The sequence below is a fragment of the Paenibacillus sp. J31R34 genome (assembly GCF_059383715.1).
This window is the reverse complement of the sequence record NZ_JBXENU010000002.1, coordinates 403,701-461,371: the sequence shown is the minus strand read 5'-3', so window position 1 is coordinate 461,371 and position 57,671 is coordinate 403,701. Positions and strand designations below refer to the sequence as shown.

The 57,671-nt window shown below is 47.4% G+C and carries 35 protein-coding genes (1 of these 35 only partly in view); 28 read left to right on the top strand and 7 right to left on the bottom strand.

Annotated elements, in window-relative coordinates; translation table 11 throughout:
• Nucleotides 1-112 precede the first annotated feature (112 nt).
• The gene (locus AC50YG_RS07405; RefSeq protein WP_494825833.1) at nt 113-295 is read right to left on the bottom strand and encodes a hypothetical protein; all 183 of its coding nucleotides are present in this window, start codon (nt 293-295) and stop codon (nt 113-115) included.
• A gap of 318 nt (nt 296-613) precedes the next feature.
• Here AC50YG_RS07405 and AC50YG_RS07400 point away from each other — a divergent pair, with 318 nt between their 5' ends.
• Nucleotides 614-7,636 (top strand): InlB B-repeat-containing protein, encoded by a 7,023-nt coding sequence (locus AC50YG_RS07400; protein WP_494825832.1) that lies wholly within the window; start codon nt 614-616, stop codon nt 7,634-7,636.
• Between the two features lie 159 nt (nt 7,637-7,795).
• Here the strand turns inward: AC50YG_RS07400 and AC50YG_RS07395 are convergent, their stop codons facing one another.
• Nucleotides 7,796-7,951 (bottom strand): hypothetical protein, encoded by a 156-nt coding sequence (locus tag AC50YG_RS07395; RefSeq protein WP_341281137.1) that lies wholly within the window; start codon nt 7,949-7,951, stop codon nt 7,796-7,798.
• Between the two features lie 151 nt (nt 7,952-8,102).
• On the opposite strand from AC50YG_RS07395, the gene AC50YG_RS07390 reads away from it, so the two are divergent.
• On the top strand, nt 8,103-8,504 hold the full coding sequence (locus AC50YG_RS07390) for a hypothetical protein (protein WP_494825831.1): 402 nt from the start codon (nt 8,103-8,105) through the stop codon (nt 8,502-8,504).
• 291 nt (nt 8,505-8,795) lie between these two features.
• Here the strand turns inward: AC50YG_RS07390 and AC50YG_RS07385 are convergent, their stop codons facing one another.
• On the bottom strand, nt 8,796-9,725 hold the full coding sequence (locus AC50YG_RS07385) for a ketopantoate reductase family protein (protein ID WP_494825830.1): 930 nt from the start codon (nt 9,723-9,725) through the stop codon (nt 8,796-8,798).
• 149 nt (nt 9,726-9,874) lie between these two features.
• Between AC50YG_RS07385 and AC50YG_RS07380 the strand changes: the two genes are divergently transcribed.
• The 3 genes from AC50YG_RS07380 to AC50YG_RS07370 all read left to right on the top strand — a co-directional run bounded on the left by AC50YG_RS07380 (nt 9,875) and on the right by AC50YG_RS07370 (nt 19,423).
• Nucleotides 9,875-10,471, top strand: coding sequence for a TetR/AcrR family transcriptional regulator (locus AC50YG_RS07380; RefSeq protein ID WP_341281140.1), 597 nt, complete (start codon nt 9,875-9,877; stop codon nt 10,469-10,471).
• 37 nt (nt 10,472-10,508) lie between these two features.
• A complete protein-coding gene (locus AC50YG_RS07375) occupies nt 10,509-14,867 on the top strand; it encodes a BREX system ATP-binding domain-containing protein (protein WP_494825828.1) in 4,359 nt (1,452 codons plus the stop codon).
• Between the two features lie 110 nt (nt 14,868-14,977).
• On the top strand, nt 14,978-19,423 hold the full coding sequence (locus tag AC50YG_RS07370; protein WP_494825826.1) for an S-layer homology domain-containing protein: 4,446 nt from the start codon (nt 14,978-14,980) through the stop codon (nt 19,421-19,423).
• Between the two features lie 313 nt (nt 19,424-19,736).
• On the opposite strand, the gene AC50YG_RS07365 is transcribed toward AC50YG_RS07370, so the two are convergent.
• Nucleotides 19,737-20,429: a response regulator transcription factor gene (locus AC50YG_RS07365; RefSeq protein WP_341281143.1), complete on the bottom strand. Its 693-nt coding sequence runs from the start codon at nt 20,427-20,429 to the stop codon at nt 19,737-19,739.
• A gap of 19 nt (nt 20,430-20,448) precedes the next feature.
• A complete protein-coding gene (locus tag AC50YG_RS07360) occupies nt 20,449-22,587 on the bottom strand; it encodes an ATP-binding protein (RefSeq protein ID WP_494825824.1) in 2,139 nt (712 codons plus the stop codon).
• A 401-nt stretch (nt 22,588-22,988) separates the two neighbouring features.
• On the opposite strand from AC50YG_RS07360, the gene AC50YG_RS07355 reads away from it, so the two are divergent.
• Complete coding sequence (locus tag AC50YG_RS07355) at nt 22,989-27,647, top strand: SGBP N-terminal domain-containing protein (protein ID WP_494825822.1); 4,659 nt, start codon at nt 22,989-22,991, stop codon at nt 27,645-27,647.
• Between the two features lie 311 nt (nt 27,648-27,958).
• Here the strand turns inward: AC50YG_RS07355 and AC50YG_RS07350 are convergent, their stop codons facing one another.
• Nucleotides 27,959-28,567, bottom strand: coding sequence for a transglutaminase-like domain-containing protein (locus AC50YG_RS07350; RefSeq protein WP_494825821.1), 609 nt, complete (start codon nt 28,565-28,567; stop codon nt 27,959-27,961).
• A 448-nt stretch (nt 28,568-29,015) separates the two neighbouring features.
• Between AC50YG_RS07350 and AC50YG_RS07345 the strand changes: the two genes are divergently transcribed.
• The 21 genes from AC50YG_RS07345 (at nt 29,016) to AC50YG_RS07245 (ending at nt 55,589) form a co-directional block, all read left to right on the top strand.
• Nucleotides 29,016-29,960 carry an ABC transporter permease gene (locus AC50YG_RS07345; RefSeq protein ID WP_494826357.1) on the top strand — a complete coding sequence of 315 codons (945 nt, stop codon included), beginning with the start codon at nt 29,016-29,018 and terminating at the stop codon, nt 29,958-29,960.
• A 15-nt stretch (nt 29,961-29,975) separates the two neighbouring features.
• A complete protein-coding gene (locus AC50YG_RS07340) occupies nt 29,976-30,848 on the top strand; it encodes a carbohydrate ABC transporter permease (protein WP_494825820.1) in 873 nt (290 codons plus the stop codon).
• Between the two features lie 77 nt (nt 30,849-30,925).
• The gene (locus AC50YG_RS07335) at nt 30,926-32,605 is read left to right on the top strand and encodes an ABC transporter substrate-binding protein (RefSeq protein WP_494825819.1); all 1,680 of its coding nucleotides are present in this window, start codon (nt 30,926-30,928) and stop codon (nt 32,603-32,605) included.
• 110 nt (nt 32,606-32,715) lie between these two features.
• Nucleotides 32,716-36,177, top strand: a complete 3,462-nt coding sequence (locus AC50YG_RS07330) for a glycoside hydrolase family 2 TIM barrel-domain containing protein (protein ID WP_494825818.1) — start codon at nt 32,716-32,718, stop codon at nt 36,175-36,177.
• A gap of 70 nt (nt 36,178-36,247) precedes the next feature.
• On the top strand, nt 36,248-36,955 hold the full coding sequence (locus tag AC50YG_RS07325) for a DNA alkylation repair protein (protein ID WP_494825816.1): 708 nt from the start codon (nt 36,248-36,250) through the stop codon (nt 36,953-36,955).
• Nucleotides 36,956-37,209: 254 nt separating this feature from the next.
• Nucleotides 37,210-37,419: a hypothetical protein gene (locus AC50YG_RS07320; protein WP_494825814.1), complete on the top strand. Its 210-nt coding sequence runs from the start codon at nt 37,210-37,212 to the stop codon at nt 37,417-37,419.
• Nucleotides 37,420-37,558: 139 nt separating this feature from the next.
• Complete coding sequence (locus tag AC50YG_RS07315) at nt 37,559-37,858, top strand: response regulator transcription factor (protein WP_494825813.1); 300 nt, start codon at nt 37,559-37,561, stop codon at nt 37,856-37,858.
• Nucleotides 37,859-37,900: 42 nt separating this feature from the next.
• Nucleotides 37,901-38,479, top strand: a complete 579-nt coding sequence (locus tag AC50YG_RS07310) for a DUF4256 domain-containing protein (RefSeq protein WP_494825811.1) — start codon at nt 37,901-37,903, stop codon at nt 38,477-38,479.
• A 169-nt stretch (nt 38,480-38,648) separates the two neighbouring features.
• A complete protein-coding gene (locus AC50YG_RS07305) occupies nt 38,649-38,825 on the top strand; it encodes a hypothetical protein (protein ID WP_494825810.1) in 177 nt (58 codons plus the stop codon).
• Between the two features lie 311 nt (nt 38,826-39,136).
• Nucleotides 39,137-39,706: an SF0329 family protein gene (locus AC50YG_RS07300; RefSeq protein WP_473756483.1), complete on the top strand. Its 570-nt coding sequence runs from the start codon at nt 39,137-39,139 to the stop codon at nt 39,704-39,706.
• Nucleotides 39,707-39,837: 131 nt separating this feature from the next.
• Nucleotides 39,838-40,986 (top strand): response regulator, encoded by a 1,149-nt coding sequence (locus AC50YG_RS07295; RefSeq protein WP_494825808.1) that lies wholly within the window; start codon nt 39,838-39,840, stop codon nt 40,984-40,986.
• Nucleotides 40,983-44,036, top strand: coding sequence for a sensor histidine kinase (locus tag AC50YG_RS07290; protein WP_494825807.1), 3,054 nt, complete (start codon nt 40,983-40,985; stop codon nt 44,034-44,036). The genes AC50YG_RS07295 and AC50YG_RS07290 overlap by 4 nt, the downstream gene beginning before the upstream one ends.
• Nucleotides 44,037-44,229: 193 nt before the next feature.
• The gene (locus AC50YG_RS07285) at nt 44,230-49,041 is read left to right on the top strand and encodes an Ig-like domain-containing protein (protein WP_494825805.1); all 4,812 of its coding nucleotides are present in this window, start codon (nt 44,230-44,232) and stop codon (nt 49,039-49,041) included.
• A gap of 202 nt (nt 49,042-49,243) precedes the next feature.
• Nucleotides 49,244-49,711: a GNAT family N-acetyltransferase gene (locus AC50YG_RS07280; protein WP_494825803.1), complete on the top strand. Its 468-nt coding sequence runs from the start codon at nt 49,244-49,246 to the stop codon at nt 49,709-49,711.
• A 270-nt stretch (nt 49,712-49,981) separates the two neighbouring features.
• The gene (locus tag AC50YG_RS07275) at nt 49,982-50,212 is read left to right on the top strand and encodes a GyrI-like domain-containing protein (RefSeq protein WP_494826355.1); all 231 of its coding nucleotides are present in this window, start codon (nt 49,982-49,984) and stop codon (nt 50,210-50,212) included.
• A 308-nt stretch (nt 50,213-50,520) separates the two neighbouring features.
• Nucleotides 50,521-51,483 (top strand): helix-turn-helix transcriptional regulator, encoded by a 963-nt coding sequence (locus AC50YG_RS07270; RefSeq protein ID WP_494825802.1) that lies wholly within the window; start codon nt 50,521-50,523, stop codon nt 51,481-51,483.
• Between the two features lie 117 nt (nt 51,484-51,600).
• Entirely contained in the window at nt 51,601-52,227 is a 627-nt protein-coding gene (locus tag AC50YG_RS07265; RefSeq protein ID WP_494825801.1) for a type 1 glutamine amidotransferase family protein, read from the top strand.
• A gap of 4 nt (nt 52,228-52,231) precedes the next feature.
• Entirely contained in the window at nt 52,232-52,636 is a 405-nt protein-coding gene (locus tag AC50YG_RS07260; protein WP_494825800.1) for a DUF3224 domain-containing protein, read from the top strand.
• Nucleotides 52,637-52,785: 149 nt separating this feature from the next.
• Nucleotides 52,786-53,499: a DUF7832 domain-containing protein gene (locus tag AC50YG_RS07255; protein ID WP_494825799.1), complete on the top strand. Its 714-nt coding sequence runs from the start codon at nt 52,786-52,788 to the stop codon at nt 53,497-53,499.
• Nucleotides 53,500-53,836: 337 nt separating this feature from the next.
• The gene (locus AC50YG_RS07250) at nt 53,837-54,478 is read left to right on the top strand and encodes an endo-1,4-beta-xylanase XynA (protein WP_473759041.1); all 642 of its coding nucleotides are present in this window, start codon (nt 53,837-53,839) and stop codon (nt 54,476-54,478) included.
• A gap of 193 nt (nt 54,479-54,671) precedes the next feature.
• Nucleotides 54,672-55,589, top strand: a complete 918-nt coding sequence (locus AC50YG_RS07245) for a formylglycine-generating enzyme family protein (protein WP_494825798.1) — start codon at nt 54,672-54,674, stop codon at nt 55,587-55,589.
• Between the two features lie 209 nt (nt 55,590-55,798).
• Here the strand turns inward: AC50YG_RS07245 and AC50YG_RS07240 are convergent, their stop codons facing one another.
• Nucleotides 55,799-56,365, bottom strand: a complete 567-nt coding sequence (locus AC50YG_RS07240; protein WP_494825796.1) for a TetR/AcrR family transcriptional regulator — start codon at nt 56,363-56,365, stop codon at nt 55,799-55,801.
• Nucleotides 56,366-56,574: 209 nt separating this feature from the next.
• Between AC50YG_RS07240 and lpdA the strand changes: the two genes are divergently transcribed.
• Nucleotides 56,575-57,671: the 5' portion of a dihydrolipoyl dehydrogenase gene (gene lpdA, locus AC50YG_RS07235; protein WP_494825794.1), read on the top strand. 292 nt of this gene lie beyond the right edge of the window; the window shows 1,097 of its 1,389 coding nt (coding positions 1-1,097); its start codon is at nt 56,575-56,577; its stop codon lies off the right edge, out of view.

The window sequence follows — 57,671 nt, the reverse complement described above, 5'->3', positions numbered from 1 at the left end:
TGGGCCCTATCTTTCCGTCGCAGTATGAATAACATCAACTGATGCATGCCGATCACCAGCAGGCTTGAGGTGGTGAACATTTCGGCAGCGATTGTCAGTTGGGTCTTGACGGCTAACGTATCACTGCCCCCAACTCCATATATTTGATGATGCCGCCTCGCTTATGTTGGATGTTGGCGACTTGCATAACCAGCTCTACGCTGTCATTCTCGGGCTGGAAAAACACCAGCTTCGTTGCCAGATGGGCGGGCAGACTGCTCGATAAGCAAGTAAAATATCTAAATATTATCATCATTAAAGGGAAAAGTGTCCTACAAAGAGCTGAGCGACGATAGGAAACTTTCTTCAGATCGAGACAACCTTCAGGTCTTGCGCTTCCTTAACGCAAGTGCGAGTAAACGCGAGTTTAAAGTTTTCTTTACACTCCGCAATTGGTCCTATTAAAGATGATAAAATAGTGACACAAATCTACATATATTTACAAGGACGAAGCGAAGGAGGACTATACCGTTTTTAATCTGATAGGGAAAGCGGTATGGAGGTAAAAGAGATTCATAGCAGCTAATGGAAGGGTTGAATGGGTTTGAAGAAGATAGCAAAGCGGGTATGGAAGTTGAAATCTCAGATTCTGACATGGTTGCTGGTCATCAGCATGTTGGTGACCGTACTGCCAGTGCAACAGGCGGCAGCGGCAGAACTGCCGGCGCAGCCGGTGATAGCGGCCGAACTGCCAACGCAGCAGGTGATAGCGGCCGAACCTGGGTTCCAGGATGTTCGTCCAACGGACTGGTTCTATGATGCGGTCGAATATGTCCAGAAGAACGGCATATTCAGCGGAACGGGCGTTGGCACCTTCTCGCCCCAGAGCACAATGACGCGTGCCATGTATGTGACGGCGCTTGGACGAATGGCAGGTGTGGATGTAAGCGAGTATTCAACCTCGACCTTTGCCGATGTGCAGCCGGGCATTTGGTATGCGCCATATGTAGAATGGGCGGCTAAGAAAGGGATTGTCACCGGCACGGGCGGTCGGAACTTTTCTCCGGACGCAATCGTATCCAGAGAGCAGATGGCGACGCTGAATTTGCGGTATTTCGAAAGCTATCAGATTCCCTATCAAACAAGCAATCGCGTAACCACGAAGCCGGGGGATCTCGCCGATGTTTCTTCTTGGGCGGTTGACGCGGTCGTCAAGCTGTGGCAAGCAGGTTTGTTCCTCGGAGATGGGAATGGCAATTTCAATCCGCATGTCCAAGCGACTCGTGCGGAAGCGGCTGTTCTCTTCATGCGCAATAACGAAGTTGTGCAGACGTGGAAAAATCAGAATCCAACGGCACCGACACCGAAGCCGACATCTGAACCCGGCAATAATGGTGGAAGCAATAGCGGGGGAGGAACGAACGGAGGCGGTTCTACCCCTAATGCCTCTACATATACGCTTACGTTCGAGAGCAACGGAGGCAAGGAGATTAACGCCTGGACGGTACGGCAAGGGGAAGTGCTAAGTAATCTGCCTGCTCCTGTGAAAGAAGGGTATATTTTTCAAGGTTGGTTTAGGGATAGCGAGCTTTCTCTTATTTTTGCGAATGGCAGTACCATTGCTGCTGATACGAGGTTGTATGCAAAGTATATCGATAACATTAGTAATGCGGTACAGAACATTCCCAGCTATTCGGTGCTGAATGTCGCACCGGACTTCACCATCCTTGTAAACGATGAAACCGGCAGTCTGACGGCAGCAGAGGTACAGGCGGGTATGACGTTTGAAGATATCGCGAATCCGGACTCCGCGCGGATTACCGTCACCGCTGCGGACGGACACTTCACGGTAGCGTCTGCAACCGGTCTGTTTGAAGAAGGCCATACTTATCAGCTTACGTTGACGGACGACAAGCTGTCTTTCCAAGGCCAAGACGCGACGACGAACATCTATGTATTCAGCGTCGCCAAGCAGGAAGTCATGAATATCCCATTGAATCCGAATATGATTTATCTGCCCTTCGCAGAAGTTTCGGATATGATGCTGAATGGCGCGGATGTAGATTCGCCGGCGATTCCGGTGGTCACGACGACGGTGGGCGACAGCGATACCGGTCTCGCTGCGGCTAATGCAAGTGGCGGAACGTTCACGTATACCGGTGCAGTCGGGATTCAAGTTGGCGATACCGTCGCCATCTATGAAGGGGTTCGCCCCGATCAGCGTACGGTAGAAACAACCGGTGACGCCGATGGTGCTATCGCCTATGTACAGATTACGGGGATTGACGGCAGTACCTACACCTATGATCATGCGGATGCCAAGCAGGTGTTGTTCAGGCCGGATGTTCTGCCTGTGAGCGTAGAGGCAGACGAGGACGGAGAGCGGGACAATCACTCTATCACGGTAGATCATATCGCGATGAACTACAGCGACAGCCAGTACGCGTCACTAGGCTTGAGTGAACTCACCACCGTCGATGTGGGCGATTTTATCGCTTTCTATGAGGGTGAACTAACGGATGCAAGCTCCCAACTGGTCGGTTATGGACGCATTACGTCGATTGTGCCAGACGCGGAAAAGGATATCATTACGTATACCGATGCCACAGAGGAAGATATTAAGCATGTCTTCGACATCTATCAGCAGCAAGCGATTGACGGCGATCAGCTGCTGTCGAGGGAGGATATCGCGAGGCTCGAGGATCAGATTGAACAGCAGGCGACAGCCAGCGGATTCGTCAATCAAGCCGCGGACTATCTGTCCGCTCTGGCTCTGAGTACGAATGAATTCAAATCACATATGGATGTGAAGATGCTATCGGCAGACCAGAGCAAAGTCAGCGTGGAGAATCTGACCGTTGTCGCTTCACTCGGAACGAAGCTGCAGCATATTGCAGGCCAAACCTCTGGTGTAAGCGCCTCTCTTCAAGTGGGAGCCGATATTGTCATTCGGATTCATGAGGAGAGTGACCTCGTCATCCATATGACCGGTACTTTCCTTGAGGAGATAAGCCTGGGGCTAGGCGTAAATGGAGAGACGGAATGGGGAGAGGCATGCGTATGGTTTCTTTGCATACCCTACCCGAGTGATTATCGTGTCACCGCGAATCTAGATGCCTACAGCTATACCGGGATCAACGTTACGGCGAAAATCGCCACCGTCGAACACGATAAGCTGCAGGATGCGCTCGACGATTGGGATAAAGCGAATAATGGCGGCGTACTAGGTCATGTGCGGGATATCGCAACCGAGATTCAAGCGTTAATCGATGGCGTGCAAGATACCGGCGTAGACGAGGCGTCGCTGAGGGCGCAGTATCAAGAGATGATGGAGAACGAGACGGATTGGGTTCCGTTAATCAAGAAAGAGCTCGTCAACAAGAGCCAGCGCGTGGCGCTGGGTATTGTTGAAATCAACTTTACCGCAGAGTTCGTTGTCAAAGCCAATGTGAACTTGACGATAGGGGCGGATTTTAACTATACGACGGCCAAGCGCTACTCGGCTACCCTGCACGTGCTTAGGCTCACAGGATCGAGTAGTACCGTAAGCTTGCCGGGTGACGGCAATTATCAATTCACCTTCTATGTCATGGGGACGCTCGGATTGCGAGCAGGCATTCAAATGGAGCTCAAAGCAGGGGTTGGAAGCGTCAAGCTCAATAGCATTGGGTTATCCGTAGAACCCGGCGCTTATGTGAATCTATGGGGGTACTTCTACTATCAGGTGAAGCAGTTGAATGGGAAGCAGACATCCCGGTCATTAGGCGCTCTGTTAGTTGAGATTGGCATCTATCTGGAGAGCTCAGTAGGTACACAATTGGGCGATGGATTGCTCTCGGCCAGCATACCGGTGTACGAGAATACATGGCCGCTTTACACGGTAGGGGAACAGCAGCAAGTTGTCGACTTTGCCTATTCGCAGGGTGATGCGCCGACAGTGAACTTGGCGGGTTCCGCGTCATCCATCTCTGTGCCGCAGGCGCTGCTCACGATGAGTACGTTTGATTTGAAGACTGGCGAGATGAATACCCAGGTGTATGACCGCTCGAGATTTGATATTCAGGTGGACAACAGGAATTTCAGGTATAGAGCGAATACCGGGATGATTGAAGTGGTGAACAAGGATATTCAGGTGAGCGAGGGCAATCTGGTCATCACCTGGAAGGGCGCGCCGCTGTCGTACTCGTCAGATTCACTCACGCGCAAGATTCCGTTGAATTGGTTGGCAAGAGTGGGCGACTATATATTCCAACTTCATCCGCAGAATGGTGGTATGACCGAGGTTGTCGCCGCCCCATATAACGCGGAGATCAGCTTGAACAGCCCGGTATATCCGGGATACACCTTTGATGGCTGGTACTGGACTGCCTCCGGCGGTACGAAGGCTACCATTCCGAGCCGTATGCCTGCCTCGGATTGGAATCTGTACGCGCACTGGGTCCCGAACACGGATACGCCGTATACCGTTCGGCATTATTTGATAGACCCGAACACCAAGACATCGACGTCTCCTGTCGTTACGGAGACTTTGACCGGAACAACCGGCACGGAGATTCGGATCAGCTCCGACAAGTTTAAGGACCAAGGCTATGCGACAGGTAAATTAAGCGGTGTCACGATCAAGGGAGACGGCTCGACGGTCGTCAGGGTTGATTACTACCCGATGAATCGAACGATGACCTTCAATTGGGCTTATGCGGGTGCGCCTGGAAGCTCGTTAACGGAAGCAGTAGGCAAGAATATCGCTGCTCGTATACCCGTGCCGACAAGACAGGGATATACGTTCGCCGGGTGGTCGCCGGACGTTCCAAGTGAGATGCCTGCTTCGGACACCACCTATACTGCAATGTGGACAGGGAGAGAGGACACGTCTTACCAGGTCGTCTACTTACTGCAGAATATCGGAAGCGACACCTATACGGTTGTGGATACGGAATCGTATCGCGGGACAACCGATACTGTGGCGAGCCTGACGAATCCAACCAAGTCCTATGAGGGCTTTACATTCAACGATACCGTACCGGGAACGGTGCAGGAGGCTCTTATCACGGGCAAAGGTACAACGGTGCTGAAGCTGTACTATAAGCGCGATAGCTACAAGATGACGCTCAATTACAATGGCTCCGGCAAAGCAACTGAGTTTGTTAACGTACCGCTTGGGGCAACGATCCAATCGTACCTTGCCGCTCCGACTTGGCAGGGGCATGCATTCACAGGATGGTCGCCTGCTCCTTCGACAACGATGCCCGCGCACGATGTCGAGTTCACTGCTCAGTGGACGCTGAACAACAACACGGTGAGCTACGATAGCAATGGAGGGTCTGCGGTGGATGCTCAGACGGTAGGCTACGGTTTGCCGGTAAGCGAACCGACTGAACCAGCGAAGGACGGTTGGGTGTTCGGCGGCTGGTACAGTGATAGCGCGCTTACGATCTCCTACGACTTCGGGACACAGGTGACGGAAGACCTCACGTTGTATGCGAAGTGGCTGCACAGCTACACGGTGAGCTTCGACAGCAACGGCGGGTCGCAGGTACCTGACGCGACGGTCTACGAAGGAGCCAAGGCTGCGGCGCCTGGCGCACCGACATTGGAAGGCTATGTGTTCGGCGGTTGGTATCGCGATATAGATTTTGAGAGTGCTTATGACTTCGAGACAGAAAGGGTGACGGAAGACCTCACCTTGTATGCGAAGTGGACGATTGCCACAAAAGACAGCTACACGGTTAGCTTCGAAAGCAACGGCGGCACGGCAGTGGATAACCTTACGGTGGAAGACGGCGCCGTGGCTACAGCGCCTAGCTCACCGACGATGAGCGGCCATACATTCGAAGGTTGGTACACTGACAGCGAATTGACGGGCACGAGCCGCTTCAGCTTCTCGACGACACCGATTACGGCTAACCTTACGCTATATGCGAAGTGGACGATAAACAGCTACACGGTGAGCTTCAACAGTAACGGCGGGTCAGCGGTGGCTAACCAGCCGGTGGAATATAACGGCAAGGCTACGGCGCCTGCCACGCCGACGAGGAACGGCTACACGTTCGTCGGTTGGTACAAGGATGCCGTTCTGAACACACCCTATGACTTCGAGACACAGGTGACGTCTAACTTTACCTTGTACGCGAAGTGGACGGCCATCTACACGGTCCGCTTTAACAGCAACGGCGGATCGCTGGTGGATGACCAGCATGTGGAACAGGGCGACAAGGCTGCGGCACCTGCCGCACCGACGAAGGACGGTTATACGTTCATCGGTTGGTACAGCGACGAGGCACTGAATGAAGCTTATCTCTTCACGGAGAGACAGGTGATCGCTGACCTCACGCTGTACGCGAAGTGGTCATTTAACAGCTACACGGTGAGCTTCGACAGCAACGGCGGGCCAGCCGTAACGAGCCAGGCGGTGATTCCTGGCGAACAAGCTGTGGCACCTGCTGCAACGAAGTGGGTGGGGTATCGGTTCGGTGGTTGGTACAGCGATCCCGAGTTGACGATTACCTATGACTTCTCGGCAGCGGTGACCGAAGATATTACCCTGTACGCGAAGTGGACGATGACATCGTGGCTGGAACTGGGTGATACGTCAGAATTGGCTGTGTCCAGCCAGTCCAACGTCGTTGTCGACAGTAATGGCACTCCTTATGTTGCTGTATTGAACTTTAATAAAGAGGTGTTCGTGAAGAAATATGTGGGAGCGACAGACGAGTGGCAGATCGTTGGCGGTCCAGGCACCTTCCCTGAGGCTCAGAATAGTTCAGTAGACGTAACTCTCTCCATAGACAGTCAGGACAACCTTTATTTTGCTTATGTTGCTCGTATTGATGCATCATGGAGAACCGTGGTATATCGATATAATGGGGAAGCTTGGGAAACCGTAGGCAGTACGATAACGCATTTCGGAACAAATATGTCGATTGTGTTCGACGAGGGGAACACTCCTCATATGGCTTATGTCGATGCCAGTACGACCACTCATACCATATACTTGGTGAGGTTAATAGATGGCCAATGGAAAAGAATAGATAGTATAGGGTTTGGGAGTTTTAATAATCTAGTCATCGCGTTTGGCAAAGACTCTGATGGCGAAGGAGAAGTAGAGACTCTTTATCTATTCTATACGTATTACACCATTCAGAGTGGAGTTCTAGCTGCCGCTGTGAAATACGAGGGTGCGAATCTTGCCAAGACCTCTCTCAGCACTCCCCCGGTTCCAGGCGGTTATTATGGGGCATCCTTCAAGCTTGATCCGAGCGGCGTACCTTATATCGTCAATACGAAAGATAACAAGGTGACCGTGGTGAAATATGTGGAGAATGCTTGGGTGCCTGTAGGCATTGCTGATTTCCCGATCCAAACGCATGGTGGGAAGCTCATCGCGGATATCGCCTTCGACAGACAGGGTAATCCTTACGTTGCTTATCTGGATGCTTCACTCGGCAACAGGGTGACGGTGATGAAATTCGAGAACAATTCCTGGAGCGTCGTAGAGTATGCCGGCATCTCCGCAGCTAACGTAGCTGAAATTATGTGGTTACAGATCAGCTCAGACAGGAACGACAACATCTATGTGAACTATATTATTAGACCAAATACGAACTCCATCTTAGGTGATAAAGTGATTGTGATGAAGTATGATCCGGCCTTGCATTAACCTTTAACAGATCAAACAATTAGAACAGCCTGCTCCCATCGGAGCAGGCTGTTTTGCTGCGAGTTCGGTATGGCCATATCTTGGCGGATGCGATTGAGCGCAAGGTGCGCATAAAGTTTTCTTTGTCATGCACAAGTGGTCTCATGTGCTGTGATAAAATTAAGAGGTGAAAAATCGATATGGGCGAAGAATACGGACGGAAGGTGACGAGGTGCCTGAGGCACTTGTGAAGCCGATCTCAACATACGTATCGGCTCCTGTTTTCGGCGTCAGCATCATAACGAGCTTGAACATAAAGTTTTCTTTACATTTCATTTGCGTAGCAATCTACCATGATAAATTAGAAGAAATATTTGTAGTTTTTTGACGAAGAAGAATGATTTGTCATGAGAAGGTAGATGCAATCGGATGCTTGGACAGAGGCATCGTTGCATGTGACGACATTTGTATTTAGGAGGGAAATGGCGTGAATGTAAAATCCGTGCAGCTGGCTAGTAATTATTTCAAAGGAATGCAGCAAAGCAAGGACGCTCTAGCGACGAATGATCAGACGCGTTTGGCATCTATTCGAAATGTACTCATGCTGGGAAAGAAGCTGCGCACCGACGAAATGGACTACTTACAGCAAAAAGATTCCAATTTATATGATCAAGCAATCAGCCTCTCGATGGAACGCCAAGCCTATAAAGACGTATTGCAGCACAGTCGAAGCAAAGCGGATGCGAGCTATTACAGAACGTTCAAGCTCATGCAGATTGCCGGGCAACTGAAGCATGGCGGTTCCGAGGAGCTGCTGATGCGCGTGAACTCGATTCAGGAAGCCCATCGCGAGTTCATTCGATCGAGCAAATATGCCTCGCTGAGGTAAGGTGGGGCATAACTGCCAGATTTAATGCTGTGATTGCAATTGACATTGCAACAAAAACAGAGCATCGAAAAAAAAGGACTTGCGCTAATGTTAACCCAAACGTTTGTTAATGAATGTGTGGACAAAGGATGGACACCCCAATGGTCTTGCCTGAGCATGTCTAAGTTTGTTGCAAATACCCCTTAGAATAGACATTGGAAAAACCTGTGGGTAATCCGATGCCTGCTAAGGGGTGTGTTTTTTAGGCCAAGAAGCAGATTCGGCTTACGCTCGAAACCATCGAAGGCTTCTTTATATTTCTTTTGCATATTCAGTATTTTTAAATGCCATCGTAAGACGTGGCAAAGGTATGCCTGCCTTTTTTGCTACTCTCACAACTTCAAGTACCGCAAAACCTGCTTTACTGTTGTTGTATTCGATGAAAAGTCGTGGTAAGCTGCCTTTTGCAAAAATAGCCTTGTTAAAAAGTATGCCGAGAAGTACCGGTGGAATTTTAGTCAACATGAGAGAAATGGCATCAAGCCTTGCACCTCTTGCTTTAAGAACAGGGATCATTTCTCTCATATTTATCCCCACATTTGCAAATGAGTCCCTATGGTTCAGTAGTGCTGGAAAACTACCCCGTCTTAACACCTCGGTTTCCATAGCTGCATTCATGGCAAAATGATTCCATAGCCAGTTTTGCATATCCTTTACCCAACTAATTTTAAAATGGGCACTTTCGAATAGTTCTTTGACCTTGTTGTTAATATGCTCAGTGCCTGCCCGTGGTTTTTCAAGAAATATCATTTTCAAAAAGCCGCCTCTAAGCCTATTGTCCGCTATGCCGCCTCCTGCTCCGGGGAAGCCAAAGACAACATTGTTCATTGACAATGGTGCGATCGATGATTTCAAATCCTGCCAAACGTTATTGAATATGAGGACAGGGGTGTTTCCTACAGCAGTCGATAGGAATTGTGCTGCTGCAGGAAGTTGTTCCGTGTTGACGCTCATAATAATGAGATCATAATTTGGAAGCATCTCCTCATGCAGTTTGACGTTCCAGCTTTCTTTTATGAGCTTTTTCCCTCTCCGTGCGTCCCACATTTCAAGCTCTATACTGCTTCCGAAGGTTTCTTTTCTCCCCTTTCTGACGTAAAACTCAACTGTATGCCCTGCCTGTTCAAGAGCCCACGCATACTGGGTCGATATGACACCTCTACCGAAAAATAAAATTTTCATGTTAGCCTCCCTAAAATAGTTGATGATCCTTGTTGATGATCAAACAACGTGTTGTATAATAATATTGTATGTAATCATTATACGGTCATCAACCATCAGATTTTTAATATCTGTCGGATAATCTATAGAACAGAAAATGGGGGCAAATCATGAAAAAACAACCTGAAATTACGGACAAAACAAGGCAAGCATTTATAAGTGTTTTCTGTGATTTATATAGCCAAAAACCAATTGAAAAAATATCTATTCAAGAGATTGCTAACAAGTCAGGATATAATCGCAGTACATTTTATCAATACTTTACAGATATCTATGAGTTGTTGGACTATGTGGAAGAGAGTATTTTGAAATCCATTAAGGAGGAAATGGCAAGCAGGGAGCTTTCTACGCATAATTTCCAAGATGCCCTTCAATGCTTGGAAAATACAGAAGAAATTTCAGTCCTAAAAGCCCTCTTAGGTGACTATGGTTCTGTTCATTTTCTTGAACGTCTGAAAAGAGAAATTCCCTTTGAGAGATTGATTGTGGACCTTCCAACAAATGATATCTTAACGCCATACCTGATTGAGTTTTACATATCAACATTAATGTCTATGTTTCGCCTTTGGATACGCAACGGCAAAGATTTATCGTCGGAAGAATTGGTCAAGCTGATAGATAGCCTATTCGCAAATGGGATAACACCGTTTCATATCTTTGGCACGGTCAATCCGCAGCGCCCTGATTCGAATAAAATGATAGAATAACAAGAAGCACTGCGTACGGATTGGAGAGGGACCTAGGATGATACTTACAGAAGCTATTCATTTGAAGGAAATGATGAACGGAGATCCAATGGACGTCGCTTCCTTCTTACGTATAGCTATAGGACTAACTGAGTCGGTACATCGGGCTCATAAGCAAAATGAATTATTTGGAAATTTAAATCCGGCGAATCTTCAAATTCAATTGGATATGAAATCAGCTATTCTCACAGATCCGCTACTCATGGATTATACCTATATGTCTCCTGAACAAACGGGCAGAATCAATCATATGCTAGATGGGCGCAGCGATTTGTATGCCCTTGGTATGATCTTTTATGAGATGCTGTCAGGCAGTCTGCCGTTTCATGCACAAAGTTTAGAAGAATGGATACATGTGCACCTTGCTGTTGTACCGAAGCCTCTGCGCGAATGGCGTTCCGATGTAGCTGGCTCGCTTGAGGCTGTTATTATGAAGCTGTTGTCGAAGAATCCGGAAGAGCGCTATCAGAGTGCTTATGGTTTATTAAGTGATTTGAAGCAGTGTGCCTTATCGATGGAGGAAAAGGGAGCAGTCATATTTTTCGAAATCGCTCAGGCAGATGAGGCAAGCCGATTTCGGCTTCCTCAGACCCTCTTTGGTCGTGAAAGGGAAGAAAGAGCTCTCCGAGATGCTTTCGAACAGGCAAAAGCTGGTGCATCTTCGTTCGTTTTCGTCAGCGGAAGTGCAGGCAGTGGCAAAACGGTGCTCGTCCGAGCGCTTCAGATGTTAGTTAGAAGGGATGGAGGTCGGTTCATTAGTGGCAAATGCGATATGATGAATCGCGACATTCCGTTCTCTTCATTGCTGGAAGCTTTGCGAAGCCTAATCCGACAAATATGGAGCGAATCGCCGGATAGAGTAGCGAAACTGAAGAAACAATTAACAAAGGCTTTAGGCCAGGGAGCAGCTGTTATTGTACAGCTGTTACCAGAAGCTGCAGAGCTGTTCGATGTCATTCCAGCGATAGAGCCGCTGCATCCTGCTGAGGCTGCTATTCGCTTTAACCGCTTAGTACCTATATTCATAAAAGTTTTTGTAGATAAGCAGCATCCCTTAGTCATATTCTTGGATGATCTTCAATGGGCAGATCCTGCTACAATAGATGTTCTTCGTACAATTGTACACGATCAGGCACGGCCTGGCTTACTAGTAATCAGTGCGTTTCGGGAGGAATTCACTTTAGGATGGCAAAAACATGAAGAGAATAAAGTGGATGCAGCTGTATGGATGGCGGAGTCGCTTTCCTTGCATGATGAATTGCAATTATCTGTACATCATATCCATCTCGAGGCTCTGTCCTACATTGAAGTGAGACAATTCGTGTCGGATGTTCTTGATGAGAACTCCGCCCGTATTCGCTCGCTTGCGGAGGTGTTATACCACCGAACAGGCGGCAATCCACTATACCTGAATCGTTTACTGGACAATCTGTATCGAGAGAATAAGCTTTATTATGATGAAGTAGAGGCCTCATGGGTCTGGGAACCATCTGTCATCACGGAAATTCCTGAGGATCCTGACATTGTACATTTGATTGAGGCTCGTATTCGTATGCTATCCCCCGAAAAGATCGAGCTGTTAGCCATAGGGGCAGCTATCGGACATCGTTTCTGTCCACTCACGATCTCTTTAGTAAGTGGATATCCCCTGCTGCATGTACGCAGACTTCTGCATGTCATAGAGGAAGAGGGGCTAATCTGCCGAGAAAATGACAGTGATGAGTCAGACGGTGTTGAACGTTATTATAGATTCTTGCACGACCGTATTCAACAGGCGGCTTATATGACAATGTCTGAATCGAACCAAGCGAGCTTACATCTGACCATTGGCCGTGTCATACGCGATCATTTATTAAGTGAGAGTGTATTTACTATATTTGATAGGGTGCATCACTTGAATCTGGGCAGCGAGAAGATAGTGGATGATGCGGAGAAGAGAGAGCTTGCCGCATTTAACTATCAGGCGGGTATAAAGTCTAAGGCAACAACAGCATTTACGGCTGCGCTCCATTTTTATGAGATCGCTTTACGTCTGTCTGGCGGTGACTGGAAGAATACAGCGTCCCTTGATTACCGTATCATGCTGGAGATATCCGAATGTGAATATATGTGTGGTTATACAGAGCGTGCGGAGGAGCTACTTGCAAACTTAATGTCTTGCACAACAAACGTGGTTGAACGTTCTCATATCTATTTAATACGTATTGCCATGTATTCGTATTTGAAGAAGGATGAAACGGCTGTCCATATTGGGCAGCAGGCGCTAGCAGAATTGGGCTGGCATTTACCAAGCAAGCCTTCCAAAGCATTAGTTATAAAGGAAATATTAATGACACAGAGCGTATTGTTCAATAAGGGTAGCGAGGTTCCTCATTTACCGATTAATCGTGACCCGCGCTATAAAGCATTGTCAGACCTGGTCATGGCGATTTCGCTCCCTGTCTATGTACTAAGTCTAGAGCAGTCGGCTGTGTTATTCTCAAGATTTGTTCGGTATGGTCTAAAGCATGGAAGCAATGAGGCTTTCTCCTTTATGCTTGCCAGCTACGGGATGGTTATTTATAAAATGTCAGGTTTCCATACGGGGCCTCAATATGTAGATCAGGCATTCCATCTAGCAGCTTCCTTTGACAGCGCAGACCTGCGAAGCCGATTATATTATCTGAAAGGTCTTGTCGGAATTGTTACTCCGGATGAAGGGATTAAGCAGTTTGAGAAATCGATCCAATATGGGATGGAATCGGCTAATCTAACCTATGTTAGTATTGCGATGATGACGACTATAACAAACTACACCGGCGATTTGTATTCATTATCTGCACGGATAAAAGTGTATGAAGAGACTTCACAGCAGCTTGTGGACGGAGTCACACGTAATATTTTTCGTAGGGCGAATTGGTACATCGCACAAATGCAAGATGGGGCTGGAGAAAGCGATCAGTACGTTACGCCCTTACTGAATGAGCCATACAAGGATTTTTTGAATAACGAGGTCTATTACACATGCACCTGTAACATAGAGATTGCTTATCTCTTCGGGCGGTACCGGGAAGCCCTTGAATGGGTTGAAAGAGGTGAGAGAAATACTTTCCTCCAAACTCGGCCGCATGTTCGTAAACAGAGGATGTACCATTCATTAACGCTTGCTGCTATGTATTCGGAAGCGTCGCCAAATGAGCAGAAGAGGATACGGATTAAGTTGCGTAAGCACCTGCGTTCCATGAGGCGATGGTCTGGTTATAGCGGCAAGGATTCGTCTACTTATTTGCTTTTATCAGCTGAACGCTATCGGATGGAGGGCAATAGAGTTGCTGCTGCACAATTATACGAGGAAGCCATTCGGGCAGCCCGCCAGGCGGGAGAGGGGCTAATGGCGGCTATTTCTTGTGAACGGGCCTCTGTATTCTATAGGCAGATGGAGAGTGTGAACGGTGCGGAGGCTCTTATTGCCGATGCATGTGACGCTTATTCAAGATGGGGTGCTACTGCCAAAGCAAGGCAGCTGAGAGAAACAAATGAAGGGTTAAGAACAGCTGCGATTGATAGGATAGGGGAAGACAAGGCAGTTACAGAGGAGCCTAGAGCAATCGAAATCAAGTCTGAATTCACGTCTTGGCTTACTGCGGACAATAGGCAATACAAACAGCAGCAAGAATGGATGACTTCACTAGACCATTGTCATACCATGGACCAATTCCTGGAGCTTGCAATCCGCTATTCTGGTGCGGAAAAGGGATTTATTGTGGGTAGCGAGGGAGAGACCTACGTCGTTGAAAAGGAAGTCTCATTGAGCGATAGCAGCGGAGCTTCGTATGGTGAGTCTATTATCCGTTATGTACTAAAAACAGGCGAATCGGTGGTACTTGCTAATGCTTCGCACAGCTCTTATTCCGCTGATCCCTCTATTCATAGAAACCAGTCCCAATCCGTACTGTGTATGCCTGTTCTTTTCACAGGAGGACTAACGCCATTCGCACTTTACTTGGAGAACAGTCTCATAGCCGGCGTTTTCACTCAAGAAATACGGGTCATGCTGGAGCAAATGATTGCCCGAATGATGTATGTGAAATCATTAGATGAAGCTCGCAGCCAAAGTTATTCACCAATCGTTCCAACAGATGATCCGTCATCAACTTCTGCGAAAGCTTCACAGCTGTTATTCGAATCACTTACAAATCGTGAAACAGAGATCCTGTACGCGCTGACAGATGGATTGACGAATAAGGAAATTGCCTATCGATTCGGATTAACAGAAGGGACAGTCAAAGGCTATATTCATAACGTATACGGAAAACTGGGAGTTAAAAGAAGGAGTCAGGCAATCGCCCGTGCAAAGGAGTTGGAACTCATAAATTAGACTTTTTTCTACAATATTTGCGAAACACTAACTTTGGTTAGTGTTTTTTTGTATGGCTTGGGACCTATACTTAGGTCCGAATTCAATAGTGGTATGGAGGAGAAAACGACATGAGTACAAGATTTCGAGCAAGTAAGAAAGTAACGTCTATCATCTTAGCGATGTTGATAGTACTAGGCGGATGGAACGGGCTGTTCGTTAGAGGGAATCAGGTATCTGCTGCGTCAGGTGTAGAATTTGCAGGAGGAACGGGTACGAGCAATGAGCCTTATCTCATTGAAACGGCTGCCCAACTCGATGAGGTCAGAAATCATTTGGGATCCGGGATATATTTTGAGCTGATCGCGGATATCGATTTAAGCGGTTTTGCGGGAGGAGAAGGCTGGGCGCCGATTGGCAATCCATTTAGAGGGAGCTTTAACGGCAAAGGGTATAAAATTACTAATCTTACGATTAATCGACCACAAAGTAATCGTGTTGGGCTTTTCGGAGAAACCTCTGCTTTAAGTTCAATTGTTAATATCGGGCTGGAAGATATCGATGTTGTGGGTAATGCTAATGTAGGAGGCTTGGTTGGGTCCAGCTTTGGAGCAATCAGGGGAAGCTTCACGACCGGCAAGATAAGCGGAGGTTCATCTGTAGGAGGCTTGGTAGGGTTCGCTTCTGGATCAATCAGCAGTAGCTACAGCAATGCGAGTGTGAATGCGGCGCATAGAAACGCAGGCGGCTTGACAGGGATTAATCAATGGGAGACCCACAATAGTTACGCCACAGGAAAGGTAGGGGCTGAAAGCTCTCCTACAGGAGGCTTGGCCGGTGCTTTGAATCCAGGAGCATCAGTCTCCAATAGCTTCTACGACAGCGACACGACGGGGCAAAGTGATACGGGGAAAGGAACAGGTAAAACAACTTTAGAGATGAAGACGCTAAGTACGTATGTAAATTGGCCGGGCTTTAACGATTATTGGGGAATCGATCCGGATGTGAAGGAAGGCTATCCCTATTTGAAAGCTTTCTACCGTTTTGTGAACTACGACGGTAACGGTAACATGGGAGGAAGCGTGCCGATTGACAACAACGTATATTCTAATGATGCAATGGTTACCGTGAGTGGAGATATAGATCCTTCAGATCCTTTAGTCAAAACCGACTATGTCTTCGTGGGATGGAATACGTTAGCGGACGGCAGCGGTACCAGCTATGTGTCAGAAGACACATTTTCGATAACCAAGAATACAACCCTGTATGCGCATTGGCTGAGCACCAAAGCTACTTTGACATCCGGGTTTGGAACGGTGAGCACGGGCGGGACAGCGACGGAGACCATTACGAGCATTCCGGGCGATGTGACGTTAGACGAGTTGAAGGCAGCGATCACGCCGGCAACGAATGCTACGTTCGAGATTTATGAGGCTGATGGAACCACGGTAGCGACGACGTTGGCATCGGGCAATAAGGTCATTGTTACGGCTCAGGATGGAGCAACGAAGATTACGTATACGGTGACGATGAATGCTATAGATGTCATTGCGACTGCAGCGATTAGCGGGGTACCTGCGCCAGTCGCGGGCGAAGTGCCAGTTCGGGAGACAACTACAGATGAATATACCGCATCAATCGCTTGGTCTCCTGAGGCTGCTCCCCGATTTGCAGAGGGAGAGACCTACACGGCAACTCTGACGATCACGCCCAAGAGGGGGCATGTGTTGACGGGAGTGCCTTCGGATTTCTTCACGTTAGCGGGGGCAACAATCGTAACGAATTCAGCCGATTCCGGAGTGGTAACAGCGACATTCCCGGCAACGGGTACGGTATTTGCCGGTGGTTCGGGAACAACAGAGGATCCTTATCTCATTGCAACCGCGGCCGAGCTTAATCAGGTCAGGTATTTCTTAAACGCGAGTTTTAAGCTGACAGCGGATATCGATTTGAGCGGATATGCGGCCGGTGAAGGCTGGATGCCAATTGGTAATTGGGATTATGGTAATGGATTTGCAGGAAACTTCGACGGCAGCGGTTATACGATTGCGAATTTAAAGATTAGTAGGACTTATTCTTACGATCCTCTAGGGCTATTCGGATTTATATACCATGGGACGGTCAGCAATGTCATTCTGGAAAATATCGATGTAAGCAGTGGAGAGGTTGTTGGTGGACTAGCTGGAGTGAACAGCGGAACGATCACGAACAGTGGAGTCATCACAGGAAGCGTCAGCGGGTACTTTGCAGGCGGATTGGTAGGCTCTAATGAAAGCAGCATTACCAATAGCTTCTTTGCGGGAAGTCTGAGCGGGGCGGCGACATATGCTGGCGGATTGGTCGGCGTGAACTATAGCACGATTAGAAATAGCTTTGCTACCGGAAGCATTAGCGGTCAACATCGGACAGCAGGCGGATTGGTAGGAGGCAATGAAGGATCTATCTCTGACAGCTACTTCAATGGAAGCGTGAATGGGAAGAATTCCGCAGGCGGATTAGTTGGCGGAAACTGGTCTCCTATCGTCAACAGCTATGCAACGGGTGCCGTAACAGGTGACGGAAGCCTAGGTGGCTTAGTAGGAAACAATAGTGGGGCTAACAATAGCTTTTTCGATAGCGAAACAACAGGACAAACGAGTTCGGGGACAGGTGGCGGTACGGGGCTAACGACAGCGGCGATGATGCTGCAAAGCAGCTATGAAGGTTGGGATTTCGAGCAAACATGGGCAATCGATTCCTCGCTTAACGAGGGGTATCCTTACTTGCGGAGCTCTCAGCTCCATCATGTCACCTATAACGGAAACGGTGAAACCGATGGAGACTTGCCGAGTGCCGAAACCGCGTATTTGCGTGGAACAACGGTTAGCGTTGTCGGAAACACCGGCAATTTGGTCAAGACAGGTTATACGTTCGCGGGATGGAATACGCTAGCGGACGGAACCGGCAAGAGCTACTCGGCTTCAGACAGCTTTACGATTACGACGAATAAGACGTTATTTGCTAGATGGATTAATACCACCGCAACGTTAACCTCTGCAATCGGAACGGTTAGCACGGGCGGAACATTGCACGAGACGATTACGAACATTCCGAGCACAACGACGTTAGAGGCGCTAAAGGCAGCGATTACGCCAGCAGCGGGTGCGACGGTTAAGGTCTATGAAGCAGATGGGACAACAGCAGCATCAACTTTGGCAACAGGCTATAAGGTCATCGTTACAGCACAGGATGGAGTCACACAGGTTACGTATACGGTAACGTTAGTGAAAACGGTGGCGACGCTAACTTCGACAATCGGCACCGTAAGTGCAACGGGCACAGGAAATGAAACGATAACAGCCATTCCATCCGGTACAACTTTGGTAGCGCTGAAAGCAGCAATCACGCCAGCAGCGGATGCGACGTTTGAAGTGTACCAAGCAGACGGAATAACGGTAGCTACAGTATTAGCGACAGGTAATAAAGTCATCGTCACTGCTGAGGATGGCGTAACGCAGGTTACGTATACGGTGACGGTAAATGAAGCAACTGCTCCACCCAATAATGGAAGCAATAGCGGAAGTGTTGTTCCAGCTCCAGCTAAAGTGACGTCAAAAGACGGGAACCTAACGCTTCCAATAGGATCAATTGGCGAGGTAAGCTTGGAAGAGCGGTTCACGATTACCGTTCCTACAGGCGCAGTCAATCAGGAACTGAAATTAACGATTACGAAATGGCTAGATACGAAAAATGTGTTAGTCCATAAAGAGGTTCTTGCAAGCTCGGTATATGAAGTATTGAAAAACATTCCAGGTAATTTCATCCAGCCTGTAACGCTCACCTTTGCTTTCGATGCGAGCAATGTGAAGAGCGGCCAAGGGGTTGCGATCTTCTATTTCGATGAAGGGAAGAAAGAATGGGTAGAAGTGAAAGGCAGCAAGACAATCGGAAATGTGGTTTCAGTAGAGGTTAATCACTTTACGAAATTTGCGGTTCTTGTTGTAGACCAATCGACAGGGCTTCCCGTATCAGAGGGAACAACGCCTGCTGAACTTAGTGATATCGCAGGACACTGGGCTGAAGCAAGTATCAAGCAAGCAGTAAAAGATGGTGTTGTTAATGGCTATGTGGACGGAACGTTTAAGCCAGGTAAAACGGTAACCCGTGCAGAATTCACAGTTATGCTGATGAAAGCATTGAACGCTCAGGAAGAAGGAGCGGAGCTGACCTTCACAGATAAAGCGGATATTGGGGCTTGGGCACAGGCTGCGGTAGCACAAGCTGTGCGAGCTGGCATTATTAGCGGTTATAAGGATGGTACCTTCCAGCCGAATGCAAATATCACGCGCGCAGAGATGGCAACGATGATTGGGAAGGCATTTGAGCTGCCACTGGACCCGAATGCAGTCACCTCTTTCTCAGATGATCAATTGATTCCGGTCTGGGCAAAAAGCGCAGTAGCCGCTCTGAAAGAACGCGGCGTAGTGAAAGGAACAGGGGCGAACACGTTTAATCCCCGTGCACAAACAACAAGAGCTGAAGCGGTTTTTATGCTTTTGAATATGTTGAATCTAGAAAGTGAAAAAAGCAGTCAATAAGTACATGATTGTTGTAAAAATAGAGAATTATCTCGCAAGAAACGAAGATAATCCGGCGTAGCCGATATTTAAAAGACGCTCGGGAGATGCCGCCCTGAGCGTCTTATTTTTAGAATTTGAAATGAACAGTTTCACTGCCCCGTGTGGATTGCACAATTCTTAGTTCAGATCCGTAACTGGATTTAGGATGGACTTGGGAAAAAGAGGATCAGTTATATGCTCCCGCATTCAGAAAAATGTCGTGAGGAGCTGAAAGGTTATAGCTTTGCGCCAGACGATATTAGTCGTGTACACGACCAACCTTATCCCTATGTTAACGCTTACTGGCAACCAGCATATATCCGGCCCCGCGAATTGTAATGATTCTCTCAGGATTGACAGGATCAGCCTCGATTTTTTTGCGTAAATTACTGATGTGTACAGCGACCGTTCTCGTATCCTCCAGGCTCTCCATTCCCCAGATGAGCTGAAACAATGCATCGGCACTGACGACACGATTCACGTTTTGTGCCATATAGGACAGTAGATTGAACTCTTTTTTTGATAAAAAGATGGGTTCACTACCCAGGTTGACGGACTGTGCGTAGAAATCGAGCGTCAAACCCGGTAGCTCCAGCTGTTGTTCCCTTCTGCCCTTCGATACTCTGCGAAGGTGAGCCTTGATTTTGGCCATGAGTACGCCTGGGCTAAACGGCTTGGTCACATAATCGTCGCCCCCATCGGATAATGCGCTGATTTTCACCTCGTCTTCCTCACGACTGCTCAGAAATACGATCGGTGCATCCGTGTAGCTACGTGCGTTTCTGCACCAATCAATGCCATTTTCATTAGCCAGTAGTACATCCAGTACAATCAAATCCGGCTCGAAAGACGCAAGCAGCTCCATAGCTTCTGTCCCGTTATGACTGTAGGCGGATGTGAAGCCCTCTCTCTCACAATACACCTGAACTATTTCGCAAATATGGGGATCATCATCGACGATCATAATTTTGTACGTATCCTTCATGCCATCACCTTCCTGCTTCTCAAAAATACAGAGGCAGCGATACATAGAATATCGACCCCGTCTTGCCATCGCTCTCCGCTCGAACCGCCCCGCCATGCGCTTGTACGATTTCCCTGCAAATCGCCAGCCCGAGGCCGCTTCCCTCTATGCCATTTTCCATGCCTGATCGATCATATCTGTAATTGCGATTGAAGATTTGCTCAAGCTGCTCCGGAGGAATACCCGTACCAGAGTCTTGTACGCTAATAATCGCACAGCGGTTATCCTTCAGCTCGTCCAAGGCAAGTGCAAGACGCACCACCCCGCCGCTAGTGGTGAACTTCATCGCGTTCGACACTAGATTAAACAAAGCCTGCTCTAATCTTTGTGCATCCATCTCGACAACAGGCATGTCGGGTCGTTGGTCTTCTATATTTCCGATATCCAGTATGAAATCCAGCCCTGCGTCACGCACAACCAGCTCATACTGTTCAAAAAAACCACGCAAGAAGTGAATCGCATGAACCGGTTCCATTCGATACGCTATTTGCCCCGTCTCCAGATGTGACAAGAAGGACAACTCCTCGATCATGCGATTAATCCTAATCGTGTTGTCCTGAATATACTTCAGGTACTGTTCATTGCGCTCCGGCTTAACCATGTCCTTCACAGCCTCGACATAACCAAGCATGCTGGATAGCGGCATGCGCAAATCATGTGTAATGTAGGCAAGCAGCTTCTTCCTCCCTTGCTCAGAGTGGAGTAACCGCTCATATGACGTGCGGAGATCTTCGTGAGCTGCGGATAACTCATGTGTGCGCTCCATCACGATCCGCTCCAAATTGGTATTCATTTCAGACAGCTTGTTATTCGCTTCCAGCAGCTCGCGTGCTATCTTCTCTTCGTTCGTTGCCGCCCTCGTAAATCTTGAAGAAAGCAGAATCATCTGTGCGATCGTAAATACCAACAGACCAAACGGAGATGTATTTCCGATGGGCGACCATTCGCTGTAATATAAAAAATCGTTGATAACCGTAACGAGAGTAACCACCGACACGAGCAGGAAGATCAGCGCTCCCTCCATACGCCGCAAAGCCGCGTAGGCAAGCCCGATCATCAAATACGCCATCTGCAGTACAACGATTACACCAATCACCAGTAACAATTTGGAATAGATTAGCGCAGGGGTCAGCACAACAATTAGGCAGAGCGCGCCAGTTGCGATATGGGTGCAAAGACGAAACCATCGCGACACATAATTCGGGAAAATGCATTCAAAATACATGGTGATGATATAACCACTGATGCAAAGAATTAAATACTCAATCTTGAACTGCAATTCCCAGGGAAAATGAGGAAGTAATTGTGTAATCATAATCTCGCCGTTGAGCAAGGAGCGGATGCCGAACAACACGGTGAACAGACCAAAGTACAACGGAGCCCTATCCTTGCGTCGCAGCACGAACAACAGCAGATTATACAAGCCAATCACCAGCAGGCCTGCCGTTATGAACATATCTGTGGCAACCTTCAGCTTTGTCCTGACCGTTAACTCATCACTGCCGCCCAGCTCTATATACGTGGTGATGCCGCCTCGCTTATGATGGAAGTTCGATACTTGCATAACCAGCTCTACCTTATCGTTTTTGGGCTGGAAGAACACCAGCTTCGTTGCCAGATGGGGTGTCATATCACTTTTGTCCTGACCAACCACACCGACTTCTTCCAGCAGCTCTCCATTAACCCATAGTTTATAAGCATGAAAAATAGAAGGTAGCCGTAGTGCAAGCCGCTCATTCCTATCCTGCTCGCTAAGCTCAATGACCAGCCGAAATGTGGCAAAGCCTTCTCCTTGCAGCTCTTGACCATTGAGCGGGTAGCCTAGCCAGGAGCCGGGGATGTTGATGTATCGATCAGCCTGTCCCTCTTTTTCGATGCGGCTTCGTATATCCTCAGGCGAAAGCAGCTCTTGCCAGTAGAACGCCCATTCCCCTTGCAGCTTTAGCAAATTCTTACTGACATGATCCTGCGTTAAATCTAGAATGCCTTCTTCGCTTTGAATCCGAGGGGAACCCGGTGTAGACGAGATGAGATAGCTTGCGACCAAACCAGCAACTACGGAAATAACAGTTAAATGAAGCAAGATAGTACGAGTACCAAATCGGAGAATATCCCTCATGATGAAGTCGACCCCAATCTACAAGATGCGCTATAAATAAGTTGATTATTTTAATGATAGCATGATTGGCCTATTTTATCTCAAATGCGAGTTTAAAGTTTTCTTTAGGTTTCATTAAAGACTCCTCCTCTAATCTTCTATCAAAATTACGAGGTTACAGGTTGGTGACTACTCTGCTGATGGTGGCGGTGGCGGTTTCCCAGGCTGGCCATTATGATGAATATTTAAAAGCTCAGCGAAGTCACTAGGGAAATAAATTTTCTTGCATCATTATAAAAAGCCGCAAAGCCTTGGTGCTGTGCGGTTTTTGCGTTTTTGCGTAAAATTCCATCATTATTCTTTTATTTGGCTGTAATAAGCTTATTTATGAACGTTTAAAGGATATTGGAGGGGAAAAAGCAATGCATAGATCGGGAGCAAAATGGTTGGTCGTGCTGTTGACGGCGGTCATGTTATGGGGTGCCATCATTGGAGGGAGCTTCGGAAGCGGCAAAGCCTATGCGGCGAATGAATTTTCTGGCAATGGCACATCGAGCAGCCCTTATCTTATCGGAACGGCCGATCAGCTTAACCTGATCAGGGGTTCTTATCTGAACAGGGGTCTTTATTTTAAGCTGACAAAAAATATTGATTTCAGCACCAGCAGCTATAAGGATAACTGGACGCCGATTGGAGATAGATCGAATACACCTTTTCGGGGGAATTTCGATGGCAACGGATTTGTGATTTCTGGGCTGACTATCGATAAGCAGAGTAATAATCTGGGATTTTTCGGTAATACCAGCGTAGAGAGTGTTATTCATAATATAAAGCTGGAAGATGTGAATGTTACCGGTTTGAATTCGGTAGGCGGTCTGGTTGGCGCTAATAAAGGTAAGATAACAAACAGCTATGTAACTGGTCAAGTGAATGGAGCCGATCATACAGGTGGTTTAGTTGGTCACAATGGTGTTACGCTTTTCAATACGAATGCGATTATTGACCATAGCTTTGCAGATGTGGATGTGTTTGGAGCGTATGGAACAGGCGGCCTTACAGGCAGCAATACAGGAGCAATCACGCATAGCTATGCGACGGGAGATGCGAAAGGAGATTATGCAGTAGGGGGCTTGGTAGGCGAGAATGATGGATCAATTAGCTACAGCTACGCCACCGGGGAAATGTTGGATGGACAAAGTATAGGCGGCTTAGTGGGCAGCAACATTGGAACAATTGACAGCAGCTTCGCCACGGGCCGGGTGAACGGAACGTATTATACGGGTGGTTTAACAGGCTACAATTATGGAACGATCAGCAAGAGCTATTCGACTGGTGATGTATACGGAGAACAGCATGTAGGAGGCTTGGTGAGCAACCTTGAAATAGCTGGATCCATAAGCGATAGCTTTGCCACAGGGAATGTAAACGGATCATATTATGTGGGCGGCTTGATAGGGTATGATTACGACAATAGTACAGGGGCGTATAGCAACAGCTACGCCAGTGGGAATGTGAGCGGAATTGCTGATGTAGGAAATTTGAGCAGCAGGGGCTTGGGGAATAATGTCGGCAGTCTCTACCTGGACGCAAGTATGAAAGGACCTGTTGCCGGGTGGGATTTTGTAAACCTATGGGCGGTAGATCCGCTGCGTAATAACGGGTATCCTTATTTGCAGGATTCTTTGTTTCAACTGCAGTATGACGGGAACGGAAACAACGGCGGGACAGTTCCAAGCGACGCTAATTTGTATTTTCCAGGTGAAACGGCCAGTGTTTATGCGGGTCCAATTGACCTAACGAGGACGGGATATACGTTCAGCGGCTGGAACACACAGCCGAACGGGCACGGGAATAGCTATAGCGTCTCTTTGAAAATTATGCCATATACGACCTTATATGCACAATGGGCTGCACAAAGCTCTGCGGCCACACTGACCTCCGGTATCGGAATTGTCAGCAAGGGAGGAACGGCGAATGAAACGATAACAAGCATTCCATATGGAACCTCATTAGACGTATTAAAGGAAGAAATCACGCCAGCAGCAAATGCGACGTTTGAAATTTACGATGCAGACGGAACGACTGTGGCGACGACCTTGACTTCTGGCAGTAAGGTTATTGTAACTGCGGCGGATGGCATGACGAAGGTTATCTATACCGTGACCGTCATCGCTAGCAGTGAAAAGGATATTACAGCCTTCAGCTTGGCTGAACAGACCGGAGCAGCAACGATTAATCAGGCTGCCCAAACAGTAGTGGTAGAGGTGGCGGGCGGCACTGATGTGACTAGTTTGAAAGCCTCATTCACGTTATCTGCTGGAGCCACGGCTTCGGTTGGCTCTATTGTTCAGGTAAGCGGGACGACGGCCAATGATTTTACAAATACGGTCACCTATGAGGTGAAGGCGGAGGACGGCAGCACGCAGAATTGGACAGTCACCGTGACGAAGAGCAGCGAGAAAGAGATCACGGCATTTTCAGTAATTGGGGTTACAGAAACGAAAGCGGCGGTTATTAATACGACTGACTATACAGTAGATGTTGAGGTCGCCTTCGGAACGAGCCTGACTAGCTTGTCTAATTTGAAGGCAACGTTCTCCTTGTCTCCTGGAGCGACAGCGAAAATCGGCAGTGTCGTTCAAATAAGTGGTTCTACTGCCAACGATATGAGAACGCCTGTCACATATATCGTAACAGCGGCAGATGGCAGTTCTCAGGAATGGCTCGTCAATGTCTACATTGAAGCGAGCAACGCCAAAGACATTACGGCGTACAGTTTCACTTCACAAACCAAGCCGGCAACAATCAATGCAGTTGCTCACACGGTAGACATTGAGGTGAAAAACGGCACGAATGTGGCTAATTTGGTCGCCACTTTCTCGTTAACTTTATCATCCAGCGCCAGGATTAATGGCGTAACTCAAAGAAGTGGCATAACATCTAACAATTTCACGAATCCCGTCACTTATGTGGTGCAGGCGGAAAATGGAACTAGGCAAAACTGGGTCGTTACGGTGACCGTTGCGCCGCCGAGCAGTTCAAAGGATATTACAGCGTTCAGCTTTGCGGAGCAAAGCAGAGCAGCAACGATCAGTGCTGCCGCGCAAACGGTTGAGATTGAAGTGACGAATGGTACTAGTCTGAATGGTCTAAAAGCAAGCTTCACATTATCCGCAGGAGCCGCGGCTAAAGTCAGCAATGCAACACAAGTGAGTGGTACGACGACGAATGATTTCACGACCCCGTTGACTTATGTCGTGACTGCGGAGGATGGCAGCACCAAGAACTGGACAGTAACGGTGACTGTCGCGGCGAGCAGCGAGAAAGACTTTGTATCGTTTAGCATGGCAGAGCAGACCGGAGCAGCGACGATTAATGCGACAATGCACACGATTGCGGTTCAAGTGGCGTATGGAACGGATTTGGATGGCCTTGTAGCAACCTTTGCGTTATCACCGGGAGCATCGGTAATGGTTGGCTCGGTAAATCAAGTGAGCAGTACGACCGCGAATGATTTTAAGAATGTAGTGACCTATATAGTGGAAGCGGCTGATGGAAGCACGCAGAACTGGACCGTTACGGTGAGTGTCGCGGCAAACAATGCGAAGGAGATCATAGCATTTAGCTTGGCGGAGCAAACGGGAGCAGCGACGATTAATGCGACCGCACATACCATTGCGATTGAAGTGGCAAACGGAACGGACGTGAGCAACTTGGTAGCTACGTTTACGTTGTCTGCCGACGCATCAGCCAAGGTCGGCACGGTAGATCAAGTGAGCGGAACAACCGAGAATGACTTCTCTGCTCCGGTTGTGTATACGGTGAAGGCGGAAGATGGCAGCACGCAGGACTGGACGGTTATGGTAAGCGTGGCGACGGCTGCTGCGAGCAGCGCGAATGACATTACGTCATTCAGCCTAGCAGAGCAAACGGGAGCAGCGACGATTAATGCGACCGCACATATGATTGCGATTGAAGTGGCAAACGGCACGAACGTGAGCAGCCTGGTGGCTACGTTTACGTTGTCTGCCGACGCATCAGCCAAGGTCGGTACGGTAGATCAGGTGAGTGGCACAACCAATAATGACTTCTCTGCTCCGGTCGTGTACATGGTGACTGCGGAGGATGGTAGCACACAGGACTGGACAGTTACGGTAAACGTTGCGAAGAGCAATGTGGCTACGCTAACGTCTGTGATAGGGATCGTAAGCTCGAGAGGTACGGTTAACGAAACCATTACGAGCATTCCATACGGTACAACGTTAGCCGCATTCAAGGCGGCGATCACGCTAGCACCGAATGCAACTTTCAATGTATACGATTCTGACGGTAATACCCCGGCTACCGTATTAGCAACAGGTAAGAAAGTCATTGTTACTGCAGAGGACGGGATCACAAAGGTGACATATACCGTAACCGTGAATGCTGCTCCTGGCGGTAACGGATCGACGCCTCCAAGTACAACTCCATCTGACGGTGGATCCGCTGGCAATCCTTCTGATAATGGATCTGAAGAGAATCCCTCTACAAATCCACAACCGACGATTGTTTTCAGCGACATTAGCGGGCACTGGGCTGAGGAGGCCATTAAGCAAGCCGTACAAAGTGGAATTATTACCGGTTATCCGAATGGTACTTTCAAACCCAACCACACTGTGACGCGCGCTGAATTCGTGGTCATGCTGATGAACACGATGAAGCCAATGACAGTGGGAGTGGAGTTAAACTTCACCGATGCGGAAAATATTGGGACATGGGCGCGGGAAGCCGTCGCGCAAGCCGTGCAAGAAGGTATTATTAAAGGGTATGAAGATGGCTCGTTCCGACCGAACGCGGAAATAACGCGTGCGGAGATGGTTGATATGATTTCCAATGCGCTTAAGCTTCCGACCGAATCGGGAGCAACGGGCTTCGCGGATGACAAGGATATTCCTGAATGGGTGAGAGGCGCAATAGTCGCGATAAAAAATCTTGGCATCATTCAAGGTATGGGGAATAACCGCTTCAATTCGACTGGCAATGCGACGAGAGCGGAGGCAGTAACCGTTCTGATCAACATGTTGGCTCGGCAAAATCAGTAAGATTAGAGAGCGACGGTAGATTAAGTAAAACTAATAGTTGAGTCATATTGGCATCTATTGCAAGGATCGGCTTGGTATGAAAAGGGATGACGCTTTAAAGGATGAGCAAAATGCTTTGAAAGCTAGGGCGTCACTTCTTGAATCGGTTCTGAGACATGGCGAAGCCAGTGAACGGATAAAACAATTAATATAAAGGTGTCATAAGCTAAGTAATAAAGATTATTCTTAGCCTATTAAAATGGCGGCTACAGAGGAAATATCCCTGTACCGCCATTTGCTTTTCAATGGAAAAGCATCTATAGAAGTTATGACTACAAGCTCGAAGGCAAACCATGGAGATACATAGCCTTACAATCTGAATGCTCAAGTAAGGAGTTGATTGTTTTGACATGAGGCTTCGTATAAATGACAGGATAATCGATTTCATCGTATTCCTCGCGTATTGGAAAAGCCAATTTCTCTTCTTCTAGCGAGAACTGAGCATCTACCCCCGATTTATTTCCCCGTGCATCTAATCGAATCCATTTTCCAATGGATCTCATATATACGGCGTTTAGCGCATGGATAACGTGACCTGTATCAGGAGTATCTCCCAAGGTTAGACGTTGGTAACAGAACCCGGCTGGAGTTCCTTGGCTCCTTAATAAAGCGCACAATAGATTCGATTTTGCATAACAAATTCCCTCCTTGAAGAAAAGGACCTCAGATGCTTTGCACGTAATGCGTGAGCTTTGAATATCCCATGAATGCGAGATATGGTCACGAACAAATTCAAAGACATTTTTAACATAATCCATTTCATTTGACGATTGGCTATCCAGTTCCGCTGCTAAAGCTTTTATTGAAAAATGATCATAATCAACCTCTGGTAATAATTCTAAATAGTCCTCTAAGTGATTGGACTGGCATGTGAATGTCATTTTGTTTCCCCTCGAATATTTATTTGGATTTTATAATTATGCATCATAATAAATAATTATTCAACACAATTCCAGCGCAGCCACATGTTCTATCCTTTCAGACAACACAGACGGTCTCTAGGTACCCGAGGTCGTCTTTTCCATGTCAAACCCCCAAAAATTCGGGAAATAGTCAATCCGTTTCAAATTGTAAATCGTAGATTTGCGGGAATTGCACATCCTTTTCGGTTATTGAGCATTGCTGATCGGGGGCGGTTTCGATAAATTGATGGAGTGACGGGAACGGCAAGCCAGACTTGCCATCCATCATTTCTTCAATGATTGAAAGCGGTTACGAATTTAAAAAGATCATTCAAACGGTTCACCGAATAGCGTTTCGGGGGTTTGCGTTTTAGGGAGGGTGGATGGACGATCAGCATCAAGCTGTATAAATTCTCATAAGGAAGTGATGACGCTAGTGGCAGCTCATGCAGGAGCCAAGGCTGTAGATACAACGCCGCTTTGGAAACATGTGAAAAAGGAATGGAAGCTGTATTCGTTCCTGATTATACCGGTAATTTACTTCCTCATTTTCAAGTATGCGCCGATGCTTGGGAACATTATTGCTTTCCGAAAGTATAGGGGCGGGCCGAATATTTTGGGCTCGGAATGGGTGGGTTTCACTTATTTCGAAATGTTTATGAAGGACCCGACGTTCTGGAGAGCCTTCTTCAATGACCTGAACCTCAGCGTAAGTTATCTGCTCGTCAAATTTCCGATTACGTTAATATTCGCGCTGCTGCTGAACGAATTGCGGAGGGTGAAGTGGAAGAAGTTTGTGCAGACGGTATCTTATCTTCCGCATTTCATATCCATGGTCATCGTGGCGGGGATGGTGAAGGAGATTGTTTCCTTAACGGGACCAATCAACAGTGTGCTCGCTTCACTCGGCTTGGATAAAATTTCCTTCATCTCCTTGCCCGAATGGTTTCCGGCGATCTACGTCACCTCTGGCGTCTGGCAAAGTCTAGGCTGGGGAACAATCCTGTATTTGGCGGCAATGACCGGCATCAATCCAGCACTCTACGAAGCGGCGAAAATCGATGGAGCGAGCCGTTTAAGGCTCGCCATGCACGTCACGATTCCGGGCATTTTGCCGACAATCATGGTGCTCTTGATTTTGGATATCGGCAGCATTCTGGGCTCGAATTTCGAGAAAATCCTGCTTTTGTACAATCCGCTAACCTATGAAACGGCGGACGTCATCTCGACCTATGTTTACCGCATGGGGATCACCGGCGGCAACTTTAGTTATGCGACGGCGGTAGGGCTGTTCGAAGGCATCATTGGTTTAATTCTAGTGACGACCGCAAACGCAGTATCGAAGCGGACGACGAAATCCAGCTTGTGGTAGAAAGGAGCCGTTCAAGTGAAACGAACCTCGGCCTTTAGCACCTTTAACCTCTTAAACGGACTGTTTATGATTCTGGTTGTTATTTTTACCTTATATCCCTTCGTCTATCTCGTGGCCCAGTCCTTCAGCTCGGAGGCCGCTATTTATGCGGGCAAGGTGACGATCCTTCCGGTGGAATTTACGACCAAAACCTATGAGGTCATCTTGAGCAAGCCTGACTTCTTCCGTTATTACTGGAACACAATTGTTTATTCGGTCATTGGCACGTTTATCGCGGTGGCTGCGACGGCTGTTATGTCCTATCCGCTCTCCAAAGAAAAGCTGCGCCTCAATAAGTTTTTTATACCGTTCGTGCTGTTTACGATGTATTTTGGCGGCGGCCTCATTCCTAACTACATTCTAATTGCAAAAACCTTGGAAATGAGAGATACGATCTGGGCGATCGTCATTCCGGGGGCGATTAGCGCCTTTAACGTTATTTTGATGAAGACGTTTTTCGCCGGGATACCCAGCGAATTGGAAGAAGCGGGGCGCGTCGATGGCTTAGGCGTGTTTGGCATTTTTACAAGAATTATTCTTCCCTTATCCAAGCCGATTCTCGTTACGATTATGCTGTTCGTTATCGTTGGCATGTGGAACAACTGGTTCGGACCATCGCTCTATTTGCAGTCGAAGGAAAAATGGCCGATTGCCTTGTATTTGAAGCAAATTATCGACAACGCAGTCAGTCCGGCTGAAATCGGGGCTACGTCCGAGCAGACGAGCCAAATTGCCGCAAGCGTCAAATCGACAGCTATGGTCCTGACGTCGCTGCCTATTATTTGCATCTACCCGTTTGTGCAGCGGTATTTTGTGCAGGGGATGATGATCGGCGCTGTTAAAGGTTAAGCGATATAATAGGGAGCGCTTTAGACGTTTCCATTATATATAAACAAAGCTCGAACCAAAAAGGGGAGGCAAAAACGATGAAATTTGGTCAATCATTTGCAATGGGAACGCTGGCGCTGCTGCTCGTGTTTATGACGGCATGCACGTCTGGAAGCGAAGGGTCTTCGGGCGGCAATAACAAGCCCGCTGCATCAAACGCGGCAGGCACGAATGAGTCAGCAGCTGGCTCGGCTAAGGATTACACCTTTGGGGAAGACCAGACATTCCACTCCAATGATGCGGTATCCTACTCCATGATGTACAGCGATCATGAGAATTACCCTTATAAAAAGGACTGGAGACTGTGGAGCGCGATTCAGGAAAAAACGAATGTGACCTTCGATTTGTCGATTACAGCTAGAACCGAATATGAAAATCAGAAATCGTTGCTGGTGAATAGTGGGGATGCACCTTATATTATTCCTAAGACGTATGATGAATCCGCTTTCGTGGCAACGGGCCAAATTGTGCCTGTCAGCGATTGGGTGCAATACATGCCGAACTATATGAAGGCCGTGAAAGATTGGGGCATGGAAGAGGATCTGAAGGCCAAGCTGAAGGAGGACGGGAAATATTACGTCCTTCCGGGCATGTGGGAGATCGCTGGCGGCGGTTATTCCTATATTATACGTAAAGATATTTTTGAAGCGGCGGGCGTGGACGTCGAGGGCGAGCAAGGGAATTGGACGTACGAGGATTTCTATGCAGCGATGAAAAAGGTGAAGGAGCATACAGGGGCAAAATACGTCATCTCTGATCAATTCAAGGGCGAATCGGCTTTGAACATTGCCGGTGTGCAATATGGCGTCACCGGAGGCTGGGGCTTGTCTAACGGGTTGGTATATGACCATGATAAGCAGCAGTTCGCATTTGCCGATGACTCGGATGACTTCAAAAGCTATCTGGGTTACTTCAATAAGCTCGTAACCGAAGGCATTATGGACCCTGAAACCTTTACACAAGAAGATGATGTGGCAAAAGCGAAATTTTTCAAAGGCGACACCTATGTGATAAGCGGTATTTATCAGGTATTGGCTGATTTCAAGAGCAAAATGCAAGATCCGAGCAGTGAATTATATATGATTACCCAGCCCGGCGGGCCAAAAGGACAGCAACAGGTCGAGACCTCCCGCTTGGAGAACGGCATTATGATCAGCCAGAACGCGCTTGATGATTTGGGCGAGGAAGGTTTTATTAAAATGCTTCGTTTCGTAGATTGGTTCTGGTATTCCAATGAAGGTCAAATGCTCAGCCTGTGGGGCGTAGAAGGCGAGACATATACGCTTGATGCGGAAGGAAATGTCGTACTTAATCCAGAAATTTATTACAACGGAATGAATGAAGGCGCGGCAAAACAGCTGAACGTCGATTACGGCTTTGCCGGAGGGATGTTCGCTTACGGCGGCTCTGAGAAGCTGAGAATGTCCAAGATGACCGAAGGGGAGCGGGACTTCGTAAGCCGCGTACAAGCGACACGGGAGGTGCGCAAGCTTGCACCGCCGATCATGTCCACCACGGAGGAAAATGAACAGATGAAATTGATCTCGACGCCCCTTATGGATTACGTCAAGACGATGACCTTGAAGTTTATTATCGGCCAAGAAAGCTTCGACAAGTGGGACAGCTACAAGGCTCAGGTTGCAGCGAACGGCAGCACGCGTTATACGGAAATGGCAAATGATATTTTTCAGAAGACGAAAAGCGTATTAGGCTATTAATTTCTAACAACAAAGGGCTCGGTGTGCAGTCTTCCTCAGGAGGCTGCACCTAGCCCTTTTAAACGATTAGCCAGTCTCTCTCAAAACCTATGAAAGTGAGCTGTTTGACTATGAATACGAAAGTGCTTTTCAACGATGGATGGGCATTTGCCAAAAGCGGTCTGGACGTTGTGTACCATGCCGGACTCCACTTCGAACCGGTTGATCTTCCTCATGATTGGTTGATTTATAATACGTTGGCGCTTTACGAGAATAGTATTGGCTGGTATCGCAAAACCTTTATAAGGTCGCGGAGTGATCGGGAGCTCCTGCTCTGCTTTGACGGCGTGTACATGGATTCTAGCGTATATGTAAACGGTCAGTTGATGGGCGAATGGAAAAATGGCTATGCGTCCTTCGAGCACGAAATAACGGATGCGATTATCGAGGGTGAAAATGAAATCGTCGTAAAAGTGGTGCACGAGAGCCCGAACAGCCGCTGGTATTCAGGAGCAGGCATCTACCGCAACGTCTGGCTCAAGGAGCAAGGCAACAATCACATTGTCACAGGTGGCGTCTATGTTACAACCAGGCTGCAAAATGGCGACAGCGGTGGTAGTTGGCTGGTGGAAGTGGACACAGACGTGCACATTGATGAAGATGTGCTTCTGTCGCATGATATCGTCTTCCAAGGACGGACAGTCGTGTCTACTTCGGAACGGGTAAAAGCAGGCGGCGGCCTGATTGCAAAAAGCAGTCAAACATTAACCGTAGATGCTCCCTTCTTATGGAGCACGGATGAACCAAGCTTGTACCAAATCATTACGCGAATGCAGCGACAATTGTCGGAATCGGGCGGGGAAGATGGCTGCGAGGACGAAGAATTGGAGACGCTCACACATCCTCTAGGCTTCCGAAGCATCGTTCTTGATCCCCAGCTAGGACTTCAGGTGAATGGGAAAAAGCTGAAGCTGAACGGGGTTTGCGAGCATCATGATTTTGGTGCTTTAGGGGCGGCGTTCAACATCTACGCGCTGCGAAGAAGATTTGAGCTGCTGAAAAAAATGGGCGTAAACGCCATCCGCACAGCGCATAATATGCCGGCTCCTGAACTCATGGATTTGGCAGATGAGATGGGACTATTCGTTGTTACGGAAGCGTTCGATATGTGGGAGCGACCCAAAACGGCTTACGATAACGCAAGGTTTTTCAAGGAGTGGGCGTACGCGGATGTGAGAAGCTGGGTGCTCCGGGATCGGAATCATCCAAGCCTGCTCATGTGGAGCATCGGGAATGAAATTTACGATACGCATGCGGACGAGCGGGGGCAGGAAATCACCAGAATGCTCATGGATTACGTTTTGGAGTTCGATCCGAAGCAGAATGCCCGAGTTACGATTGGTTCGAATTATATGCCGTGGGAAAATGCGCAGAAATGCGCCGATATCGTGAAGGTCGCTGGCTACAATTACGCGGACAAATATTATTTCAAGCATCATGAGGAGCATCCGGATTGGATCATCTACGGCAGCGAGACCGCCTCGGTCGTCCAGAGCAGAGGCATTTATCATTTCCCCTTCGAAAAATCAATTCTTGCCGACGATGACGAGCAATGCTCGGCTCTTGGCAACAGCTCGACAAGCTGGGGAGCCAAGTCGGCGGAGGCTTGTATTTTGGCGGAGCGGGATACGCCGTTTTCGCTTGGCCAGTTTTTGTGGACGGGATTCGATTATATTGGAGAGCCGACGCCATATCATACGAAAAATTCCTATTTTGGCCAGCTAGATACGGCTACGTTCACGAAGGATTCCTATTACATTTACCAGGCTGCTTGGACGGATTATAAAACGAAGCCAATGGTTCACCTCTTCCCGTATTGGGATTTTAATGCTGGCCAAATAATCGATGTCAGGGTCTGCTCGAATGCGCCTAAGATTGAGCTGCAATTTAATGGAGATACGATTGGAGTTTGCGACATTGATCACGAGCACGGAACAGAGCTTGTTGGCTGGTGGAAGGTGCCTTATGCGGAAGGGGAACTGAAGGCCATCGCCTATGATGAGCGTGGTAATGTGATTGCAACCGATGTTCGAACATCGTTCGGGGATGCGATAAAGCTTCGTCTCGGGGCCGATAAAGAGGTGCTGGAGGCGAACGGTACGGATTTGATTTTTGTGGAAATTGGCATGCTGGATAATCAGGGGCATTCGGTAGACAATGCGAACAATCGTGTTCATGTCGAGGTGACGGGCGCAGGCCGCTTGCTGGGGCTGGATAATGGTGACAGCACGGATTTTGATCCGTATAAGGGTACAAGCAGAAGGCTGTTCAGCGGCAAGCTGATGGCGATTATTGGGGCGACGCTTTCACCAGGGAAAATCCGAATCGAGGTTTCCTCCGAGGGGGTGGAGGCTGTGGCCGCGGAATTCGAGTCGCATACTGCGAGCGATATAAGCTTGGAAGGCATTTCAGCCAACACGAGCAATCAAGAGCTGGAATGCGTGACGGGGGAGGATGCAGAAACGCCGCTTCGTAAAATCGAAATCATTAGCGACTCTGGGCAAGTTATTAATGAATCGACCAAAGTAATTATTGTTCGAGCTAAGCTATGGCCGGAAAATACGTCGTATCGAGAGGTGGAGTGGCGTGCCGTAACGGACGAAGGGATCGATTCGAACATTGCCAAGGTCGAAGCATATGGGCTTGAGGCGAGGGTATCGGCTATCGGCGACGGCGCTTTTCGCTTGCGCTGTACGAGTAAGAACGGCACGGACAAGACGAAGCTGATTTCCCAGCTGGAGTTTAAAGCAACAGGTCTCGGAACCGCCTACAAGGACCCGTATAGCTTCATCTCGGCGGGGCTTTACGATTACAGCAAAGGCGATGTTGGGAATGGCAACGAAAGAGGGGTAGCAACGAGCCGAGATGGTGAAACGCAAGTAGGCTTTCACGATATCGACTTCGGTCCTTATGGCTCCGATACGATTACGCTGCCAATCTTCGCCTTGTCTAGCGAGGAGTATGCGCTGCAAATTTGGGAAGGAATGCCCGGCGTTGAGGGCAGCAGCCTAGTTGCCGACGTCATTTATCAGAAGCCGTCCAGGTGGAACGTCTATCAAGAGGAAACGTATCGCCTGACCAAGAGACTTCGCGGCATTACGTCGCTTTGCTTCGTGCTTCGCCAGAAGGTGCACATTAAAGGATTTTCTTTTGAACGCCAAAATCGGGCTTTCGAACAAAATGCAGCAGCCTCCTGCGATCGGGTTTATGGCGATACCTTTACCTTTGCAGATGGGCGTGTGGAGGGCATCGGCAATAATGTCTCGCTGGAATTCGCGTATATGGATTTTGCGGCTGAAGGCGCTTCGAAGCTGGTCCTTAATGGGAGCTCACCGATTGATAAAAATACGATCCATATTCGATTCGCTGGCGAGAACGGCGAAAGCAATCAGCTCGTAGAGTTCGAGAAATCGAACGGATACGAAGAGCGGACATTTGAATTGGAGCAAATAACAGGGCTGCAGAAGGTGACCTTTATTTTCCTGCCGGGCAGCAGCTTCGACTTTGGCTGGTTCCGCTTTTTGCATTTATAATAGGAGATGCTGAATAGGAAGAGATGATGGCGGAGCAAACTTTACTATAGAGCAGAAGGTAGGGATTCGGATGAATGTTGAAGAGGTTATGCAGGAGCTTGAAGTGCTCGGCAAGGAGCGTACCAAAAAAATATATGTATCCAATGGAGCTCATGAGCCGTTGTTTGGCGTGGCGACAGGTGGGATGAAGCCAATCGCCCGGAAAACGAAAAAAAATCAGCCGCTGGCCGAGCAGCTTTATGCGACCGGAAATTATGACGCGATGTATTTTGCCGGCGTTATTGCGGAGCCTGAGGCGATGTCGGAGGCTGACTTTGACCGCTGGATAGACGCTGCCTATTTCTTCATGCTGTCTGATTACGTCGTAGCGGTAACGCTAGCAGAAACGGATATTGCGCAGCAGGTAGCTGATAAATGGATTGCAAGCGGCGAGGAGCTGCGTATGTCCGCAGGTTGGAGCTGTTATTGCTGGCTGCTTGGCAGCCGTAAGGACAGTGAGTTTTCCGAGAGCAAGCTGGCCGGGATGCTGGATAAGGTCCGTGATACGATTCACGATGCTCCTGAACGCGCCAAATACGCAATGAATAATTTCGTCCATACGACAGCCGTATCCTATGTGCCGCTGCATGACAAGGCAGTCGAAACCGCCGCGGCTATTGGCCCGGTGGAGGTGACGGAAGCGAAGTCCAAGAGCAAGCTTCTTGATGCCGCAGGCAATATTCAGAAGGCTGTCGATAAAGGGCGAATCGGCTTCAAACGCAAATATGTAAGGTGCTGACGGAAAGAGAGAGTAGAAGAATAAGTGAAGGGTTACCTGAAGGCGGTTAATCAACAGCCTTCAGGTGATCCTTATTTTTATTTACTTTAGACGGTAGCCCTTTCCGAAAAGTCTGCTCCTTTCTCCAGGTGCAAGTGCCGGGCAGGTTTTTTTATGTGATGATCCTCGATGCGAAACGAAAGGCGAGGCAGGAAATCGCGCATCGAATGTCAAATGAAAGGAGGATGCAGATGTAAGGACGGAGGCGTAACAGCATGATTGCCCAATCGAAAATTCGCATTCCCCAAGTACGAAAATCCTTGGTGTCTCGGCCTAAGCTGATGCGCAAGCTCGATATGGGGTTGAATACGAAGCTGACACTGGTGTCGGCGCAGGCAGGCTACGGCAAAACGACGGGGATTAGCGAATGGGCGAAGCAGCAGCACGTCGCTCGCGTCGCTTGGGTCTCGCTAGATAAGCTTTAAAGGCTATACCTTCTAATCGACCTAGATAATCGCCTTCGGGATCGTATTCACATCCGGCTGCTCCAGAGCATGGCCTATCGGATATATTCGAAGCTTCGTGGATGAAGGGGAAATTATGCTCGGGATGCTTGACGATTTCATGAAGGCTAAGCAAGAGGGGAGTGTAACCTCGGTATCGCTGGATTATGTCGGGCGGCTTCTGAAAGCGCTGAAGGAGGAGCTGAGCCATAAGCCGTCCCCGAAAAAAATCTTGACCAAGCAGGAAATGAATATACTCATTCTGCTTGCGGATGGACTGTTAAACAAGGAGATTGCTGATAGGCTGCAAATCTCGAGTGGTACCGTGAAGTTCCATCTAAAGAATGTGTATCGCAAGCTTGAGGCTCACAATCGCATACAAGCCCTGCAGCAGGCCAGACAATTGGGGCTTTTGACTTGAGGAAATCTGTGCGGCATCATGATATTGAAGGGGGAAATGAAGATGACAACTAATCCAAACAGCTCTACAAAGGAGCTGTCTACGGAGCAGCGTGAGGCATTGCTTAAAGCCTTGAACGCCCGTTTTGATAAAAATATGGATCGGCATAAAGGTCTTGAATGGGCTAATGTACAAGCAAAGCTTGAAGCTCAAACCGAAAAGCTATGGTCGCTTCATGAAATGGAGAGGACCGGCGGTGAACCGGATGTTGTTGATTATGACAAGGAGACGGGCGAGTTCCTTTTTTATGATTGTTCGGCAGAAAGTCCTAAAGGTCGCAGAAGCATTTGCTACGACCGTGAAGCACTGGAGTCACGCAAAGAGCATAAGCCGCAAAATAGTGCGATGGAAATGGCAGCAGACATGGGGATAGAGCTTTTAACAGAAGAACAGTATCGAGAGCTGCAGGAGCTTGGGAAATTCGATTTGAAAACGTCCAGTTGGGTGAAAACACCCGCTACTATTAGAGAGCTCGGCGGTGCTGTTTTTTGTGATCGTCGCTATAACACAATCTTCATGTATCACAATGGAGCAGATTCCTATTACGGCGCTAGAGGGTTCCGGGGCTGGTTAAGGGTCTAGCCTAAAGCCATCCTTCATCCGTGGCGACGTAGATGATGTCTGTCACCCAAGCTTGATTCGGTGCCTCGGGGCGGAATTGACGATTCCGTATATTCCCGGCAACGAGCAGATTCATTGAACTATCTTAGTTATCTGGCTTTAATATCAGTATCCTGAAAAGGTAGGACCCATGGATAAATTTGATGATCTAGAGAAACTTATTAAACTCACAGGAGATCGCGCTAAGCTGGATGCAAAAGCTAACGACACATATATTGTATATAAAACGTCGGAAGGTCAAATTGTAAAAGAATACAACAATGGAGATATTGTCCCCATTGCAAATTCGGATATCTCTCATGCATAAACAGAATAGATAACAGCAGTGCTGAAGGTGATAGAGTGCTTCAAATAAGTGATGGTTTGATCACACATCGTGTGGATTCAATTCCCAGTTGGGCCGAACAAATTGAAAAAACATATTTGAAGTGAGAAGAACACCTGTACTTTATGGGCTGTTCTTCTTTAATTTGTAGGGAAGTGCGAATATTTACTCGCTTACAAAACTCTGAGGTTTTTTCATTTGAACATAGAGGATTGAGGATTGGTTATTGTATTATAGATGATAGAGAGACTTCCTCTAGAGGTAGTTATTAATAGAGAACATAGGAGGAATACATGTCCTGGAGCAAAATGAAACAAAATCTGGAGAGCTTTCTTAGTCCTACGTTACATGGAAGGGTCGAATACCGTGCAACCAGCTACCGATATTTAATTGATAAAGCAGGGCTTTGTTATATTGCAGTAGATAAGAAGAACGTGCTCAATATGAGTGATACCACTAACTCAATCAGATGGTATCAGACGGAGCTGGAAATTAAGAATGATTCAAGCATCCAAATTCCTATCAGCCATGAAGAAATGGAAGCCATCAGAAAAGAGACCAAGGGGTTAGTTCCGGAGGATCGTCTAATCGTAATTGCCCGAAGCAGAAAAATATCTGAACATGCAAAGGAGCTTTTGGCGGCACAGTCATCCTTAAGCAAATCAAATTTTATCACCGTAGCGACTAAGTTTTTATCCATTTCTATTGAGGAAAGCATGGAGAGCCATGATATCTTATTGAATATACTAGCTTTGGTGGACAGGCGCGTCGGGAAAAAGCGGATTTTAAATATGAGCGAGAAGATGAAGCTAAAGCATCCCATTGTGCAGTATTTTTATGAACTACGGCTTAGTACATTTTGAAAATAAAAGCCTAGATGTAATCAGATTTTTGTGAAATATAAGAATTTATAAATTTCCCCCATACATATTTGAATTTGTGTTCTCCATACAGAAAAGGATACCTGCAAAAAAGTTGAAGGAGACAACAACGGATGATTCGTGTAATGCTCATTGATGATGAGGAAGATGCGCTGGATTTGTTGGAAATTTTGCTCGGGCAAATGGGAGATGTTCAAGTCGTAGGAAGATATATCAATCCGCTCCAAGCGATTGAGGTTTTAGGCCATTCCCCCGTAGATGCCGTGTTTCTAGATAACCAAATGCCGGGAATGAAAGGCACGGAGGCTGCCAGAATAATTAGAAGCAGATTTCCACAAATGCCGATTGTATTCACAACAGCCTATGCGGAATATGCGGTCGAAGCGTTTGAAATTCAGTCCATCGACTACCTGCTGAAGCCATTTACGATAGATAGATTGCAGAACACGGTTTCGCGCATTAAACAATCCTTATCTGAGTCCGTTATTCTTTCACGCCTAGTAGCAGATATCGCCCCTGTCGTCCAATGCTTGGGTGGCTTTCAGCTTGTATTGCCGGGCGACATGAGTAAGGGGCTGACATGGAAAACGAAGAAGGAAAAGGAGCTTTGCGCGTTTTTGATCCATTATGCCGGAAAGTCTGTGAATACCGCCTCCATCATTGAGGCGCTATGGCCGGGCTATGATCTGAACAAGGCGAAGACCTATTTGTATACATGCCTGTCCTATTTAAGAAAAAGCCTGTCTGAACATCATATTCCGATTCATATTACGAAAGCGAATCAAGGATTCAGTGCTGTATGGGATGGGGTGGCGGTCGATGTCATCGAATTTGAGCAGTTGCTCAGCAGCACATTGGCCGAAGTGGAAATGGATGAAGCGTCTTATCATAAAATAAACCAGATGTACAAAGGCGAATATATGGAGGCCTGCGATTTTGGATGGGCCACTTCTAGACAGTTAGGGATTAAAGCCTCGTATGTCCGTGTGCTTCGCAAAGGATACATGCATTTTCAAAGTAAGGGCAATCTTTCACTTGCGTTGGACAGCCTGCAAAGGCTGTTGTCGCTGGCCCCAGATGCGGAGATTGACGGACGCGAGTTGATTAAGCTGCATTTGAAGATAGGCAATCGAAATGAGGCGTACCGTGTCTGTCTACAGCTGCAGCAAGCGGTTCGCTTGCATTTGGGAGCAGAGCTAGAGGCAGAGACCTTGCGGCTGATTGAAGAAACGACGGACCAAATAGAGCGGCATGCCCGATGAGAAAAGAAGTTGCGGCGGCGCTCATTACCTTATCTCTGTTAATTGCAACCTACGTCATGCTGTTGACTTATTCAACGATCCAGCTGAAGCCTATGCCAACAGCAGTAAATGGGGTTATGGACTTGACCGCATGGAGCTTCGAGGAGGATGGAGCCGTTCGGCTGGACGGGCAGTGGGAGTTTTATCCGAAGCAATTGCTCATCCATCAGTCGGCTCTTTCTTCTACTGCTACGGGGGATTTGTCACCGGCGCTCATTCAGGTTCCTGGATCATGGTCAAAGCAGATGGATACCCTTGGCATGGCGACCTATCGCTTGCAGCTTCAGATGGGTGATGCAGGTGCAGTCTACGGCTTGAAAACAGCGTCGATCCTGATTTCCAATCGGCTCATTGTTAACGGCGAAGTCGTCGGATCAAGCGGGAATCCCGCTGAGGAAGAGCAATACAAAGCACTTAATAAACCATATGTGAGCTATTTCACCCTGCAGCCAGGGTGGAATGAAATTCTGGTTCAGGTAGCCAACTATGAATTTCGGGTTGGCAGCGGGATCGGTGAATCCCTTCTCTTAGGCAAGGCTGAGCAAATTGCCGGAGTTCGCGATCAGGCGACCGCTCATGATTGGGTTTCGTTAACGGCCTTTCTAATCATAGGATTGTATTTTATTGGAATGTTTTCCCAGAGAAGAAGTGATTGGTCACTTGCAGTATTTGGCGCAGTGTGCATATGTATCGCTATATTTACAAGTATCAGCGGCGAAAGAGTGTTATTCAATGCGGTTGGTCCATTGCCGTTCTGGCTTTATTTCCGTATTCAAATGGTCGCGTCAGTTGGTGGTAGTCTAGGATTTTTCCTATATATATATATTGCTTTCCGGCCCTACTGCTTTAAATGGCTCAATCGAAGCGGTCTGGTTCTCGGGGTGATCCTTGCCTTGCTTAATATGGGCTTCGCCTCCCAGCTTTCAACAGGACCTTTTCGCCAATTGACGTCGCTTTATGTTACGATCTCGTTTCTGTACGCCACGTATGTATTCGTATATACGGCACTACACAAAGTAGCGGGCAGCGGGTATTTAGCTGTAGCGGCAATGGCATTGAATGCGCTAGTGCTGAACCAGAATATGAATATTTATTTTGGCGTACCGATCTATGCGCTTCCCCCGATTGAGCCTTTTCTTGTTTTGCTGATGCTCGCCTTGCTGATGTCGCTCCGTTTCTCGAACGCTTTCCATAAAATTGAGGAGCTGTCCGGGCAATTGCTGCAAGCGGACAAGCAAAAGGATGATTTTCTCGCTCGAACCTCGCATGAATTCAAGACACCGCTTCACGGTGTAATGAATATTTCCCAGTCCATGCTAAGCGATGACGTGCATCCGCCAACTGCGGAACAACGGGAAAAGCTTCAGTTGATTACCGACATTACAAGGAAGCTTTCACAGCTCGTTTATGACATCTTGGACTTATCTAAGCTGAAGCAGGGTGAAATGAGAGTGGTTCCGGCACCAATCGACGTTCGTTCGGTAGCGGAGGTGCAAGTGCGCTTTTATTCCTATTTGTGCACGGAAAACCAGATTGGGCTCGTGAACCATGTGCCGGCGCAGCTGCCATCTGCTTTTGCCGATGAAATCCGCTTGAGTCAAATTATCGGAAATTTGCTGGATAATGCGATTAAGCATACAAAAAACGGGGAGATCATCATTACCGGAAGAGAGCAGGGAGGAAGGCTCGAAATTTCGGTGCAGGATACAGGAGAAGGCATTGAGCCGCAAGACCTTCCATTTATTTTTGAACCATTCAAATCACTTGAGGGAGCACAGCATCGCGGCTTTGGATTAGGGCTGCCTATTGCGAAGCAGCTGGTCGAGCTGCAACAAGGAACGATTGCGGTTGCTTCCACGCCGGGAGTCGGTTCGACCTTTACCTTCACTCTTCCGATTGCCGAGGAGCGGGGAGAAGCGTCATGGTCCTCATCCGATTCAAACCATCAGGCCATGCTCAAGGAACCTAATTATTCCTTCGCTACGCCGTACTATTCGAATCCGAGCGGGAAGCATACGGTACTAATTGTCGACGATCAGTATGTGAACTTAAAAGTTTTAATAGACGCACTTCAAGCACTCGACTATCAAGTGATCGCGGTCAAGAACGGCTATGAGGCGCTGGAGCAGCTGGATCAATCGGGCAGAATCGATCTCGTTATCCTTGATTTAATGATGCCGGGCATGTCTGGCTATGAAGTGTGCCAGGAGATTCGTAAACGATATTCGCTGCTGGAGCTGCCCGTTCTAATGGTTACGGCAGCTTATCAGCCGCAAGATAAGGTGGCAGCCTTCCAAGCGGGGGCGAACGATTATTTGCCGAAGCCGTTTGATCTCGAGGAGCTTAAGGCAAGAATCGGCAGCTTGCTCGCGCTGAAGGAATCGCTTGCCCGAGCAGTTAATCTGGAAGTGGCGTTTTTACAATCGCAGATCAAACCGCATTTTTTATACAATGTGCTGAATAGTATTGTGGCATCAAGCTATACGGATGTGGAGCGCGCGCGGAAGATGATTGTTGATTTGGCCGATTACTTGCGAGGCAGCTTTCGGTTCAGCAATGCGGAGGAACGCATAGGTTTTTCAGAAGAGTTTAGTCTCATTCGGACGTATGTGGAGATTGAACGAGCTCGCTTTAAAGAGCGTATTCGCTTCGAATATGTAATTGAGGAAGCTGCCTATAGCTTGCGAATGCCGCCGCTTTTGTTGCAGCCGCTTGTAGAAAATGCAATCCGTCATGGCATTGGCGATCGAATTGAAGGCGGCACAGTGACAGTGACGGTGGGAAATTTGGATGGGAATTGGAAATTTGTTGTAGCCGATGATGGAGCAGGGATCGCGCCTGAACGATTGAGGATGCTGCTTGAACGAGACGTTCCAGATGAGTCGCAGGGGGTCGGCTTGCGGAATATTAACAAGCGCTTGAAATATGAATACGGGATTTCGCTGGAAATAGAAAGCGAACTAGGGCACGGTACGAAAGTCACCATACGCATCCCTGCCTCGCGGGTTTAACAGGCGGCTTCCGCTTAACGCTATAGGTTCTCATAACAGGCTCACATCGTTTTACGATGAGGCCTGTTTTTTATGTAGAAAATTGTCGATTTTTAAGGTTTTTTTAAGGTGTCTTCCTGTATGCTGAACTAAATCATTTGGACTAGATGACATAATGATAATGCGGAGAGGAAGATGCAGTTTGGTCCCATTAATGAGTAAGCGTAGAAATAACGATAAAATCCGAAAAACGATACATATCTTACTTGCCGTTATGCTTTTAATACCGCTTCTATCAAGCGCAGGTACGGCCTCGGCAGCAGCCCTCGGGTGGTCGTCAGTGGATGGCGGCGGTGTGAACGGCTTGAACGTAAATGCTGCAAGAGATGGCAACAACACAACACTAGCTGTATTCAACAACGAATTATATGAAGCATGGTATGAAACGAATGGAACGGCGAACCAAATACGTGTTAAGAAATATAACGGCACGAGCTGGACGAGCGTCGACGGTAACGGGGCAAATGGCTTGAACGAAAATTCTTCAAGGGCGGCCGTTACCCCTGCGATGACTGTATTTGAGGATGCTTTATATATCGCGTGGGTTGAAAGAAACGCAGTATCCGGCGTAAGCCAAATTAAGGCAAAGGAATATAATGGAACGAGTTGGACGAGCGTGGTTGGTGGCTCAAACGGGTTAAACATCGACGCCTCAAAAGAAGCATCAAACCCTACATTGCTTGTACACGACAATAACTTGTATGTAGCGTGGAGTGAGGTTAACGACAGCAACGCAAATCAAATCCGAGTCAAGAAGTTTGACGGCGGTGCCTGGACAAGCGCTGACGGTGGCGGTGTGAACGGTTTGAACGCAAATACTGCAAGGGGAGCAGCTGTCCCTAAAATGGCTGAATACAATGGTTTTTTATATTTGGCGTGGTATGAAACCAACGGAAGCGCTAATCAAATTCGGGTCAAAAAATATGATGGGGCGAATTGGACGTCGATTGACGGCGGCGGTACGACTGGTTTGAATGTAAATGTGGCAAAAACCGGGGCCAATGTTTCATTGGCTGTATTCAACAATGCCTTATATTTGGCGTGGGACGAAATAGCCGAAACGAATGATAATCAAATTCGAGTCAAGAAATACGACGGAAGCACTTGGACGAGTGTGGACGGCAACGGGATGTATGGTATAAACAAGCAGACTGATTACAGAGCAAACTATGTTGTGTTAACGGCGCTTAATAACGCTTTATATGCAGCGTGGTCGGAGTACAATGGAACGGCTTTTCAAATTCGGGTCAAAAAGTATGACGGTACGAGTTGGACGAGCGCAGATGGAAATGGAGTAAACGGTCTGAATGCAAATGTCTCGAGATTGGCACAATTTCCTGCAGCAGCAGGGTTAAACAATGTTTTATATGTTGGGTGGCAGGAGACGAACGGATCGGTTGTTCAAATTCGGACGTCCAGTTATGTGCCACCTGTGCCTCCGACAATTAACAGCGTAACTGTGAGTCCAAGCACCGCAAGCATTGTGCAAGGAGGAAGCAGACAGCTCACGGCTGCGGTGGATGCAGCAGGTGGAGCAGCAACGACGGTGACTTGGACGAGCAGCGACTCGAGCAAGGTCATGGTGAACAGCACGGGGAATGTAACTGTGGTAGCGGATGCCGCGCCGGGCGATTACACAATCACAGCAACGTCGACGGTGGATAGTAGCAAAACAGGAACGTCGACGATTACCGTCACAGTGGCGCCGGCTATCAACAGCGTAAGTGTGAGTCCGAGCACTGCAAGCGTTGAGCAAGGAGGAAGCAGACAGCTCACGGCTACGGTGGATGCAGCAGGTGGAGCAGCGACGACGGTGACTTGGACGAGCAGCGACTCGAGCAAGGTCACGGTAAACAGCACGGGGAATGTAACCGTAGCTGCGAATGCAACACCGGGTGATTACACAATAACGGCAACGTCGACAGTGAATAGCAGTAAAAAAGGCACGTCTACAATAACCGTAACGGCCGCACCAGCAGTTAACAGCGTAAGCGTGAGTCCGGGCAGCGCAAGCGTTGTACAAGGAGGAAGCGAGCAGCTCACAGCTACGGTGGATGTTGTAGGAGGAGCAGCAACGACGGTCACTTGGACAAGCAATGACGCGAGCAACAAGGTGGAAGTAGACAGTACCGGGAATGTAACCGTAGCAGCGGATGCAACGCCGGGTGATTACATAATCACGGCAACGTCAACGGTAGATAACAGCAAAAAAGGCACGTCGACGATTACGATCACGGCAGCGCCAGCCATCAATAGCGTAAGCGTGAGTCCGAATAGCTCTAGCGTTGAGCGGGGAGGAAGCAAGCAGCTCACAGCATCAGTAGATGCAGTGGGAGGAGCGGCGACGACGGTCACCTGGACAAGCAATGACGCGAGTAACAAGGTGGAAGTAGATAGCACAGGGAATGTAACGGTCGCATCGGACGCCGCGCTAGGCGATTACACGATCACGGCAACGTCAACGGTGGATGGCAGCAAAACAGGTATAGCGACGATTACCGTCACAGTAGCGCCAGCAGTCAACAGCGTAAGCGTGAGTCCAAGCAGCGCAAGCGTCGTACAAGGAGGAAGCGAGCCGCTCACAGCTAGAGTAGATGCAGTAGGAGGAGCGGCAACGACGGTCACTTGGACGAGCAACGACGGAAGCAACAAGGTGGAGGTAGACAGCACGGGGAATGTAACCGTTGCGGCGGATGCCGCGCCTGGCGATTACACAATCACGGCAACGTCAACGGTAGATAATAGCAAAACAGGAACATCGACGATTACCGTCACAGCAGCAGCTTCCTATTCGATCGCTGCAATAACAGATCAAACGTTAACGGCACTAGTTCAGGGATACCAATCAGGTACCCAAGAGACTAAAACCATTCCAGTCATGAATACTGGAACTGGAGATTTATTGAACCTGTCGGCTGCGCTTAGTGGCGCAAACGCTAACGATTTTGTAGTGACACAGCCGGATGCTACTTTAACTGGCGGCGCAACAACAAGCTTTGACATTCATGCAAAAGATGGTTTGCCAGCAGGCACATACACGGCAACGGTAACCGTATCTGCGGATCATATGACATCTGTCTCATTTATCGTCACGCAAGTCGTAAACTTGCCGAATGCTCCCGAAAATCCACAAAATCTTGTGGCTGTCGGCGGTGACCGCCAAGTTACGCTGAACTGGGGTACAGTATCGGATGCGCTACAATATCGCATTTATATGGCAACAGATGCTGACCCAAATAACCTCGTTGAAGTGGCGATTGTCACATCACCTACTTACAACGCGCAAAATCTGGTCAACGGCACCACCTATTACTTTGTAGTAAAATCAGAAAACGTAGGCGGCTTGAGCGGGGCGTCTAACCACACAAGCGCGACTTCATCAACCATCCCGGGAGTGCCAGCTAACGTATCCGCTGTGGCGGGCAACGGACAAGCTGTCGTAACCTTTACGGCTCCTACTGATAACGGTGGAAATGCGATTACAGGCTATGAAGTGACTGCTTCGCCTGGTAACATCAGCGTGATCGGAGGAGCAAGTCCGATTACGCTCACAGGCTTGACGAATGGAACAAGCTACACCTTTACGGTAAAAGCAATTAATGATACGGGTAGGAGTGCTGCTTCTGCGGAATCGAATGCAGTCATCCCGGCAGCATCAAATACACCATCTCAGCCTTCCGTTCCATCCACATCGGGCACTACGAACACTGTGATCAACGGTGTGAATATTCTGGTTAACGGAAAAGTTGAGAATGCGGGTACCGCCACGGTTACAAAACGAAACAATCAAACCGAAATAACGGTGATTGTGGATCAGAAAAAACTGGATGAGAGACTTGCTGCGGAAGGGCAGCATGCGGTAGTCACGATTCCGATTGACCAAAAATCCGACATCTTCGTTGGCGAGCTGAACGGTCAAATGGTGAAAAACATGGAGAACAAGCAAGCTGTTCTTGTGTTCAAAACTGAAAATGCGACCTACACGCTTCCAGCAGGGCAAATCAATATCGGTGCTATATCTGAGCAGGTTGGGGAATCAATAGCCTTGCAAGACATTAAAGTAAGGATTGAAATTGCCAATCTGACAACAAATACGTTGGAGATTGTGGAGAACGCAGCAGCCAAAGGCCAGTTCACGCTTGTCGGCCAGCCGCTGAGCTTTACGGTGAGAGCAGTATATGGAGATAAGATCATCGAAGTAACGAATTTTGACGCTTATGTGGAAAGAACGATTGCGCTTCCGGATGGCGTTGATCCCGGCAAGATTACGACTGGAGTAGTCGTTGAGCCGGATGGCTCCGTACGCCATGTACCGACTAAAATTCGAAATATTAACGGGAAATATGAGGCTCAAATCAATAGCTTGACCAACAGCGATTATGCGGTCGTCTGGCATCCGCTCGAATTTAGCGATATGATGAATCATTGGGCGAAAAATGCCGTTAACGACATGGGGTCGCGGATGGTTGTCGGCGGAACGGGCAACGGGCTGTTCAGCCCTGACCTGGAGATTACCCGTGCCGAATTTGCAGCGATCATTGTACGCGGACTAGGACTCAAGCTGGAAAATGGAGCAACGCCATTCTCGGATGTGAAATCAACCGATTGGTTTAGCGGGGCGGTTAATACAGCTTATTCCATGCAGCTTATCAACGGCTTTGAAGATGGCACGTTCCGACCGAATGACAAAATTACAAGAGAACAAGCAATGATTATTCTAGCCAAAGCGATGGCGATAACCGGGCTGAAGGCTAAGCTGCTTGAGCAATCGATAGATGCAGCCCTTCGTCCGTTTGAAGATGCAGCGGAAGTGGCCACATGGGCACAAAGCAGCGTTGCGGACAATGTACAGGCTGGCCTTGTATTTGGCAGAAGTGGAGCTTTACTTGCGCCGAAGGGGAATATGACCCGAGCCGAGGTCGCAACTATAATACAGAGATTATTGCAAAAATCGGATTTGATTTAAGCAGCAGACCCCATAAAGTCCTGCCACTATCCAGCGCGAGGCTGGATAGTGGCAGGACTTCTTATCTTTTTTGACAGATGTATAGACCATGAGTGCTAATTCCCAGTATGCTTTTTTCTCAATTACACCATTCCAATATCATACAAATTTCTGTATGCTTATTTTTGTGATTTGGAGAGACTTTTTTTTGGAGGGATGGTCTGTGGAATTTAGAGAAATAACGTGGGACAACTTTATTGAATGTGTGGAGCTACAAGTTACAGAGGAACAGAAACGCTTTATCTCCTCTAATCAGCATGCACTTGCAGAAGCTTATATTGCGTCAAAAGAGGGGCAGGTCATTATTACATTTGCGATTTATAAAGACGAGAAGATGGTTGGCTTTATAATGATGTATTATGACGATGGAAATGGGAAATTCGAATACAGCAGTTATGGAGTTTTTAAAATCATGATTGATGGGCGATACCAAGGTAAAGGGTATGGCAAAGAAGCAATGATAAAAGCTATAGAATTTTCAAAAGCATCTCCTCATGGGAAAGCTAGGGTCCTTGAACTTACATATAACCCTGAAAATGCGATTGTGAATAATCTATATTCCTCACTAGGTTTTGTTGAGACAGGGAATACCCACCCTTCCGGTGAAGTATACGCTGAGTTTGTCCTATAGCCCGTTGAACTAGCGGGAAAGGATAGCTCAATAATACAAAGAAAGCAGCAGATCAAAAGCAGCAGATCATATTGGTCTGCTGCTTTTGTTCAACTAAACTGGGAGTAAAGCTCAATGTTATTATAACATCGGATTTGTTGGGATCTGCGCGCGATAAAGGCGTTTCCTTAAAAGCCTATCCTCGAATGTCCTTTCATATCTCAATAAAGGGAGATGTCGAGATGAATTACCGGATTGAACAAAAAGGGGCTTTTGAGATGTTCGGCGTTTATGGTCTTGTTAGTCATTCCGGAGAGATGTACAAAGCTTTCTGTCCCAGCTTTAACATGGGCTATTTTCCCGGAGCCGCAATGTGATTTGCAAAAACTATGGGAACGAATATATACAGAGTGGTTTCCAATATCTGGATACGAACAGGTTGAGGGCCCTCAATTCGAAATGTATTATGGAATGCCAGGGCATACACAGGGTGAGATCTGGATACCAGTAAAGAAAAAGTAACGATTTTCCTAAGGATACGATAGTTGAACAAAGCGAAAGGGCCATCCCACAAAGGATGGCCCTAAAACTTGCCGTTAGAGGCAGAGCGGAGAACCGTATCACAAACATATGGTAAAGCGAAGAAGGTTGATTAAGTTCCCTCGCAATGATAGTGATTTTGGTTGTAAATTTTCGGGACATTACCATCAGATTAATAGGACAAAAAGCATTTTCTCAGTATAATGAAGGTAACGACAATACAATAATATCCTGAGATGGTGCATAGTAAAACTATATTGAGGATTATATAGAAGCTGAGGGTACCTGTTATGCCAAAAAACGATAATATGCTGGCCATTCTCTGGATGCTGAATTCGGGCGTGAAAATGACTGCAAAACAAATAGCTGAAAAGCTAGAAATAAATATAAGGACTGTTTATCGGTATATCGATGCACTATGTGCCAGTGGGGTGCCAATTATCTCCGACACAGGCCATAATGGTGGGTATCGCTTGCTGAATCATTTTATCAGATCCCCTCTGCTATTTGATATGGAAGAGAAGAAGGCACTCCTTCACGCTGCTGCTTTTGCAAAAGAGGCCGGATACCCTTTGAGTGAGGCATTAGACAGTGCCACATCCAAATTAAAAATGTATTCAAATCAGGAGCAGGAAAATGTGCTTAGCCGTCATTTAGCTGGTTTTGAAGTGATAAACCGCAGTGGCTACCCTTCTGTTCAGCCAGTATTGGCGGAATTGGAGCAGGCTGTAGCAAACGAATTTTCTGTAGAAATGGATTACCGCACAAGCCATGAAGAACAACCCAAGAACAGGGTGATCGACCCCTATGGCATGGTTAACTGGAACAATAAATGGTATACGGTTGGATTTTGCCACCTAAGGAAGGAGATCCGAAGTTTTCGGGTAGAACGGATTGTACAAATCAAGCGGACTCCAAGGCTCTTTAAGCGTCCTGAAGCTTTTTCGGCCCGTGAATTTTTTATGCGAAATCTATTGCCTGATTTAGCGGGCAAGGCTGGGTTAATTTCTTTAATGATCGAAGGCAGATCAGAGGCATTGGATGACTTATGCTTGCATTGGTTTTTGGGGCATTATCTGAAAGAGCGGACAGCCAATCAAGTAGTTTTTTTACTTGAGGAAGCCTCTATGCTTACACATGTTCCTTATTTTCTACTTCCCTATGCGAAATCTATTCAAGTCATCGAACCGCGGAGCTTGAAGGAAAAATTAGTTGCTGTTGCATCGGAGTTAATGGAATATTATCGGGGTTAATAGCTTCACTGACAGTAGATGTCAGTGAAGCTATTTTATAATGAAGATAATCATGGATGGCCGATGCAAGGATGGTTGGTATTCTTTGATGACTTGTAAAATAAGGGGAGCTTGCAAATGACGAATACGGTATATCTTTATGTGTTTGACACGATGTCAGACTGGGAAATCGGCTACTTAACTGCCGAGCTGAACTCGGGAAGATATTTTAAAAAAGGGCTGGCCCCAGCCAAAATCGTTACCGTGGGCAATGAAAAGACGCCTGTAACGACAATGGGCGGATTAAAAATACTACCGGACATCAGACTGGATGAGTGCAGCATCGAAAGCACAGATGCATTGATTTTACCCGGTGGAGATACATGGACGGAAGCCATTCACCAACCCATTTTAGAAACGGCGGAAAGGTGTTTAAAGGAAGGGACATTAGTGGCAGCGATTTGTGGGGCTACAATCGGACTTGCCCAGACCGGATTGCTAAACTCGCGCCAGCATACAAGCAATGATCTGGAATACCTTAAAATGGTCTGTCCCACTTATACGGGAGAAAAATATTACAAAATGGAGCCAGCTGTAACGGATGGAAAACTGATTACTGCATCGGGTATAGCTCCGTTGGAATTTACTGTACACGTCTTGAAAGCGTTAGATGTGTTTTCATCAGAAACATTAAATGCCTGGTATAGTCTAAATAAGACGCAGGAATCCAAATATTTCTATGAATTAATGAATGCCATTGAGTGATGATATGGATACAGCCATTTTTACTGTGACAAAGTGGGAGGAACAGCCCATTGAAAATAATCTTAGCAACTTCCCCATTAATACTGCAAAAGTGGAATATGAAATTAAAGGTGTTTTGGAAGGGAAAGCAACTGTAGAATACTTGCTGTATTACTTAGATAGTGATATTGAAGATGCTGAAAAGGCCAAATCCAAAATTGCGGGCTTCCTACACTTTGAAGGTCACTACGATGGGAAATATGGAACTTTTACAGCTTGTGAAAACGGCATGTTTGATAACGGTACTCTTGATAGCCCCGCTCAAATTATAAACGGTACAGGAGAGCTGGGAAAATTAATCGGAAGCTATAACTATCATTTTCTCGGTCACACGAGTGAATTGGTATTAGATTTCAAATTAATGAAATAGCATGTTTACAGACGGGGAACTTCCTGAATAGGAGGTTCTTTTCTCTATATTTATAGACTGATCCATTTGCTAATATTAATATAAGTAGAGTAAATAAGGTTGAGTATTTGCAAGCAGGAAAATTTTTCGCAATATGGCGAGGTGATAGAATGAGCAAGATAGAGCTGGTATTGACCAAACAGGGAAAAAGGTTTAAAGACTATCGGCATTTAGTGATTACGGAAGGAACAGAGGTTTGTATCCTTAATGTTATTAAAGGCCGACTATATCCCGAGAAGAAGACGATGAATCCGACATACGAGCCGTATGCCGTTAAGCAGGAAGCGATCAATCGGTTGCAGCAGCTGGCTGATGAACTGAAAAATAAAGGTTTTGTGGAAGAACAGCGAGATATCTTATTTCAGATCGCGGAAAAAGAAAAATACGTCTACGACAAAGCGAAGTGGCACTACGAAGGCGATTTTCCGCAAGAGCTGGATCGCCTCCAAGCATATGTTCCGTCAGGCATGTTCATAGCATGGGTGATTAAAAATGATCTACTCAGCAAACGAAGCCGCAAAGAGGATGCAGCGGAAATTGAGCTGGTCAAAAAAGACGAAATGACCGGCGCTCAATTTTATCGTAAAAACTGGGATGGGGTGCTAAGCTCAAACGAATTGTCGGATGAGGCAGATGCGTTTGCTCGTGAATATCTCAATATCCAAAACGACATCTATACGGCTGTTGATTTCACGAATATATTAGCAGACGGTTTGCCGACCATCTACCATGTACAAGATTCAATTGAAAGCTATCGCATTATCGAGCCAGTGATTGAACAGCGTTATCAGGACTGGAAACGTAATGAAAAATCGGAAACTTAGAATCGTTTATCGAGCTGGAGCAACTGAGAATCTCATGAAGATAAGGATGCAAAAGGAGGGCATGAAAGTGCCGGCTCCTTTTTTTTTGTATCCAAACGCATATTGCCATGACGACTGAGAAGAGCAAGGCAATGGACATCAGGATGAGGATGCATCATGAAAAACCTATAATTTACAATGTATTAATGTATGCGCTTACTTGTTATAATTTACCTAAAGAAGGAGGTGATAGTAAGATGATGGTGAGACATGACACAGGATAAGTGTTGTGCGGCAATGAGAAGAAACCACACTATATAGGTAGGCAGATAACGACAAAAAATTAGGAGGTATTTTTATGTTTAAATTAAAGCTTAATAAGAAAATTTTGACGGTATGCCTTGCAGCTTCAATGAGTTTGGGCATGTTCTCAGCAACCTCAAGTGCAGCGACAGATTATTGGCAAAATTGGACCGATGGCGGCGGAACAGTAAATGCTGTCAATGGGTCCGGCGGCAATTATAGTGTGACATGGTCAAATGTCGGGAATTTTGTTGTTGGTAAGGGCTGGAATTTCGGATCGCCAAACCGGGTAGTTAACTACAATGCCGGTCTTTGGGCGCCGTCTGGCAATGGATATTTGACTTTTTACGGATGGACAAGAAACTCACTTATTGAATATTACGTCGTTGACAGCTGGGGCACGTATCGTCCTACCGGAACGTTTAAAGGAACCGTATCCAGCGATGGAGGCACATATGACATTTATACGACTATGAGATACAACGCGCCATCCATTGACGGCACACAAACGTTCCCTCAGTATTGGAGTGTCCGCCAGTCGAAAAGGGCAACTGGGGTCAACTCCGCGATCACGTTCAGCAACCACGTTAATGCATGGAAAAGTAAAGGAATGAATCTGGGCAGCAGCTGGACTTACCAGGTGTTTGCGACAGAGGGGTATCAAAGCAGCGGCAGCTCCAACGTAACGGTGTGGTAAGAGTTGTGGTAACAGGCCAACTGCAAGTAGGGTAGCAGACGGGCGCTAGTCCGTTTTCGGAATAATGAGAAAGTTATTTAATGATGAATAAGGCTCGCTAAGGCCTGCCGGCCTCACAGCCGGCGGCCTTATATTTTTCAATAAAAGATAGCTGCCTGCATCCTTTTTCTATTCGCTTAAAGGAGAAATATGAATGAGAAAACGATTTATTTTCCTTTTACCAGTAATCATATTGGTTGTTACCGCTTGCTCACAACAAATGCCTGAGAAGACCGAAAAGGCAATAAAGACCGAGAAGATCGAGAAGACCGAAAAGACGGAAAAGACCGAAAATAATAAAAATAATGATAGCCTTGTCTTTGTAAAAGGTGGGGCCTTTGTGAATACAAAGTCCAACTTTTATGGGGAAAGTGCAACTATATCAAGCTTTTATATCGACAAATATGAGATAACTCAAAAAGAGTGGGTTGAGGTTATGGGAAGCAACCCCTCCGGATTCAAGGGCGACGATTTACCAGTAGAAATGGTTAGCTGGTATGATGTTGTTGAATACTGTAATAAACGAAGTATAAAAGAGGGCCTGAAGCCGTATTACGAGATAGACAAAAATAAAAAAGACCCGAGTAATAAGAGTGAGCACGACACTCTAAAATGGACCGTAACGATCAATGAGGGAGCGAATGGTTATCGATTGCCGACGGAAGCGGAGTGGGAATACGCTGCAGGCGGAGGTCAGGCGAGTAATAGCTACACCTACAGCGGAAGCAATAATGTAGATGAAGTAGCCTGGTATTGGAAAAACGCTGGAGACAAACCATTATCAGGAGAATGGAACTGGACTATGATAGAAAGCAACAAAAATAAAACAAAAACTGTCGGTGTCCAGAAGCCTAATGAGCTAGGACTTTACGATATGTCAGGCAATGTAAGGGAATGGTGTTGGAACTGGTATGAAGACGGAGATTTGGATAGCGATAGTGGTTCTTTAAGGGTTGTAAAGGGTGGCGGCTGGATTGGCGACATCAGGAACAACGAGATATCTTATAGGGGCAAGTTCGAGGCGAGCGGCTTTGGCCCGGATCAAGGCTTTCGTGTGAGCCGCGCCGAGTAAACGGGAACGGGAACAGACACGGGAATGATGTGGCGGCATTCTCGGGTCTTTCTGATGAGGAACTCAGGGAAGAGGCTCTAAATAAGGGCACCAGCTCGTGGAAATACGAGTCAGGTGCCCTTTTGCTACGCCATTAGCCTCTAGTGATGATAGGCACGCCAGTTCTTTAGCGCCCTTCATAAATCGCATGTTTTTTTGCATTCAATCGCCTAGGTCATAACCAGAGCTTTAGCATACTGTTTGCCTGCTAATAGAAGGCTGTCACTCAGTTTGAGATCATGAACAGACCTTGCAAGTACAAGAGAGCCGACCATGGTGCTGAGCAGGGCGCTGCCTTTGGATAGGTCAATTTCTGCCAGGTTGGAGATAAAAGCAATCATCCGCTCTAGTTCATGGGTGAATACTTGCCGAACCTCTTCAGAAGAACGGGATATTTCACTGGAAAGGGCAGGAAGAATACAGCCCATCTCCGTTTTGTCACGATGATACGGACTTAAATAATAATCAATGACTTTATTGATTTTAGGATTTTGAAGCTCCTGATCAGCAATATTCTGCAGGAGTGCGATCGTATCGCTGGTGGCATACTGGCAGGCTTCGGCGACCAGCTGTTCTTTATTGTCAAAATGCGAATAAAACCCTCCATGGGTCAATCCGGCCCCCTTCATAATGAACGGCACACTTACATCGTGGATACCATTGGTGCGAAAAGCCTGGGCAGCACTTTCAACGATTTTATTCCGTACTTTAAGCTTATGGCCTTTGGGATACGGCACTGGAAACCCCCTTACCTTCTTTATTAACTTTATTATTCCATCTTTCAAAATATTATAATCGTCATAATTAAGCCTGTCAATTTAGCGATCTGCTAACGGTTAGCTCAAGAAAGGCTAAACACGGCTGTTGACGCTTTTAAAATATGATGGTTATAATATATTATGTTCATCATATTTAGAGGGATGATTTCAACAGGAGGTATTACGATATGAGTAAGCTTGAATCTGTAGAAACGTTGGTCATTGGATCAGGTCCGGGAGGCTATGTCGCCGCGCTGCGTTCTTCACAACTGGGTATGAAGACGGCTATTGTCGAACGCAGTCAGCTTGGCGGAGTATGTACGCATGTTGGCTGCATTCCATCCAAAGCATTGATTGCAGAGTCGCATCGTTATCATTTGCTCCAACAGTTCTATGCTGCAGATGCGGCAGCGTCATTTAAGGATGCTCAGCTTTTCAAGCAGGGAATTGTGAATAAGCAGGCGGGCGGTGTTCATTATTTATTGAAGACTGCTGGTGTAAGCATTTTGGAAGGAGAGGCCCGTTTGGTTGATGAGCATACTGTTATTATCAAACAAATGGGACAGGAGCAAACCATATCCTTCAAATACGCCATATTGGCAACAGGATCTCGCCCGATTGAGCTGCAAGCCTTTCCGTTCGGCGGGCGTATGCTGTCTTCCACAGAGGCTCTTTCCCTCCCAGAGGTTCCTGCTAGCCTAGTGGTCATCGGCGGTGGATATATCGGTATTGAGCTGGGGCAGATGTATGCCAAATTTGGCACCAAGGTGACGATTCTGGAGGGAGGAGAACAAGTGCTGCCGGGATTCGAGGCGGAGCTAGCAGCTCCTGTTGTCAAGCAGCTGAGGGCTGATGGGATAGATATTGTAACTGGTGCAGCAGCCGGGAAAATGGTCCAGCATTCGGATGCCATTACGCTTCATTATTCTAAAAATGGGGAGCAGCATCAGGTTACGGCCGAATATGCATTAGTCACTGTAGGAAGAAAACCAAATACAGACGGCGAGTTAGGGCTTGCACGCATCGGCTTGAAAGTATCGAGCAGGGGACTAATCGAGACGGACACACAGTGCAGAACAGCTATTCCGCATATTTTTGCAATTGGAGATATTACAGCTGGTCCGGCGCTTGCTCACAAGGCGTCCTATGAAGCCAAAGTTGCGGCCGAAGCTATTGCAGGCCATGCCTCCGAGGTAGATTATAAAGCGATTCCGCTCGTCGTTTTTTCAAGTCCAGAGCTGGTGAGCGTTGGCTTAAGTGAAACGGAAGCAAAGGCAAGTGCCGT

Coding starts and splice junctions, on each gene's coding strand:
- AC50YG_RS07405 (WP_494825833.1), bottom strand. CDS start 295: ATGATGATAATATTTAGATATTTTACTTGCTTATCGAGCAGTCTGCCC.
- AC50YG_RS07395 (WP_341281137.1), bottom strand. CDS start 7,951: ATGAAATGTAAAGAAAACTTTATGTTCAAGCTCGTTATGATGCTGACG.
- AC50YG_RS07385 (WP_494825830.1), bottom strand. CDS start 9,725: ATGAAAATTTTATTTTTCGGTAGAGGTGTCATATCGACCCAGTATGCG.
- AC50YG_RS07380 (WP_341281140.1), top strand. CDS start 9,875: ATGAAAAAACAACCTGAAATTACGGACAAAACAAGGCAAGCATTTATA.
- AC50YG_RS07375 (WP_494825828.1), top strand. CDS start 10,509: ATGATACTTACAGAAGCTATTCATTTGAAGGAAATGATGAACGGAGAT.
- AC50YG_RS07370 (WP_494825826.1), top strand. CDS start 14,978: ATGAGTACAAGATTTCGAGCAAGTAAGAAAGTAACGTCTATCATCTTA.
- AC50YG_RS07365 (WP_341281143.1), bottom strand. CDS start 20,429: ATGAAGGATACGTACAAAATTATGATCGTCGATGATGATCCCCATATT.
- AC50YG_RS07360 (WP_494825824.1), bottom strand. CDS start 22,587: ATGAGGGATATTCTCCGATTTGGTACTCGTACTATCTTGCTTCATTTA.
- AC50YG_RS07355 (WP_494825822.1), top strand. CDS start 22,989: ATGCATAGATCGGGAGCAAAATGGTTGGTCGTGCTGTTGACGGCGGTC.
- AC50YG_RS07350 (WP_494825821.1), bottom strand. CDS start 28,567: ATGACATTCACATGCCAGTCCAATCACTTAGAGGACTATTTAGAATTA.
- AC50YG_RS07345 (WP_494826357.1), top strand. CDS start 29,016: ATGACGCTAGTGGCAGCTCATGCAGGAGCCAAGGCTGTAGATACAACG.
- AC50YG_RS07335 (WP_494825819.1), top strand. CDS start 30,926: ATGAAATTTGGTCAATCATTTGCAATGGGAACGCTGGCGCTGCTGCTC.
- AC50YG_RS07330 (WP_494825818.1), top strand. CDS start 32,716: ATGAATACGAAAGTGCTTTTCAACGATGGATGGGCATTTGCCAAAAGC.
- AC50YG_RS07325 (WP_494825816.1), top strand. CDS start 36,248: ATGAATGTTGAAGAGGTTATGCAGGAGCTTGAAGTGCTCGGCAAGGAG.
- AC50YG_RS07320 (WP_494825814.1), top strand. CDS start 37,210: ATGATTGCCCAATCGAAAATTCGCATTCCCCAAGTACGAAAATCCTTG.
- AC50YG_RS07315 (WP_494825813.1), top strand. CDS start 37,559: ATGAAGGCTAAGCAAGAGGGGAGTGTAACCTCGGTATCGCTGGATTAT.
- AC50YG_RS07310 (WP_494825811.1), top strand. CDS start 37,901: ATGACAACTAATCCAAACAGCTCTACAAAGGAGCTGTCTACGGAGCAG.
- AC50YG_RS07305 (WP_494825810.1), top strand. CDS start 38,649: ATGGATAAATTTGATGATCTAGAGAAACTTATTAAACTCACAGGAGAT.
- AC50YG_RS07300 (WP_473756483.1), top strand. CDS start 39,137: ATGTCCTGGAGCAAAATGAAACAAAATCTGGAGAGCTTTCTTAGTCCT.
- AC50YG_RS07295 (WP_494825808.1), top strand. CDS start 39,838: ATGATTCGTGTAATGCTCATTGATGATGAGGAAGATGCGCTGGATTTG.
- AC50YG_RS07290 (WP_494825807.1), top strand. CDS start 40,983: ATGAGAAAAGAAGTTGCGGCGGCGCTCATTACCTTATCTCTGTTAATT.
- AC50YG_RS07285 (WP_494825805.1), top strand. CDS start 44,230: ATGAGTAAGCGTAGAAATAACGATAAAATCCGAAAAACGATACATATC.
- AC50YG_RS07275 (WP_494826355.1), top strand. CDS start 49,982: ATGGTCTTGTTAGTCATTCCGGAGAGATGTACAAAGCTTTCTGTCCCA.
- AC50YG_RS07270 (WP_494825802.1), top strand. CDS start 50,521: ATGCCAAAAAACGATAATATGCTGGCCATTCTCTGGATGCTGAATTCG.
- AC50YG_RS07265 (WP_494825801.1), top strand. CDS start 51,601: ATGACGAATACGGTATATCTTTATGTGTTTGACACGATGTCAGACTGG.
- AC50YG_RS07260 (WP_494825800.1), top strand. CDS start 52,232: ATGGATACAGCCATTTTTACTGTGACAAAGTGGGAGGAACAGCCCATT.
- AC50YG_RS07255 (WP_494825799.1), top strand. CDS start 52,786: ATGAGCAAGATAGAGCTGGTATTGACCAAACAGGGAAAAAGGTTTAAA.
- AC50YG_RS07250 (WP_473759041.1), top strand. CDS start 53,837: ATGTTTAAATTAAAGCTTAATAAGAAAATTTTGACGGTATGCCTTGCA.
- AC50YG_RS07245 (WP_494825798.1), top strand. CDS start 54,672: ATGAGAAAACGATTTATTTTCCTTTTACCAGTAATCATATTGGTTGTT.